Source organism: Thomasclavelia sp. (genome assembly GCF_047249845.1).
GTDB lineage: Bacteria > Bacillota_I > Bacilli_A > Erysipelotrichales > Coprobacillaceae > Thomasclavelia.
Window position 1 is genome coordinate 1 of the sequence record NZ_JBKTWO010000004.1, and the last position, 57,671, is coordinate 57,671.

Annotated in this window: 50 protein-coding genes (1 of these 50 running past the window's edge); 8 read left to right on the forward strand and 42 right to left on the reverse strand. The window is 28.3% G+C overall.

All coding sequences use genetic code 11. The annotated features are described in order from the left end of the window. Positions 1-28: 28 nt before the first annotated feature. From ACLR9T_RS01570 to ACLR9T_RS01595, 6 genes are all read right to left on the reverse strand, one after another. On the reverse strand, positions 29-172 hold the full coding sequence (locus ACLR9T_RS01570) for a helix-turn-helix transcriptional regulator (protein ID WP_413107778.1): 144 nt from the start codon (positions 170-172) through the stop codon (positions 29-31). Positions 173-393: 221 nt separating this feature from the next. Then, positions 394-2,127 carry an EAL domain-containing protein gene (locus tag ACLR9T_RS01575; RefSeq protein WP_413107779.1) on the reverse strand — a complete coding sequence of 578 codons (1,734 nt, stop codon included), beginning with the start codon at positions 2,125-2,127 and terminating at the stop codon, positions 394-396. Between the two features lie 113 nt (positions 2,128-2,240). Continuing rightward, on the reverse strand, positions 2,241-2,684 hold the full coding sequence (locus ACLR9T_RS01580) for a hypothetical protein (RefSeq protein ID WP_413107780.1): 444 nt from the start codon (positions 2,682-2,684) through the stop codon (positions 2,241-2,243). Positions 2,685-3,275: 591 nt separating this feature from the next. Beyond that, a complete protein-coding gene (locus ACLR9T_RS01585) occupies positions 3,276-3,578 on the reverse strand; it encodes a hypothetical protein (protein WP_413107781.1) in 303 nt (100 codons plus the stop codon). A gap of 23 nt (positions 3,579-3,601) precedes the next feature. Continuing rightward, entirely contained in the window at positions 3,602-4,252 is a 651-nt protein-coding gene (locus ACLR9T_RS01590) for a Type 1 glutamine amidotransferase-like domain-containing protein (protein WP_413107782.1), read from the reverse strand. Between the two features lie 85 nt (positions 4,253-4,337). After that, entirely contained in the window at positions 4,338-5,144 is an 807-nt protein-coding gene (locus ACLR9T_RS01595; protein ID WP_413107783.1) for a MerR family transcriptional regulator, read from the reverse strand. A gap of 82 nt (positions 5,145-5,226) precedes the next feature. On the opposite strand from ACLR9T_RS01595, the gene ACLR9T_RS01600 reads away from it, so the two are divergent. Continuing rightward, complete coding sequence (locus ACLR9T_RS01600) at positions 5,227-5,862, forward strand: GNAT family N-acetyltransferase (RefSeq protein WP_413107784.1); 636 nt, start codon at positions 5,227-5,229, stop codon at positions 5,860-5,862. Between the two features lie 29 nt (positions 5,863-5,891). Here the strand turns inward: ACLR9T_RS01600 and tig are convergent, their stop codons facing one another. From tig to ACLR9T_RS01615, 3 genes are all read right to left on the reverse strand, one after another. Continuing rightward, entirely contained in the window at positions 5,892-6,842 is a 951-nt protein-coding gene (gene tig, locus ACLR9T_RS01605; protein WP_413107785.1) for a trigger factor, read from the reverse strand. Between the two features lie 151 nt (positions 6,843-6,993). After that, a complete protein-coding gene (locus tag ACLR9T_RS01610; RefSeq protein ID WP_413107786.1) occupies positions 6,994-7,827 on the reverse strand; it encodes a methyltransferase domain-containing protein in 834 nt (277 codons plus the stop codon). 244 nt (positions 7,828-8,071) lie between these two features. After that, complete coding sequence (locus ACLR9T_RS01615; protein WP_413107787.1) at positions 8,072-8,215, reverse strand: hypothetical protein; 144 nt, start codon at positions 8,213-8,215, stop codon at positions 8,072-8,074. A 362-nt stretch (positions 8,216-8,577) separates the two neighbouring features. Between ACLR9T_RS01615 and ACLR9T_RS01620 the strand changes: the two genes are divergently transcribed. The 3 genes from ACLR9T_RS01620 to ACLR9T_RS01630 are packed head-to-tail and all read left to right on the forward strand — an operon-like array spanning position 8,578 to position 10,333. Further along, positions 8,578-9,198 carry a TetR/AcrR family transcriptional regulator gene (locus tag ACLR9T_RS01620; RefSeq protein ID WP_413107788.1) on the forward strand — a complete coding sequence of 207 codons (621 nt, stop codon included), beginning with the start codon at positions 8,578-8,580 and terminating at the stop codon, positions 9,196-9,198. Between the two features lie 14 nt (positions 9,199-9,212). Further along, positions 9,213-9,611 carry a hypothetical protein gene (locus ACLR9T_RS01625; protein ID WP_413107789.1) on the forward strand — a complete coding sequence of 133 codons (399 nt, stop codon included), beginning with the start codon at positions 9,213-9,215 and terminating at the stop codon, positions 9,609-9,611. Further along, positions 9,611-10,333 (forward strand): hypothetical protein, encoded by a 723-nt coding sequence (locus ACLR9T_RS01630; RefSeq protein WP_413107790.1) that lies wholly within the window; start codon positions 9,611-9,613, stop codon positions 10,331-10,333. The genes ACLR9T_RS01625 and ACLR9T_RS01630 overlap by 1 nt, the downstream gene beginning before the upstream one ends. A 39-nt stretch (positions 10,334-10,372) precedes the next feature. On the opposite strand, the gene ACLR9T_RS01635 is transcribed toward ACLR9T_RS01630, so the two are convergent. Next, positions 10,373-11,338, reverse strand: a complete 966-nt coding sequence (locus ACLR9T_RS01635) for a hypothetical protein (RefSeq protein ID WP_413107791.1) — start codon at positions 11,336-11,338, stop codon at positions 10,373-10,375. Positions 11,339-11,470: 132 nt separating this feature from the next. Between ACLR9T_RS01635 and ACLR9T_RS01640 the strand changes: the two genes are divergently transcribed. Continuing rightward, positions 11,471-12,004: a methylated-DNA--[protein]-cysteine S-methyltransferase gene (locus tag ACLR9T_RS01640; protein ID WP_413107792.1), complete on the forward strand. Its 534-nt coding sequence runs from the start codon at positions 11,471-11,473 to the stop codon at positions 12,002-12,004. 94 nt (positions 12,005-12,098) lie between these two features. On the opposite strand, the gene ACLR9T_RS01645 is transcribed toward ACLR9T_RS01640, so the two are convergent. From ACLR9T_RS01645 to ACLR9T_RS01745, 21 genes are all read right to left on the reverse strand, one after another. Next, entirely contained in the window at positions 12,099-13,079 is a 981-nt protein-coding gene (locus tag ACLR9T_RS01645) for a diaminopimelate dehydrogenase (protein WP_413107793.1), read from the reverse strand. 230 nt (positions 13,080-13,309) lie between these two features. Further along, the gene (locus ACLR9T_RS01650) at positions 13,310-13,879 is read right to left on the reverse strand and encodes a hypothetical protein (protein WP_413107794.1); all 570 of its coding nucleotides are present in this window, start codon (positions 13,877-13,879) and stop codon (positions 13,310-13,312) included. A gap of 18 nt (positions 13,880-13,897) precedes the next feature. Further along, positions 13,898-15,676: a hypothetical protein gene (locus ACLR9T_RS01655; RefSeq protein ID WP_413107795.1), complete on the reverse strand. Its 1,779-nt coding sequence runs from the start codon at positions 15,674-15,676 to the stop codon at positions 13,898-13,900. A gap of 13 nt (positions 15,677-15,689) precedes the next feature. Continuing rightward, positions 15,690-19,349, reverse strand: a complete 3,660-nt coding sequence (locus ACLR9T_RS01660) for a tubulin-like doman-containing protein (RefSeq protein ID WP_413107796.1) — start codon at positions 19,347-19,349, stop codon at positions 15,690-15,692. A 23-nt stretch (positions 19,350-19,372) separates the two neighbouring features. Continuing rightward, on the reverse strand, positions 19,373-21,589 hold the full coding sequence (locus tag ACLR9T_RS01665) for a vWA domain-containing protein (RefSeq protein WP_413107797.1): 2,217 nt from the start codon (positions 21,587-21,589) through the stop codon (positions 19,373-19,375). Between the two features lie 11 nt (positions 21,590-21,600). Beyond that, positions 21,601-22,746, reverse strand: coding sequence for a hypothetical protein (locus tag ACLR9T_RS01670; RefSeq protein ID WP_413107798.1), 1,146 nt, complete (start codon positions 22,744-22,746; stop codon positions 21,601-21,603). A 13-nt stretch (positions 22,747-22,759) separates the two neighbouring features. Beyond that, a complete protein-coding gene (locus ACLR9T_RS01675) occupies positions 22,760-24,925 on the reverse strand; it encodes a hypothetical protein (RefSeq protein ID WP_413107799.1) in 2,166 nt (721 codons plus the stop codon). 4 nt (positions 24,926-24,929) lie between these two features. Beyond that, on the reverse strand, positions 24,930-26,654 hold the full coding sequence (locus ACLR9T_RS01680; protein ID WP_413107800.1) for a TRAFAC clade GTPase domain-containing protein: 1,725 nt from the start codon (positions 26,652-26,654) through the stop codon (positions 24,930-24,932). 57 nt (positions 26,655-26,711) lie between these two features. Further along, complete coding sequence (locus tag ACLR9T_RS01685; protein ID WP_413107801.1) at positions 26,712-26,954, reverse strand: hypothetical protein; 243 nt, start codon at positions 26,952-26,954, stop codon at positions 26,712-26,714. 10 nt (positions 26,955-26,964) lie between these two features. Next, positions 26,965-28,491, reverse strand: a complete 1,527-nt coding sequence (locus tag ACLR9T_RS01690) for a TRAFAC clade GTPase domain-containing protein (RefSeq protein ID WP_413107802.1) — start codon at positions 28,489-28,491, stop codon at positions 26,965-26,967. A gap of 687 nt (positions 28,492-29,178) precedes the next feature. Beyond that, complete coding sequence (locus tag ACLR9T_RS01695; RefSeq protein ID WP_413107803.1) at positions 29,179-29,670, reverse strand: reverse transcriptase domain-containing protein; 492 nt, start codon at positions 29,668-29,670, stop codon at positions 29,179-29,181. After that, entirely contained in the window at positions 29,667-29,900 is a 234-nt protein-coding gene (locus tag ACLR9T_RS01700) for a hypothetical protein (protein WP_413107804.1), read from the reverse strand. The genes ACLR9T_RS01695 and ACLR9T_RS01700 overlap by 4 nt, the downstream gene beginning before the upstream one ends. Before the next feature lie 270 nt (positions 29,901-30,170). Beyond that, entirely contained in the window at positions 30,171-30,404 is a 234-nt protein-coding gene (locus tag ACLR9T_RS01705; protein WP_413107805.1) for a hypothetical protein, read from the reverse strand. A gap of 233 nt (positions 30,405-30,637) precedes the next feature. After that, positions 30,638-30,928, reverse strand: a complete 291-nt coding sequence (locus ACLR9T_RS01710; protein ID WP_413107806.1) for a DUF4176 domain-containing protein — start codon at positions 30,926-30,928, stop codon at positions 30,638-30,640. Positions 30,929-30,932: 4 nt separating this feature from the next. Continuing rightward, on the reverse strand, positions 30,933-31,574 hold the full coding sequence (locus ACLR9T_RS01715; RefSeq protein WP_413107807.1) for a DUF443 family protein: 642 nt from the start codon (positions 31,572-31,574) through the stop codon (positions 30,933-30,935). Positions 31,575-31,586: 12 nt separating this feature from the next. Further along, positions 31,587-32,828, reverse strand: a complete 1,242-nt coding sequence (locus tag ACLR9T_RS01720; protein ID WP_413107808.1) for a hypothetical protein — start codon at positions 32,826-32,828, stop codon at positions 31,587-31,589. A gap of 13 nt (positions 32,829-32,841) precedes the next feature. After that, on the reverse strand, positions 32,842-33,114 hold the full coding sequence (locus tag ACLR9T_RS01725) for a hypothetical protein (protein ID WP_413107809.1): 273 nt from the start codon (positions 33,112-33,114) through the stop codon (positions 32,842-32,844). Positions 33,115-33,124: 10 nt separating this feature from the next. Continuing rightward, complete coding sequence (locus tag ACLR9T_RS01730; protein ID WP_413107810.1) at positions 33,125-33,421, reverse strand: hypothetical protein; 297 nt, start codon at positions 33,419-33,421, stop codon at positions 33,125-33,127. A 14-nt stretch (positions 33,422-33,435) separates the two neighbouring features. Further along, the gene (locus tag ACLR9T_RS01735) at positions 33,436-33,864 is read right to left on the reverse strand and encodes a hypothetical protein (protein WP_413107811.1); all 429 of its coding nucleotides are present in this window, start codon (positions 33,862-33,864) and stop codon (positions 33,436-33,438) included. Positions 33,865-34,116: 252 nt separating this feature from the next. After that, on the reverse strand, positions 34,117-35,157 hold the full coding sequence (gene rsmH / locus ACLR9T_RS01740) for a 16S rRNA (cytosine(1402)-N(4))-methyltransferase RsmH (protein ID WP_413107812.1): 1,041 nt from the start codon (positions 35,155-35,157) through the stop codon (positions 34,117-34,119). A 99-nt stretch (positions 35,158-35,256) separates the two neighbouring features. Beyond that, a complete protein-coding gene (locus tag ACLR9T_RS01745; protein ID WP_413107813.1) occupies positions 35,257-35,787 on the reverse strand; it encodes a PadR family transcriptional regulator in 531 nt (176 codons plus the stop codon). A 148-nt stretch (positions 35,788-35,935) separates the two neighbouring features. Here ACLR9T_RS01745 and ACLR9T_RS01750 point away from each other — a divergent pair, with 148 nt between their 5' ends. Further along, positions 35,936-37,303, forward strand: coding sequence for an MATE family efflux transporter (locus tag ACLR9T_RS01750; RefSeq protein ID WP_413107814.1), 1,368 nt, complete (start codon positions 35,936-35,938; stop codon positions 37,301-37,303). 505 nt (positions 37,304-37,808) lie between these two features. On the opposite strand, the gene ACLR9T_RS01755 is transcribed toward ACLR9T_RS01750, so the two are convergent. The 6 genes from ACLR9T_RS01755 to ACLR9T_RS01780 all read right to left on the reverse strand — a co-directional run bounded on the left by ACLR9T_RS01755 (position 37,809) and on the right by ACLR9T_RS01780 (position 42,659). After that, positions 37,809-38,225, reverse strand: coding sequence for a GNAT family N-acetyltransferase (locus tag ACLR9T_RS01755; RefSeq protein WP_413107815.1), 417 nt, complete (start codon positions 38,223-38,225; stop codon positions 37,809-37,811). Between the two features lie 38 nt (positions 38,226-38,263). Beyond that, positions 38,264-38,749 (reverse strand): GNAT family N-acetyltransferase, encoded by a 486-nt coding sequence (locus ACLR9T_RS01760; protein WP_413107816.1) that lies wholly within the window; start codon positions 38,747-38,749, stop codon positions 38,264-38,266. 85 nt (positions 38,750-38,834) lie between these two features. Continuing rightward, a complete protein-coding gene (locus tag ACLR9T_RS01765) occupies positions 38,835-39,305 on the reverse strand; it encodes a hypothetical protein (RefSeq protein ID WP_413107817.1) in 471 nt (156 codons plus the stop codon). An 85-nt stretch (positions 39,306-39,390) separates the two neighbouring features. Continuing rightward, on the reverse strand, positions 39,391-39,561 hold the full coding sequence (locus ACLR9T_RS01770) for a TnpV protein (protein ID WP_413107858.1): 171 nt from the start codon (positions 39,559-39,561) through the stop codon (positions 39,391-39,393). Positions 39,562-40,149: 588 nt separating this feature from the next. Then, a complete protein-coding gene (guaA, locus tag ACLR9T_RS01775; protein ID WP_413107818.1) occupies positions 40,150-41,451 on the reverse strand; it encodes a glutamine-hydrolyzing GMP synthase in 1,302 nt (433 codons plus the stop codon). Between the two features lie 17 nt (positions 41,452-41,468). Then, positions 41,469-42,659, reverse strand: a complete 1,191-nt coding sequence (locus ACLR9T_RS01780) for a coenzyme F420-0:L-glutamate ligase (RefSeq protein ID WP_413107819.1) — start codon at positions 42,657-42,659, stop codon at positions 41,469-41,471. A gap of 303 nt (positions 42,660-42,962) precedes the next feature. On the opposite strand from ACLR9T_RS01780, the gene ACLR9T_RS01785 reads away from it, so the two are divergent. Beyond that, complete coding sequence (locus tag ACLR9T_RS01785; RefSeq protein WP_413107820.1) at positions 42,963-43,865, forward strand: DUF2935 domain-containing protein; 903 nt, start codon at positions 42,963-42,965, stop codon at positions 43,863-43,865. A gap of 614 nt (positions 43,866-44,479) precedes the next feature. On the opposite strand, the gene ACLR9T_RS01790 is transcribed toward ACLR9T_RS01785, so the two are convergent. Further along, positions 44,480-50,401 carry a polysaccharide lyase family 8 super-sandwich domain-containing protein gene (locus tag ACLR9T_RS01790; RefSeq protein WP_413107821.1) on the reverse strand — a complete coding sequence of 1,974 codons (5,922 nt, stop codon included), beginning with the start codon at positions 50,399-50,401 and terminating at the stop codon, positions 44,480-44,482. A gap of 1,454 nt (positions 50,402-51,855) precedes the next feature. Here ACLR9T_RS01790 and ACLR9T_RS01795 point away from each other — a divergent pair. Continuing rightward, positions 51,856-52,023 carry a hypothetical protein gene (locus tag ACLR9T_RS01795; RefSeq protein WP_413107822.1) on the forward strand — a complete coding sequence of 56 codons (168 nt, stop codon included), beginning with the start codon at positions 51,856-51,858 and terminating at the stop codon, positions 52,021-52,023. Between the two features lie 237 nt (positions 52,024-52,260). Here the strand turns inward: ACLR9T_RS01795 and ACLR9T_RS01800 are convergent, their stop codons facing one another. The 4 genes in view from ACLR9T_RS01800 to ACLR9T_RS01815 are tightly spaced (at most 2 nt apart) and all read right to left on the reverse strand, a layout consistent with a single transcriptional unit that may run on beyond the window. Beyond that, positions 52,261-55,368 carry a type I restriction endonuclease subunit R gene (locus ACLR9T_RS01800; protein WP_413107823.1) on the reverse strand — a complete coding sequence of 1,036 codons (3,108 nt, stop codon included), beginning with the start codon at positions 55,366-55,368 and terminating at the stop codon, positions 52,261-52,263. Positions 55,369-55,370: 2 nt separating this feature from the next. Beyond that, a complete protein-coding gene (locus tag ACLR9T_RS01805) occupies positions 55,371-56,531 on the reverse strand; it encodes an anticodon nuclease (RefSeq protein ID WP_413107824.1) in 1,161 nt (386 codons plus the stop codon). Positions 56,532-56,533: 2 nt separating this feature from the next. After that, positions 56,534-57,655 carry a restriction endonuclease subunit S gene (locus ACLR9T_RS01810; protein WP_413107825.1) on the reverse strand — a complete coding sequence of 374 codons (1,122 nt, stop codon included), beginning with the start codon at positions 57,653-57,655 and terminating at the stop codon, positions 56,534-56,536. Continuing rightward, positions 57,652-57,671, reverse strand: partial view of a type I restriction-modification system subunit M gene (locus tag ACLR9T_RS01815; RefSeq protein WP_413107826.1) — the 3' end only. The gene runs 1,534 nt beyond the window's last position; 20 of the gene's 1,554 nt are visible here — the last part of the coding sequence; its start codon lies off the right edge, out of view; the stop codon is at positions 57,652-57,654. The genes ACLR9T_RS01810 and ACLR9T_RS01815 overlap by 4 nt, the downstream gene beginning before the upstream one ends.

The following is a 57,671-nucleotide window of genomic DNA, read 5'->3' on the forward strand; positions in this document are numbered from 1 at the left end:
TCGCAAGCAGGTAAACACAGGCTATTCCTTAATATCCTTTTGTTTGGGAAACTCCGTTTTCCCATTTACTTACTGCAGGAATAGAAACATTTAAATAATTAGCTACCTGTTCTTGAGTATAGCCTAGTGCGTTTCTTTTTTCTTTTATTATTTCATTTATTTTCACTTTCATCACCTGTAAATATCATATCACAGATATTTATAGAAACAATTGCACGATAGTTAACTTTTCATTAATATATTTTACCTATAGTTAAATTTTAAATCTTTGTATTTATGTACCCTGTCACCAAAAACGAATTTTATTAGATAAATAAACTATAAAAACAGTTAACATCAGCAATAAATATTATTTAATTTGTGTCATAATTGCAACTTCCTTAACATTAATAGTTAATCCTTTTGATTATATTTTTCGATCCATGATTCAAACTCCTCGATTGGTAAGGGTTTTGAGTAAAAATAACCTTGTATCATATCACAGTGAACTTCTTTAATAAATTCTAATTGTTCAAAGGTTTCAATCCCTTCAGCAACTACAGATATATCAATTTTATGCGAAAGTTCTACTGTGGAAGTAATTACATCTTTAACTTTTGGATTGTTAATATCTTTAAAAAATTTCCGGTCAAGTTTAATAGCATCTACATCAAATTCCATTAGTAAGCCTAAAGACGAATATCCAGCACCAAAATCATCTAAAGAACATAAAAATCCTAAGTGATGCATCTCTTTGATATAATCTTTTACATTTTCTATTCCTTGATCATCAAAGAAAATAGATTCTGTTAATTCTAATTCAATTGTTTTTTCAGGAATTTGGTATCTTTTAGCAATGTCTGCAAATACCTTCAAACAATTTGGTCGTTGAAAGTGTTGTCGAGATAAATTAACTGAAATTGGTAATATCTCTTTTCCAGATTTCTTCCAACAAGAAATAACTTTACAAATCTCTTCAAAAACATAAACATCAAGTTTACATATATTTCCATTTTCTTCAAATACAGGAATAAAATCAGATGGAAAAATCATTCCTTTATGAGGGTGATGCCATCGAACCAGTGCCTCAGCAGCTCCAACTTTATTATCTCTGGTATAAACCTTAGGTTGGAGATAAAGGTGAAAATCATGATTTTGTAACGAATTTTCAAACAAACCATTTAATTCTAATTCTTTTTCCCATTCTTTCATAATTGAAATATCATAGAACTTACATATACGATCTTCTAATGGGCTTCGATTTTGGCAAGCTAATTTAGCACGATCTTGAATAATTGTTATATCAAGAGAGGGATCATCAACAATATAAACCCCTGATTGTAAGACAAAATGAATAGGTATAGTCCGGTTTTGATTAAACAATACAACTTCTTCATCAACTTTTTTTAAAACCTTATCAATTACATGTAAAATTACATCTGGCTTACTTTCATTTAAACAAACGAAAAAATTATCCGCATCAGCACGCGCAACAAAACCTTTTTCTTTACAGCACACTTGCAAAATATGCATAATTTTACATAAAACATTATTCCCTTGTTCACTACCAAATTGCTCATTGATAAGTTTGAACTTTTTAACATCAAATAATATTACCGAATAAGTATTTGGGGGTGAATTAGGAATTAATGATTCGCACTTTAAGCGAAAAGCAATATTATTCATGCCACCAGTTATATTATCAATAAAAACTACTTTTTCCATTTGTTTATAATGTGATTTTTGACTCATAAACAATATCAAAAGAATGCTAATCAATAAAATAACAATCCCAATAATAACAATAAAAGTTTGACTCATATAGCTATTAATCTGAGAGGTTATAATATCACTAGGAATTAAGGTAAGCAAAACCCAATCATAACTATTCAGTGGATTGTATGATATAACTAAATCTGTTCCATCAACAGCAGTAAAATGAAATCTACCTGATTGTAGAGATTTCATATTTTTTTTCATTTCAAAAATATCCTGAGTTGTCTTACTACTAGGATTGTCCTGAAAAATTTTATCTAATTGCATAAAAGGTTCTAACTCAGTTGGTGAAATAATAACTTTACCTTCTTTATCAACAATACACGATAATCCCTGTTCAAAAAAGTTTTCGGATTGTATTAACGCCTGCATATTCTTTTTATCACGTATTCCACCTAAAACACCTATAACCTTTTCTTGATAAAAAATCGGTATAGAATACAAGATACTTTGTTCATCTAAAAAAGTAACACTATTATGACCATTTAATGATGCCTGAATCCCTGATAAACTATATATATATCTTGAGATAATGTTCGAGTTTCAAATACCCTATTTTTAGTATCTGCAATAATAATGGATGAAAAATCAAATAATTTTGATTTTCTCTCTAATAAATCTTTTAACTCGTTATAATTGCTCTCTTTTGATTCAATAATACTGTCACAAATCACTTTTAAATCCCTTATATCTTTGGCTAGGCGATTATCTATATCTTTTGCTAATTGAACAGAAACATCTGACACATAGCTTAATGTACTTTCATTGATTTCTTCTTCAAGAAGCAATATTTTCCATATCACTGTACCTGAAGCAAAAAACACTAATAAAGATAATATAATAAGCAAGACTTTTAACTTAAAAGGAATCTTAACATGCATTAATTTATTTGTTTGTGAAAACTTAGTCAATTTCTTTTTTAAAAACATTTCAAAACCTCTTAGTAAATTTAATTTACTAAGATTATATCATATGAATTATATCCCAACAATATAATAAATAGCTTTTATTTTTTGTAATAATATATGATATAACTGTTATCTTATTTATATACTATATCAATTAAATATACTGACTTTATTATAACAGTTATTATTCTTCAAAAAATAATTTCAAAATACTAAATGAAGGTTTATGAAAATACTATTTATAGAACAGCTTATTATAATTTTATCCATATTATTGATTATTTTATGTTTGCTGATGCCATTAAAAAATGATGGTATTTATCAAAAATTATTAAGATACCATAAAATATATGCAATAATATTACTTATATTTTCATTTGTTCATGGTTTATTAGCTGATAATAGATCTGCTATAATAACTGGAAAATTAAGTTTATTAGTTCTAATAATTTTATTTTTTCAGCTTTTTATCTAAATAACGATTCTTTAAAATGGAAAAAAATTCATATTAATCTATCAATAATATATACTACTATAGTTATAGTACATATATATAAAATTATTAATTTCAGTTTCAAATAATTAGCACAAGATTATTTTAATCTTTATCAACTAATCAAATAAAATAAATTCTAGATAATAAACTAATTCATGAAACATTTTAGTATTAAAACCATAACAATCACATTCTTCTCTTTCACCTTCCCAATCATTATTCAATTTATCTAATAATGATTGAATTTTATTTTCATGAATCTTAAATGTACAATAAAACTCACTATGTCCTTTTAAACCTTGATACTCACGTGCTGGTGAAATTGAAAATTCCGAATCAATTTGTAATAACCGCTGTTTAACTGTTTCAATATCTTCATCTTTTTCACTTGAAACGATAACATGTAATCTCGCTAACATAACATTCCTGCCCTCTATATTTTTTATTTTACCAAACGGGCATTGCCAAATGGTTTAATTATTTTCCCCTCAACAAACAAACCACCATCATTAGCAATTGTATATGTTGGAAGTCCTTTTTCTTTAATTACTCTTTTGATACCCTGATCTTGAATTTGACTATGACAATAATGAACTTCAATCTCAAAACCACTAACTAAACCTAACCCTTTTTGATATTGATAGAAAGAGTAATCATCATCTGGTGTTATATGATAATGATCTATTTGAATCATCGCTCCAGCACTAGCACCTATAATCAAAGCATCACTTTGCTTAATTATAATATCCAGATTAAATTCCTGCAATCTATCAAGATATTGATCAGGTAGACCTCCGGTTAAAAATATGACATCTGCAGATAACACCTTTCTATATGCAGTTTCTAAATCATCTCTAAAGTAATCTACAAACTCAATATCTTTTATTCCATAAAAATGAAAAGGTCTTAAAATATAGGGAATATGTTTCCCGAATTTACCATAATGTAAATCATACTCAACAAGTGTTTTAACTTCTTTTCTATCAAAGGAAAATGGAATTACTACCACTTTCATATTTTCTTGAAGTAGAGGTTTCATTACATCTTGAGCCCATTTTTCATGAAAATCATATGAACTTAATAAAATATTCATCATTTATCTCCTCTTTATATAATTTTAATAACTAAAAATAAATTTATTTTATAAATAATATACAAAATTAAAAAATAATCAAAAACTACTTATCAATCTTGATCATAATCTGTGTAATATAGTCTTCTTGACTTGAAATTACAAACTCATTTAACCCCAACTCATATGCATATCCTACTAATTTTAAATCATTATTTTTAGCAAAAGCTATCATTTTTTCGTACATAGCTGGTATCTTATCCCATGTTCCTTTTTGATAACCACATAAATATGTTCCTTCTGGCTTTATATAAACCTTTTCATATGATAAACAATTTAAAGCCGGCGTATAAACTCCATCATATAATTCGAAATCTTTATTCATAACTTTTTCAAGTGAAATCATCCCCCCTACTCCCATTTGAATTTGTTCTAAACTCCATATATTTTTTATATAATCAAATAGACTTGATACATTATCTTCTACAAAACTATAAGGAATGATAGAGATTTTTTCTTCTTTACAATCAACTACTTTTATTTCCTGTTCCTGTAAACTATTACAAAAATTCACTTGCTTTTTCTTCGTCTGTAAAATCTTTTTAATATGCTTCAGTTTCCTAATTTGAATTTCAATTTCCTTTTCTTTAGTTTCTGCAATCTTTATAAACTTATCCGGACTAGGTTTTCTTAAATATAATTTAATCTCTTCTATACTCATATGCAAATCTTTTAACATCCTAATATATTCAAAATCTATACTTTGTGAAATCTCATAATATCTATAACCGTTCTCTCCTTTTGTACATGGAGAAAAAAGACCAATATCATCATAATAGTGTAATGTTCGTTTATTAACTTTGTGCATTTTAGCAAACTGTGCAGTTGTTAAAAGAACTGAATTTTTTTTCATTTCTTGATCTCCTTATTGACTTTACAGTTACTGTATACTTTATTGTATAAGTTATTCAAACAAAAAACAAGGAGAATAAGATATGCAATTAAAATTAAGGGAATATCAAGATCAAGATTTTAATGAATTGGAGAAAATTATTAGGGAAACATGGCACTATGATGAATTTAGCAGTTATAAAACTGCTGCAAAATTAGCTCAAGTATTTTTAAGCAGTTGTTTAACAAACTATACTTTTTCACAAGTTGCGGTTTTAAAGGGAAAAGTAGTGGGAATTATTTTAGCAAAAAATATGAAACAACACAAATGCCCTTTAAAACACCGAATAAAACAATTTTCTGCCATTTTATCATTATATCTTTTAAAAGAAGGAAGAAAAGTATTAAAAATTTTTGAAAATGCCAGTAAAATAGATAAACAACTTTTAAAAACTTGTAATATACCATATTCAGCAGAACTATCATTATTTGTAGTTAGCAGTTCATGTAGAGGGTTGGGTATTGGTAAAAAATTATTTCTATCTACTATTGAATATATGAAAACTCAGAAGATGGATAATTTTTATTTATTTACTGATACAAGTTGCAATTATGGTTTTTATGAACATCAAGGAATGATACGTCGTTGTGAAAAAGAGTATAATTTTAATATCAATAATCAACTTGCAAAAATGAAGTTTTTTATATATGACTATTCATACAATATTAAACAACAATAAACCGACAAAAAATTTTGTCGGTTTATTTTTTATTCAGTTATAATTGCACTTTCTACAATTATACGACTAGCTTTAACTCGATTAAAATCATGTCTTAAGCTTTCTGGTTTTATTTGTTGTAATACTTCCTCTTTAGAAACTTTATTATATGATGCAATTGATTCTACTTGTTGATCAACTTCTTCATCACTTGTTTCAATATTTTCTACATTTATGATTTCATCAATAATCGCTTCAAAAATAGCCTGTTGTTTAGCTGATGGTTCAATTTGTTGATGAAAAGCAGCTTCATCCACTCCCATCATTTGAAGATATTGTTCTAATTGCATTCCTTGTTGAGCTAATTGCATACTAATATGTTGAATATGTTTTTCTAAAGCTTTTTGTAATTCACTATCATCAATTTCAACATCACTATCTGCTAGAATTTTATCAAAGATAGCTGTTTCAGTTTGAGCTTGATATGCACGGTCATGTTGAGCTTGAATATTAGCCTTCATATTTTCGTGTAAATCAGCCACAGTTTTCATTTCAGGTACATTTAATGATACAACAAATTCATCATTTAATTCCGCTTCTTTTTTTGTTTCAATCTTATGAACAGTTACCTTAAAAACCACATCAGCTCCGGCTAAATCTGGAGCACCATAGTTTTCAGGGAAAGTAAGATTTAATTCACGTGTTTCGCCTTTTTTCATTCCAATCATTTGGTCTTCGAAACCTGGTATAAATTGTCCTGAGCCAATTTCTAACTGATGACCTTCGGCTTTACCACCATCAAATGCTACACCATCTTTAAATCCTTCAAAATCAATAGTTGTAACATCACCGTGACTAACTTCTCCTTCTTTTTCTTCAAGAATTGTGTTTTGAGCTAGGAAAGCTTTTATTTGATTATCAATTTCTTCTTGTGTTACTGCTTTTTTGCTTACTTTTACTTCGACACCTTTGTATTGTCCTAATTTATTAATTTTACTCATGATTTATTTCCTTTCTATATGAGGTCTACTAATTGTAACATAATTATTATTGTTTAGGCAATTTCTAATCCTATATATCTTATAATAATTATCCATTTATTTCTATTAAAAGTATTTTAACAATAAAAATAAAATCATCAACTATAAAAGTCTATACCTTTTTAGCTAAAACACATATTGTTTGACTAGACTTATTATATTCTAATCCAGATATATCTCCGTAAAATTTTATATTTGTAAACCCTGCTTGTTTTAAATCTTCTTCTAATTCCTCGATTGTAAAAGTATGTTCCCAAACATTATAATTAGTAATTTCTCCATCTTCTGTAACAATCGTATATTGGTTTAAGAAGGTATTATCTTCATCGTATCGATAAAATGAATTTAATGATAGACATAAATTTTCATGCCAAAATCCATTATCAGCAATTTCAAATTCTTTTGTTTCTTTCATTCCTTGATATTTTAATGGAGTATATACATCAAAAAGTAATCCTCCTCCTTCATTTAATATTACAAATATTCTTTTTAATAATTTTTTTCTTGTTTCTGTTGGCAACACTCCAAAATCGCAATAAATTAATGTTATTAGATCATAGTGATTATTAAAATCAATTTGATTATAGTTTCCTAATATATATTCAATTTGCATATTATTATTTAAAGCTACACTTTTTGCATAGTCTAGAGATCTTTTGGATATATCCATTCCTGTAACACAATATCCTTTTTTATAAAATAATTCAGCATAAACACCTGGACCACATCCTAAATCTAATAACTTTTGATATTTATTTGGTGGCAGTATAGAACAAATCCAGTCAACTGATTTTTTAATAAAATCAATCTTACGCGTTGCTGAATCCAAACTCTCATTTAAATGTGCTTCAAGCATACCTTTAGATATATAATTATCGGTCCAAATACTATTAGTTTGTTCATATAAATCAGGTTTTTTATTTAAAATTCTTAATAACTTTTTCATAGTAATCCTGTCCTTCCTATTCTATTAATCACAATAACTAAAAAACTGTGGGGTACTCCACAGTTATATTGTACATATATGTGGCAATCTATAAATAATCATCTTGGCACAATAATAAAAACCTCTTTAAAAAAGCTATCTATGCTCTTTTGATTATTTAAGTTTTCCACCATTCACTTACGTTACTGATCATGCAACAATAAGTGCACCAGACAAAATCAACTCTTTTAATAGTTATCGTAATTTAATTATAACTTAAAATCTTATATACTTCAATCATAGATGTTTTTTTGATTAGTAAGAATATTTCTTTAGTATTTGTACAAATCAATGGATGATCATCATTATCAAACACATCCATCCTGGCAGCATTTATTATTTTTATCATTGTTTGATATTCTTTTACAAAATATTTTCAACACATTTTATCTGCTTTACTACCAATAAGCAATATTGGTAGCTCTAGATTCTTGATATTTTTAAAATACTATGATTTAAAATGACTTTAAAATCTTGTTGATACATTGGCAGCAAAAAACTCAAACATCTTTGATGAAGCAGTATTTCCATGTAATATACAATTGGTTTTCCTTGTCCAATTTCATAATAATATATTTTTTACTAATAAATTAAGAAATTTACTACTTCTAGTTATGCATACTCATTTTATTATTCAACAATTGACTGCTAACGATCATTAGCCTATAATAATTATATAAGCTAACGTTTATTAGCCAAGGAGAGAAGATAATGAAATCAACAAAAGAAAAAATACTTATAGCAGCATTAACACTTTTTTCAGAGAATGGTTATGAATCAGTTAGTGTTAATCAGATTGCTTTAGCAGTAGGAATTAAAGCTCCCTCACTTTATAAACATTATAAAAGCAAAAAAGATATTTTTAATGCTATTATTGTAAATATGCAAGACAGATATTTAGAGTTTGCTAAGGGACTAGAAATGAATGGTATTTTACCTGAACAAGATAAAGAACGTTTTATTAATATTAGTGAAATTGAGTTAATAAGTCTTGGAAAAAATATGTTTATATATTTTCTACATGATGAGTTTCAAAGTAAATTTAGAAAAATGCTTACTATTGAACAGTTTAAAAACAAAGAACTTGCTAGTGAGTATATTAAACAATATTTTGATGATTCTTTGTCATATCAACAGTTTATCTTTGAAATGTTGAGTCGACAAAATATCTTGATAAATGAAGATTCAGCAATTACTGCTTTACATTTTTATGGGCCAATTTATTTTCTCATCTCATTATGTGACGCTTGTCCAGAACGTGAAAAGGAAGCCCTTGAAACATTAGAGAAACACATTCAGCAATTTAATCGATTATACACTAATTTTAACTAGATGGGAGTTATGATATGAAAACACTAATTATTTATTCATCTAAATATGGTTGTACAAAAAAATGTGCTGAACTCTTAGATATGGGGAAAATAGGAAAAGATATTACCCGCTTTTATAGAAAAATCATGCATTCTTTATTGCAAATAAAAGTTATTCTTTTTGCATCACATTATCCCCCTAAAGATACCAAAGGCTTTTTTACTACAATATTTGATTATAAATTACTAAACCATGTCCTTTATGTAACAACAGTTGGTAGAGAAATGGATTATAGTAAAATGAATTATTTGTATCGAAAGATGTTTGAATTATTAAACAAAATTAATGATTTAAAAAAAGGATTCATTGAACCAACAATAGATATCGAAGAAATAAAAAATACTGCAAAGCTTGTCAAACAAAAAATAACATAATGAATCGAATTAGAGTGTTTACTAGTGGTTCACTATTAATTTTTTCTATCTATTGTCTTATTCTTAATCCCGACTTACCATTTTCCTTTCCTAATTGGGTATATATACTTACAACAATATATTTTTCTGTTTTTCCAATTAAAGATATGATATCAATCTGTAATTCAACATTATATAAAGGACGTCAGTTTTCAAAAAACTATGATCCTGATAACCAACTCGATAGAGCATTATTTTTAAATATAAAAAGAAAATATAATAAAAGAGCATTATATGCCCTTATATTCTGGATAATATTTTTATTAGTTCCTGGATTATTATATTTAACTGGAAAAATTGATCAAATTTGGATTTTCTTTTTCTTTACCTTATCTAATTTTTCAGTATTTTTTGCCATCTTTGGATGGTGTCCATTTAATTCTATTTTTATTAGACCAGACTGTTGTCTAGAATGTCGAATTTATAATTGGGATTCATTTTTTCAATACAGTTTTCTCATCTTTATTCCTAATTTTTGTACTATCCTGCTATTTTGCTTAGGCTTAGCATCAATGATCAAATGGGAATATATGCATTATAAATATCCTGAACATTTCTATAAGATTAGTAACAAACATATCACATGTGAAAATTGTGATTTAGATGGTTGTCGAAAACATAAAAAGAAATTATTTCATACAAATTTAAAACCAGAGTTTAAAAATAAAGATAACATTTTTTAACAAAATATCTCTTCAATAAATTCTTATTATTATATCTTATTAGTAACTTTTATTAGTAGTTTTTAAAATACTAACAGCTTGAAGTGCACCATTATTTGATATATCATTTTGAATTTCCTGATCAGATTTAGATTGTTGATAGATATATGCAATTTCATTATCAAGATATACTGCATAATTAATATCAGGATCATTCTTTTGAATGAGGTTATAACAATTATCAATACTTCTTTTTTCTAAAGTAACTGTATCATTAGATTCATATCCTTTCCTTTCAATATTATAGATTCCAAACTGTGCCGTTAAAAAATCTTTTTCTATTTCCAAAAATGTTACAAGAGAGAAACCCTTAGCATTAAAATATACATCTGAATAATAATTAATAGTTGTTGCAGTCTTATCATCTATATTTTCCAAATCAGGAATTTTAATATCTTTAGCTAGTTCTGGTAAATTTACAAAATCATAATCATGATAATCTATTTTAAAATCTTTTTGAAAATCTTCTATTAATGAAAGATAAGCTTTCATTGCTTCTTTTAATAATGGAATATTATCATATGTTATCTTATTATCTGTGCCTATGTTTAATTTTCCAATAGCTTCTGTCTTATTATTATTTTGATACTTTATTTCGTATTTCTTATATTCTTTATTTATAGATTCAATTATTAATTTTTGTTCTTTATCATTTTGATTTTTTATATAATGATATGAAATAGTTTTGTTATTATTATGATTTTGAAAAGAAAGCATTGTTGTATTAAATAAATTATCGTTTTTAATAGTCTTACGAATTGTTAATCCACGATGATTTTTATCTTTTGTAAGTGTTTTATCTTCAACATTAATTTGCCAGGTATCGTCACTATAGTTGTTGTTTTCTAATTTATCTTCTAATACATTAATTGTTGCTACCCAAAAGTCTTGATTATTATTTTCTTTTTGACACCCTGTTATCATTAGTACTAAAATCGTTCCTAATATAATTTTAATAATTTTCATTTTATGTTCTTCCTTTCTAATATTTACTATTATAACGAAACTAACTTTTATAAACAATAAAAATAAATTAATATACCATTCTCCTTAAATACGTTATAATAGTATATGTATAAACTATTGGAGGTAATAAAGATGCATTATATTTATGAATATAAATCACCTATTGGTGATATCACAATGGCAAGTGATGGAACATCATTGATTGGCTTATGGTTTAATGGACAAAAATATTTTGCGAACAATTTATCATCTAAACATGAATATAAAATATTACCTGTTTTTAAAGAAACAATTTTGTGGTTAGATACCTATTTTGATGGCAAAGTCCCTGATTTTATACCACAAATAAAATTAGAGGGTACCACTTTTCGTACTGAAATTTGGCAAATGCTTCTGGAGATACCATATGGTACTACATTAACATATGGTGATATTGCTAAAAATATGGCTGCAAAAAAAGAGTTAGTAAATATGTCAGCTCAAGCTGTTGGTGGAGCAGTTGGACACAATCCTATTTCTATTATTATTCCCTGCCATCGTTTATTAGGGAGTAACGGCAGCCTAACAGGTTATGCTGGCGGCATTGATAAAAAAATAGCTTTACTGAAACTAGAAGGTATTGATACAAATAAACTTATTATCCCCAAAAAAGGAACTGCACTTTAATATATAAAAAAGTTCATCTATCCTCTATCATATAAAATATAACTAAATAAAACACATAAAAACCTACACCTCGCAGGTTTTTATGTGTTTTATTTTATAATAATTTTTTACGTAATTCTTCCCCAGATTCAACATGCAGATAAGCTGGTGCAATATCAAAAACTGTTTTACAACCATATTGTCCTTCTTGGTGCATTCGATAAGCTGCTCGAGCATATGCTACTAACACACTTGAAGTGAATTCAGGATTTGAATCTAAAGTCAGTTTATACTCAATCACATTTTTATTTTCTTGTTTAAAACCAGTAGTGCCACTTCTTAATACTACTCCCCCATGAGGAATTCCTTGATGATTATGTAATAGTTCTTCTTCACTAATGAAATGAACAGTAGTATCATAATCAGCAAAGTAATTAGGCATAGTTTTAATTTCTTCTTCAATTCTCTTTAAATCAGCACCTTCCTCAGCAACAACAAAACATTCTCGGGTATGCTTTTGACGTGTTGATAAGATTGGATTTTCCCCATTACGAACACTTTGAAGAGCAGCTTCTACAGGAATTGTATACTGTCTAGCATCCTTAACCCCTTCAATTCTTCTGATTGCATCTGAATGCCCTTGACTTACACCCTTTCCCCAAAAAGTGTAATCTTGTCCTTGGGGCAAAATAGCTTGTCCATATAAACGGTTTAATGAAAATAATCCTGGATCCCAACCAACTGAGATAATACTAATATGCTTATTTTTTTTACTTGCTTGATCAACATTTGAAAAATGTTCAGGAATTTTTGCATGAGTATCGAAACTATCAACTACATTAAAATGTTCTGCCAATTCTACTGTTTGTTTAGGTAAATCATTAGCACTTCCACCACACAAAACAAGAACATCAATTTCATTTTTCATTTCATAAACCTTTTCCATGTTATAAACTGGAACATCGCTATGAGTCTTTACTGTATCTGGATCTCTTCTTGTAAAAACCCCTGCTAATTCCATATCTCGACTATGTAACACTGCACACTCAACCCCACGTCCTAGATTACCATAACCTACAATTCCAATTTTAATCATTTTATCACTCCTTTTATTTTTGTCTATTTTACCACTTTTTATTAGAAAAAACACGAATATGAAAATTTTATTACATCTATATATTTTTTTATTATTACAAAATTTTATATTTAGTATCTAAAAATCATATTTAAAATAAGTATTATAATATTAATACAAGATAAAAAAGTATCTGTAAATAAAAAACCAATATCTAGTTTTATACTACGATATTGGTATATAGTTATCTATTAACGACTTTGTATAATTTCAAAACTAGGATTAGTTATATTTAACGAGAAATCTTCTATTGTAATTCCTTTTATAAAAAAGTCAATTTCTTTAGTATCATTAAATGGAATATAATAACGAATACTTTTTAAATCGTCTTTTAAAATCGTATAATACACAGTCTCTGAATCCAATTGAATTTCATCACTAATTATTTGAACTCTAATACCTGGGCATCCATAACATATAGCTGGTAAGATTTTAGCATGTAACTTATATTTTCCACCAACCATCACAGGTTCCTTATATTTTACGCTAGTTCCATCCACTAATTTAATTTCTGTACCATTAGTAGATTCAACTACTGTAACAATTACATCATATAATCCCCTTTTCAGTTTAAAATCATATGAAATCAATAATTGACTATTTTTTTGATGTCTTAGAATTGTTTTTCCCACAACATTATTATTTCCGTTGTTTGGAATAAATTCTAATAAATAATCATACTCTTCATCGTAATCAATTTTAACAGCATTTGCAACTCTAACATCATCATGTTTACTTTCTACGTTTATTGATTTTATCATTTCCCAATTCTCCTTTATTTATTCCCTTCTATAATTAATAATATATTGATCTGAATCATAACTTCTTGTAGAGATAATAAAGAAAGAATTATCTCTATAGATATCATTATAAACTTTCAAAAGATTTTCATAATTGAGTGTTAATTCATTAATATCTTGATTATTATTTAAGCTAGGTGTTAGTAATAAATAAGAAATAATTGGCTGAATATTTGAAAAATTTTTATTGATCATTCCTAAATTATGTTTATATGGGACTTCATTTAAAACTGTATGATTTAAAAATAATTCTAATCGATTAGTTAGTGATTGGTTATTATTAATAATATTATTTACGAAGTTTATATCTATTTTCATTAAAACTTCTTCTACAGATTGATTAACTTTAAATGTCGGTAAATTATGCACATAAAGAGATTCTAGCGTACCACCATATTCACTAAGTGTTAATTCATCTAAAATGTTAGCATAATTACGATTTCTAGTTACTATATCATTTGTAATTTGTTTTAGAATAGTATCATTAGAAATATTTCTAATAATATTTCTAATGATTTCTTTTTCTTTATTTAAGATAGTAATTTTCTGATGAAAAAAATATTCATCATTTAGATATTTATTAACGTCTTTAATATTAGAATCAAAATAACTTTTTTCATTTAATTGAAATAATTGATTATCAACATTTTCAATTCTTTTAGTTAATACATTAATAATTTTTTCCCCCATCATAGAAGGATTAGGATCAATTGCTGTTGAAGCACTAATAATTTGTACAATAATCCTACGATAATTTTCATCATCAATATAAATATTATCATATAATTGAGAAACTAGATTTTTGATCACGTCTTCATCTTTCAACACATTATTGTAGATTGGCTGAATATCATGATTTTTTCTTTTTAAAATATTAAATCCTTTTTTTGTTTTAGTAAGTATCGGCTCTTGATATTTTAAAGGTACATATTGATAACTATCGTTAATATCAATTTTTAAAATATTATTAAACAAGTCATCTAAAACATAATTAACACTTTTATCCCAATTATCAATGTCAATCTGTTTGTCATCAATCTGTCTACCATATATTTCACGTAATAAACGACAAGTAATAAATTCTGAAATCTTTAAATAATGCAAATATAGCGATGTCCACTTATAACCAGTAGAAGAATCTTGAATCATAGTATAATCATCTCTAATCAAATTTAAAGCAATTAATTGAGTTTGTTTTGTGATTATTCGATCAACAAAAGGAATTTCAATATGAAAGATATTTTCCCATAATTTTTTTCCTTTTTCAACAAATGTAAATGCAGCCCCATAGTTTTCCTTCATCTTATTTTGATCAAACAGACCATAAAAAGCTTTTTTCGTCAAATCCAAGTCCAGAGACTCTAATTCTTCAAAAGCGCTTTTCAATTCCTCGATAAGTTTTAAACTTTCACAATTATAAAAAGAATCATCCATCATTGAAATAAATACAGTTTTAATATCATGATAACTTTTGCCTTTACTTGATACTTCAATAATTATATCTTTAATCATTTCAACAAACTTATTTCTAGTAATTGTAGAATCAACTTGTAATTCATATAAACTTGGCATCATACTAAAAGAAGTAGTAAATGCATCTTTTAAAGATACATTTACCCTATCATAAGTTTCCTGACCTAAATAAATTATAATTACAACAGGTACATTTATATAACCAGTATATTTTGAATTAGATATTTTGTTACAAAAAAGATTTATTTCCTTTTTTATATTTTCTTTATTTTCCATTTCATCCATTATAATGCTCCCTTTAAATCATGCTGGTTAATAATAATTTATAAAACCTTTGTAGATCATTTGCAGGATCAGGTTCTTCATAATTAATATCAGAAATTTGATAGTTATCTGCTACACCAACAGAATATGCCTCATCATTAATTTCTTCCCAATTAAATGGGTCTCCTAAATATTCATCACTTAAAATCATATTAATATGATCAATGTAACTTTTATAATCTACTTGATTATCACTTTCAATCAGCTTAATCGCTTGATCTTTGATTGATTCAATCCGACTAGTATCCATCTTAACAAATTTTTTAAATACATTATATAAATAATATTTTCTATCAAAAGATTTAGCAGTAGTTAAATTAATGGTTACTGGTTCTTTACCACTCATATAATTCCAAATATTATTTTGATCTGGATTTTTAGGTTTTACTAGACCTGCGCGTAAACAAAAAGCAAAAGTTTCTACATTATTAATAAATCTTTGTTTCTTATCTACTTCTCTTTTTATTTCAATGATCATATCTTTAACTTTTTGGAATTTTGGATTATTTTTTTCGATTATATCCATGTACTTAATAGATTTACGAACCCATTTATACATATCAGCTACTGATACAGGTAAATCTGAATATTTTTTTCTAATTTCTTCATCTTTGATATCTTTATCTAAATCCCTAATACTTAAATCAATGTCAGTATCTCCAACATTTACTAAAACAGGATTGATAATATAACCATGAGCCTCCATAAATTCTATTAAATTAATATCTTTTTTCTTTTTAATATGCTTATATAAAGCATCTTTAAATACCGTTTCATCTGGTTCTTTCACTATATCCATCAATTTCATTACCCCTAAATTAGTTGTAACATCAACATGTAGATCAATCGAATGTAATTCATCAATCCCCTTATCCACAGCCTCTTTAACTTCCATCAGCAATTTATAATCAGAATAATTTTCAATTGTCTTAGCAGCTTCATTTTTAGCAGAAATATCTTTAGCTATACTATCAATAGTATAAGGATTAGGGAAACGAGCCCAATTTTCCATGTTTTCATCCATGTGTCTTCCTGGTGTTGCATTAGAACAATATTGCTTATCAAAATCTTTCATTCCTTTTAAAATATACATTGGTAAATTAATGTAGCGTTGTGTAACAATAAATTTGTTTTTAGCATTACTTTTAACTGGTGTCTGGCCTTTTTCTAAAATCATTGTACTCAAGATATTAGATAATAACGGTGTATCAGTTAAGGTTCCAATATATATCTGTGAAGTGAACTCTTTAAAAGAAATACCTGTTGATTGAGCTAGGGTCTTTGCACCGGAATCTAAAGCATTATAGATTTCCCTAGCAGCACTAGTTAAAGCTTCAATTTTAGGTGATCCAGAATCGTTATTAGACCATATGGCATCTAGTTCTTTAGCAGTAATATCCTGATCGTTATAGGCAACAGTCACAAATTTTTCAATAATATCAGTTTTCATATTATTATGAATCAAGCATTGATCCATTAGTCCTCGAACTTCACCAACAACATCAAAATTATCTTCATTTTTTTGTGCAATCCATTTTTCTCGATTATCACGCATCGACTTAATAAAATTTTGGGCTAATTCTTGAACAGAAATTTGTGAAATAAAGTTCTCCAAATATTTTTCTAAACGTTTTGCTTTATCTTGACCACTGGCTAAAATATTTACTGAATAAGTAGTCGTATGTCCAATCGTTTCAATATTACTTTTAGTAAAATATTGACCATCTTCATTAAGGATTCTTTGAATTTCTGTTAAAACAGATGTATAAACCTCAAATAATTCGTTATTCAAATTATTCATCTCAACTGAAATATTATGTAATCCATCAGCAATTAACTCATATAGATAAGCATCTATTTCTGTAATTACAGCTAGTTTCGCACATGCTTCTTTATATGCATTCATTTCGTTTTTACCAGCAAAGAGTCCGATTGCTTTATTAGCTAATTCAGTAATTTTTTGTTGTCCACCATTTGCAAAAGTATTTCTAGCTTTTTTAGCTTGTTTTTTAAACTGATTACTTAGATTTAAAAGCTGCTCTTCAATTCCACAAAAAGGTTCTTCAGGATTTCCTACTGTTAATTCGACTGCTTGGTGTTTAATTGCTTTTAATGCAACATATGGCCCATATGTATTAAATATTATATCTACTTGTTTAGTTAACTCATCAAACAATCTTGCTTCAAACTGATTACGATATGTACCAGTAAGTTTTTGAGAATAATAACTAGCAAGATTTACAGCTAAGTTATACCCATACATCAAATTATCTTTAAGCATATTCTTTCTAATAACATCATCGATAATAATATTCCGTCTGATTGGGTCATCAGGATTAAGGTTAACAACATACTGTCTTACCGATACAATATTATCAATGCTTGATGCCGAATATACTCCATCCATCATTTTTTGATCAATATTTTTAAAATTCATGAATTCTTTAAGTACATTTTCATAAATTTTATTTACACAATATGCTAATATTTCTTCTCTAGGAATCTTGATAGCATTATAACCAAGCACCTGATATTTATATGATGCATAGCGATGAAAATCTTTTCTATTAGGATGGTTGATAAACCATGCATTTAATAATGCTGACTCATTACTTAAGATAGATTCCGCTAATTGAACTGGCTGACCACAGGTATCAACAAATGAAATATCTGTCAACATATCCATTAATTGGTCTGTTAAACGTCCCATCGTAACATCTAACTGATTAATTCCACCAGACTCCGAATAACCAGAAACTAAGGTACATGTTGAAAATAAGTTTTTGTTTGAATCAACTTCACCTACTCCTAATTTTAAACTATAATTACTACCAGTCTCTTCAACATTCATAAAATAATCAATTTCTTTTAAAGCAGCATATCCGTTTGTTTGTAAATTAAGCTTGATATTTTCATTTCCTTTGATTCCTTCTACCTCAAACTGTGCATCGGGTGTATAGATATAGCCGGCAAGTGTATATTTAACAAAACCTAATTTTTCAAAAATATCATGGATCATATAAGAAATATCAATAATTGTCCCCGAACCAGTTCCCCCAGATACCCCAGCTACAATTATTACATCAACATTTCCCCCAAAACTATTAGCTTTAATAATAGCGTCATTGATTACTGTATAAAATTTTGTTCTAATACTATTATATACAATATCATTAACTAACATTGCTCTACCTATCTGACGTTTTTGCTGAGCACCATCGTTTTTTAAGGGTTTTCCAATTAAGCTTGGGTGTAACCAATTTTTGATATTTTGGGGAATTGACTCTTTGTGTAGTAATTTATGAATAATAGGATCATATAGTGCTAATATTTCATTAGTATCAATATTAGCATTAGGATTAGCATTTTTAGTACCATCACTTTTAATTTTAGAGATATTATTAGTTTCATTTACGTCTGTATCTAAAACTCTAAAGAAAACATTGTCTGAATCTCCTATTTCTTTTTCAAATTTACCTTTTAACATATTAACTGTTTTGTTACCTAATCCCCCTAAACCAATGATTATTGTTGGTGTGGGTTTAACATGAGATTTTTCTGAAACAAATGCAACTCCACTTTTGTTGAGTTCTAGATCTTTTAGTTTTTCTTTTTTATTTTGACTTAGTGGCATATTATTTTCTCACTTTCCTATTTTTAAAATGTAAGATCATCAAAATCTTCGAATGATTCATCTGCTTTTTTAGTCTGATTATCTTGTGTAAACATATCCATATTAGAATCAAATGACTCTTTTCCTCTTATAAAAGATGTGGAATAATGTCCAGTAATGCAAACTTCTAAACCCATATTATCTTTTACATAGAATGTAAAGTCTTTATCATTTTTCCAAACATCTTTTATCTTTTGACCATATTGCATGTTGCTTCCATAAGATATATTTGGATCGTTTATTTTGATTTTACAACCATGTCTTCCTAAATATGTTCCAATAAATTTGACTGCATCTAAAGCTTTTTTTATTTCTGTTTCTTCTTTAATTAAATTATATAATATTTCAGATTTATCATTTTTTGATTGATTATAGATATCTTTAGCATATTGCATTAATCCTGTTGATAAAGTTTTTTTAGATTTAAAAAACACATTGCTAGGATAGGTTTTTATGTCTGCAAATACCAATGTTCTAGTATCACTTTCAAGACTAATGCTATTAATAGTAAATTTTCCTTTTATAATTCTAGATTTTCTTAAAATAATAATCACAATTAATAAAATAATTAAAACTGCAAGAATCGGTAAAGACATATAGAAGGCTAATAAAACTTTATCCGTTACTTTAACTGCAAATGAAGTATCAACACGATTACCTAAATTATCCTCATAAGTTACTGTTACATTAGCAGAGCCCCAATCATTTCCAATCATTTCTAAACCTTTATCAGTTAGCTTTACAGCTACATTATCATTATTTGATATAGCGTCAACGACTTTAAAGCCTACATGATCCGGATCTTCAATCACATTTTTCAAAGTACTCACTGATATCGTTTTCGATACTGATTGTTTAAAGGTTTTATCAAGTACTTGTTTACCAATTTTATTAGCTGCTTTATTGTTTATTGTGATTGGCTGCTGGTTAGTTATGATTTCAAAACTATCAACTAATTTAAAAGACTCGGATTCAACACTTATTTCAACACTATATGTAGCCACATGGTCAAATTTAACTTTCCCTGTTAAATAACCATCAAGATAATTTAATTTAACTTCTTTACTTTCTTTCGTATCTTTAGCAGTAATGATTGCAACAGCATTTAAATTTGCATATGTTTTTGATGTTACAACATCTTTATTATCTTGTTGGATAATCGATTTTATTGTAGCTTCTTGACCGTTATTTAACTCTTTGATTTCTTTTCCTTTACTATCTAGAATACTGCTTTTTAAAGTATATTCATAGTAAGGAATATACTTAGCAATGATTTTAGCCGGATCACTTGTTTTAATTGTATATACTCCAGTTTCTGGTTCATATAACTTGATAACAGCACTATATTTGTACTTAAACAATTTAGCATTACTATTTTTAAAACTGATTTCTTTTCCGTCTGGACCAATTAATTTAATCTTATTATCAGAGATTTCTTTATCACTAATAATATTAATATTTGCTTCTTTGACATTTGGAGCAATCTCAATTTTATTATCTACAATTGAAACTATTTTTGATTCCATCAATTCAGCAATTACAAGATTGAAATAATCATTAATAGACTTTGCGTCTGTTTTAGTAGTGATACGATTTGCTGAATCCGCGATAGCAACACTGTCTAATTTTTGATAGGGAGTATCGCTAATATTAGCCATTTCACTACCATAACCAATACAATATATTTGAATTCCGGTATTTTTAGCGATAACTAGAGCATCACTTAATCGCTCGTCACTTTCTTTTTCTTTACCTTTTTCATAACCAAAGTCATTTTTACCATCAGAAAAAACTAAAATAGCATGAGTTCTTCCATCATTTTCATCAAACATTTCAACAGCATCACTCACAGCATTTCCTAAATCTGTATCACCAGTATATTCAACACCATCGATCCATTCAGTTGCTGATTTTGTCTGCTTTTCATTTGAAAGGCTTGTAAGTCTATCTTTCCATTTTGCACGACTGCGATTGAATGTTATTACATTAGCCCGACTATTAGAGGGCATCATGGTAATTAATGTCTTAGCAGCCTCTTTCATTAAACCATCAGGATCATTTTTCTTCATCGACCCTGATTGATCTAGTACTAAAACAACATCTAGCTGCTTATTTACTATATCCTGGAATGCCAAGATAGGATAAATTGTCATTGATAATATCATAGAAACTATCAAAAATATGCTTATTTTCTTTTTCACTTTTTTCCCTCCTATCTTATATATTTAATGATCATTGTCGTATTACAAATTGCCTCAATAAAAATTAAGAGTAATAATAATTTAAGATATTGTTTTTTCAGTGGGGTTTTATAAAATCTAACATAGGGAAGATTAACATCAATGATACCCTTCTTTTTTCTTAACTTTCCTTTACCTGCTCTTTCAATTCTAATTTCATAAAAATTATATTTGCGACTAACCTTTTTGATCAAAGGTATATAAATATTTTTACGGTGCTTAACCTTTGCAATTTGTTGTGGTAAAGATTGTTCTTTACTTTTACGCCAATCATCACAAAACTGCTCATATAAAGTTAAAACTTTGTTATGATGCTTATAAACATGATCATATTTTATTTTTACAAAAATCAAATAATACAGACCATATATATAATAGCAATCTAAATAGATAAAATACCCAATCAACAAAAGTACAGCTATTCCTAAATAGCTATGACCACTAAATACTTGACTAGCAGAATACATAGCTTCAGGATCATTTGAAAAAAACTGCCAAATATGAGTTATGATATTATAAAATTGTGCTTCATGCATAATTTTAAATAATAGAAAGTTATAAATAATAAATTGGATACTCGTTTTAATAAGATGATATGATGCACCATTGTTTACTGTTTGATAACGATTAATTGCGTCACAAACGCCATTTTGCCAATACTTTAAATAATGATTTTGTAATGCTTCAAAATTTTCAACTACTTTTTTTTGATTATCAGATAGTTTATTATCAAAACGAATCTTTGCTTGCTTTACATCATGTTCAATAGGATTATCTAAAATATACTGATATGGAACGGTATAACAGTTTCTTTCTTTATCCCAAACTTTAATAAAATAATAGTTAATATTTCCAGTTTCTACACCTTTATTTTTAGCTTCTAATACATCATATTGATAATTAAAAGGATTGTTTTCAAACAATTTAATTAATTCACTATATTCATTTATCAAATCATAATAAAATATATTTTTCTTTTTAATCTTATACAATAACGATTCCAACAATTCTTGAGCTTTAAGAGAATTAAATTGATAATCATCACAATGACTTAAAAACCACTCTATATGCTTTAAATCTTTTAAATCATTCAATGAGACCTCATATAAATATTCCATTACTAATCCCTCACTATTTAAAGAAGCCTCCTAAACCTTTTTTCTTAGTTTTACATTGTTTTACAAATAAGCAAACTTCTTCATTTTCATCATCTTTATATAACTCAACAATTTCTTTAATATTTTCTGGAGCTTTAATTTGCAGCTCTTTAGCTACATACGATCCAGAAATTTCAATTGGCTGGAATTCCTTAAAATAATAATCTAATACCCTTTTAATATGACGATCACCTATATCAAGCAAATATTTAAAATGTTGAACTGATAGTAATTTTAAAGCATATAAATATTCTATATTATCTTTAACAACTAATGATATCTTTGTTGGAAACAAAACAAATTCTAAAATCATTTCCAATTCTGTTGCTAACATTTTTTTTCTATTCATCCCAAATAATACTTCAATTTTATCTTCTGTTTTTAAAAAACCTTGAAAATAGTATTTTTGTAATATTTTATAACTACTTAAAACATCTGTTTTATTAGTTATCGTAAATATTCTAGCTTTTCTTTCTTCCAACAAAATATTAAGTTTAGATTGAATCAATGTTTTAGATTCTTGATAAACTTTACTATCTAAATCATTTTTGATTTCATCAATGAAATGTTCATATTCAACTAATTCCCTTTGTGATAAAGTCTCTTTGTTTAAACAATCAGTAAGCCGTTTCTCAAGATAAGAATTCAATATATTTGTATTTTCAATAAAAATAATTTCTTTTTTTAAAGATAATATTTTTATATAGAACTCTTTTAAAGAAAGTTTTTGTAAATTTTTAAATGTAGTTATAGTTTGCTTTGCTTCCTCATTAATAAACTGTGTTAATTTAATCTCTATTTTATTTAATAAAATATTTATGTTTTTAATAATTTCTATTAATAATAATTTTATTTGTTGTGAACCAATATCAACCTTTTCTAAACTATTGACTTCAGTCTCAAGAATTTTTTTATATGTAATAATATCTTTAGCTTCATTATAATTTAAATTCCTGATTTTACATTTTAATTGGCTTTCATACCATTGATAAAATCTTATTTTATCAATACAAATATCATCCAAGTAATCAGCAAAACGAATTACTTTTATTGCCTTAGAAGATAAGCTATCAATTTTTTCATTATACAAATTAAGTACTTTATCAAATAAGTAGTCATTATAATATTCATTGCTAACTTTAGCCTGAATAATTTCAATCATCAATTCATATAAAGGCCCTTTTCTAAAACTATTTTGGTCAACATAAGCAATCCATTCTGGCAATAGTTTTTCCTGGACTCCATGCTGCCATTTTTCTAAATTAGAGAAATATGTAACACAATCATCAATTTTTAAACGACCGTTTTTAGCAAGTTTACTTAGATTTTCAAAATGTGCAAGACGTTCTTTTTGACCTAGTGAAGATACTAAATATGTTGCATAATTAAGATATTTACTATCAACAGTATTAGTAAGAGCTGCTATGTCTATAGCATCTAATTTTATAAATGTATTATCAATATTTCTTAACTCATCAAGAGCATATAAAACAAATGAAACACGCCCACTTTCATTTACTCCTTCTTTTCCATAAGTTACAAAACCATGTCTTTTTCTGAGTTCATAAGGTAAATAGTGATAAATTGAAGCTAAGATTTCTCTTGAACGGTGATTATATTCGTCTCCTTTAACATCAACAATGATTTTAGTTTTTTTATTACTTTTAACATTATTCATAAAAGTTGCTAGAATGGTGATTAACTGCTCATCATTTAAACTAACACTATTTAAAGGAATACTTGTAAATTGATAATTATCTATACTGTGTTGATAATAATTATTTATTTCGTGATCTTTAATAAAATTATAATTAAATATTTCAAAAAAATGCTCTTTAAAAAAATCCTCATCAACATCCTTAATTAAAGTATGAAAATAATAACTAGGTGTCGTAAGCGTACTCATATGTCCTGCTTTACTAACGATTAAATGATTCTTTGACAACTCATTATTTAAATTGCTTACTACATAAGTTAGTGCTTCAGGTTCATTGGCAATTGAAGAGTATGCTTCACTGCAGCTAACAAAATCATATTTTAAATAGGTTTCTAATAACACCTTTTCTACACTGGTACTTAAAGCTAAAGATTTACTAATTGTCCGATAATTAATACCATCATTTGCGTATAATAACTGCATTTTATTACCTCCTATCTTTAACTTGATTAGGATAATAGAAAATTTTATGATTTTCTTCAGCTTTAACTAATACATTTTCAAGCTCTTGATAAGTTTCTATTTTTAGACCAAACATTTTTTTACGTTGTTTTAATACTAATTCCTCTTTATATACAGGAATAATTCCTAACACTGCCAATGTCCATAAAAATGGTCCTTCAATCATTGACGGTGTTGGCAAATTACTATTATTATCTTTATCAGCAAAAGGATTATCTACTGAAAAACCATAAGAAGCAACTGCTAAAGGTGTAAAACTACCAAATATATTTTCAATAGTAGCAGGAATAGCTGGAGTTAAATTTAAATAATTAAATGATCTTTCAATAAACCAACGCATATTGTCATAAAACAATTCGCCTTTATCATTGACCCATGGTGATTGAATATTTTTTTGCTTTAAATACTGTATCGGATAATTTGATGAGATAAAAGGATTAAAACCGGGATTAAAAATACCATATTCCTCAGTAGCTTCATCACTTCGGGTAATTAATACTGCAGTTGGTATCTTCTTAGTCATTTGGATTGCCTGCATCGTTTTTTCAATATTAGCAAAAGCTTCCATAATATTAATATTTACTTGATCAGCTGTTGCTACAATATGTTTTTTAGCAATTTGTGAAGGAGCAATACAAAGCCAGATCATATCTGCTGATTTAATAATTTCTCTTTGAGCAGTTATGAAATCAGCACCTGATTCATCACCAATTGCATCATCATAAACTTCTCCAGGCATGTCGATAAATGTAAAAATATAATTTTTACCATTATTTACTTTAAAAGTCATTGAAAACAACGGTACTGCTTCTTTATTATCAGCAGAAGTATCTCTAATTACTGGGGTTTTATTTATTTTTTTACCGTATACATATGGTTCTAATAAATCTGCTTTAAATGCTTTCCAGCCATCACCAGAATAAGCAATATTAATTAATACGTCCTGGTCATAGCCTAAACAATCTACCCCATCACCTTCACGCATGATGCTTGCAAGTAATGCTGCTAAATAAGCAGTTTTTCCAACTCGGGCAGTTCCAGCTAATCCAATTATAATTTCTTTATATCTTCCTGAATGTCCGTATAGTTCTTTTCCACAAGGGAAACCATCTTTTCCTTTACAAACAAATTTAGAGATATTCTTAGTTTTTTTATCATCAAATTTAACTTCTAATTTATTTGCAAAAGTATTTCCCTGATCATCATTTTGCATTTTCACAATCACATCAAAAGCAACGATTCTTGCTCCTTTATTATTATTAACACGATAAGCTACTTCTTGTATTTTCTCTGCCAATTCATCAAGATCAGTTTCTTTAGATTTAGCCATAAAATAAGTTAAATTTTCATATTCAATTCCAATATTATTAGCTAAAACATTTATCGTTGTTTGTGGTGTATTTGCAATTTTAATTAATTGTTCGCCTAGTTTATCAGTCGTAAAAATAAAAGTACCTTTATATGTATCTTCACTTGTCCTTGCAAAATCATATTCATTTATTAAGTCTTCTAAAGTTAAATATAAACACAAATTTAATCCTGTTAGATCAAACCATTCTTCACTAGCTCCAAAATGTCGGTTTTTCATTTTTTCTAGTGCAATATTAATAAGATCACCAAAATCAAATGCCAACTGACTTGCATCCATTACTTTCCCGCATCTTGAACAATGTACCTTATGTAGTGCCATAGTTTTACCTCCTTGATTATTGTAGTAAATATTACTGCTTAATATATGTTGAATTATCTAAAAATTTCCGAAAATTTTTCTAAATATGTCTGCAATATTGGTAATCAGATCATTTATAAAAATTAAAATATCATTTAGTAAATTTCCAATCACAGGCACCATTCTAAAGCCTTCCATACTTATTTTGTAGGCGATGTATAATAAAACAACTGTAACTATAATAGCGATTATTTTAAAAATAGGGTCATAATTGATTTTTTTTAATTCTTGAGCTTTGATTATCTCTTTGATTGAATCCATACTCTTCTCCTTAAATGTATAATTCTTTTTTATCAACAATCTCTTCAATTAATTCTTTTTCCTTTTTAAATATATTTTTATTCACTGTAACTTTTTTAGCTTTTAGACATCCTAAATTGGCTAATGTCCAAAGAAAAGGTAATTCAATCATTGAAGGCCTAAGTTTATTGTTTTTAGAAACAATAGTTGTAACATCAAAACCATAAGATGCTATTGCAAACATTGTATATCCTTCAAAAATATCTTCTATACTAGCTTCAAAGCCAATCATTTTTTTCACAAATACTCTTGTTTCTTCAACGTATGCCATCGTTTTAGTAACATTTAATGCATTATGTTCCATCAAATATTCATTTAAAACATCTATATCTGGTTTAAACAACATTGGATAATCATTTTGTAATAAGTCACATTGACTTAAAATAATACAGGCAGGAAGCTTTTTTGAATATAGATTATTTAATGTTGTAATCAGATTAGATAATTGATCATTATTATCTTTTTTTAATATCGGGTTATTTTTATTATGATAGCGGTTAATGATCATTGCCGGTTCTATAAAATACCAAAGCATATCAGCACTTTTTAAAATATGTCGTTTTTCACCAATAAGATCCTGGGCTTCATCACTATCAAGAGCATAGATTTCACCAGGTATATCAACAAATACAAAATTAAAATCTTTTTTATTAATCTTTACAGAAATATATACAAGAGATGTTTTGTCCAACTCTTTTATTTCTGTTTTACTGATTGCTTTACCGCTTTCATAATCATTAATGATATGATCATAAATATTATTTTGATTATCGTCTGTCAGTGAAATTGAAATAAAGTCATTATCATTATATTTTTTTAACTGATGAAGTAACGAAGCTATGTATACGGTTTTACCAGTTTGAGGTAAACCTGCTAACCCAATAATAAATTCATGATGATAACCAGCTTGGTGATCAAATCTTTGCGCACAATTAGGACAAACACGCTCATATTCTTCAAATAGCTCATCATTGATCATATATCTAATGCCAATAGGAATTTCATTACCAAGGTCATCACGGTCAAAAATAAACTGGAACGGTACACTTGTAATAACGTCATTTACATGGTAATTGGACAAGGTGTTGATCAGTATTTCAATTTCGTTCATTTTTTCATTTGGTATTTTATGGTTTGATGATATAGTTTCATAAATATTATTATATAACTGAGTATTTCGCTGACTATTTTTCATTTCTGTAAATGTAGTAGGTTTCATTAAAAATTCTAATTGTTTGATTACTTGCCCTACCGTTAAAAATAGTTCACTTGTTTTATTATGATCAAGTTTAAAGCGCAGTTCCTGGCAAACATCACGAATCGTATAATAAAATTTTAAATCTAAATTTACTAGTGGTTTCCATATATTATTTTCTTGCTGTTTAATTACTCTACCAAAGATCTTACTGAAGTTGAAAGCAACTAAATCAGCACTAGTATCTTCTCCACATTTAGTACAATACATTTTATTATATTTAATTTGTCTTATTTTACCCATATCGTTCAACCCCATCTTAATGCTTATAAAATATATCTATATTATATCATAGCCCCGTATTCAAGAATATCTTTTTATTGTTTTTTCATGGTTATTAGTCAAATATCTACCATCAATAAAAGGCCTATATTCTATTGATTATTTTCTTATTTGCTTTCTTTAATTTAGTTTTTGCCCAATTTTCCAAGGCCTACTTAATGTTATTTATCAAAATAGTTTTTATTTCTAATTTTAAATTTGTAGCTGTTAATATTGTTTTTAGCAGTTCATCTTTAAAATATTGATACTTTCTAACAGTCCAACAGATAATTACTTTTTTCTGTAATTTCTTTAAAATATTTAAAGAATTTTTTTATTTTAGTTATATGAGTTATTTTTATTACTGCTAAAACAGGAAACAAAAATATTCTATCTAAGTTTAATAGCTTTTTATGAATATGAAAATTGAAAAGATTTAATAACTCTATTATAGATATAATCGAGTAGGAGAAAATAAATAAATTTCTTATTTATTTTCGACCTCTCACACCACCGGGCAAGCCGTTCGGCACACGGCGGTTCAAATCTATTCTAAATATGTTTTAACTGATATTGCTCTAGTAGCAATACTAGACCATTATATTTTAGTACTTCATTTCTTAATGCATACTGTACTGATATGCTCGTCGCTATCCTTGCATATCCTTTTCATGTATATGCTGTCGCTATTGCGTGATTCTTACTAACACCCAGTTTCATCATCATCTTGATTCTCTTTTGGGGTGTTTTCCATTGTTTCCATATGCACATTCTTATCCTAAATCGTAGCCAACTATCTATTTGCTTACACTTCATTTTGAAATTTCCTATCCTATAGTAGTTTACCCATCCTATTATCATATTGACTTTTAGTCCTAGTTTGTTTTCTATAAACTTTGATACGTTCCTCATAACTCTATCCGCTGCTTTTGATGAATGCACCAATATAATACTGTCATTTGCATATCTTACAAACTTAAGTCCTCTTGTTTCTAGTTCCTTATCTAGTTCATTAAGCACTACGTTACTTAGTAGTGGCGATAAACTTCCTCCCTGAGGTGTCCCTATGACAGATTCCTTATATTCATTATCTATCATGATTCCACTCACCAAAAATTTCCTTATAAGTGATACGACTTCTCCATTTTTGACATTCTTCATATCCAAAGTGATAAGTTTGTCATGATGGACATTATCAAAGAACCTGCACTATTGCCTGTTGTATAAACTCTATCAATGACTGTTGGAATCCCTAAGTTTCTTGTTCCACCGTTGTCCTTGGGTATCTCTATTCTTCTTACAGGACTTGGTTTGTACTTTCTTGTCCTTATTTCTTCCCTTATGATATCTAGATTTTCTTCAAGATATCCTTTAAGTTCACTAATAGTCATACCATCAATACCAGGTGCTCCTTTATTTCTTTTGACCTGTTTATATGCTTACATAATGTTTTCTTCACTAAGCATATTTTCTAATAATGTGTTATCAGTTTTCAATATTCGTTACCTCCATTTCTTTGCTTATTCATGCACTAACTTTGCATTTTCATCCGTTCTTTGTCTACTCATGGCACTAGTTTTCCTCATATTCCAAGATCATACATGAATACAAATTCAATTTTAATAACTGATAGATTTGTTCAGTCCTTCACTCCATTACCATTACAGTAACTTCCTTGCTACTACGACCTCGGCTGACTTCTTGTGATTCGCTGCTACTAGGATATCATTATCCATCACAAGACCTCCCGGGATAAGGTCATATCTCTTTCCCTCCATATTTACATATAACAGTCCTATTCCGCAACCTCTTATGACTTTGTGTTGTTTTGCACACTCGTCCCCGTTATATGCCTGATATGATTCGTGTTCCTCGGACCGGAGTTTTGCCTCCATCTTCTTTCAAATTCCACCTCACGATGGACACCCTTGATATTGGCTAGTGGTTGGCAGTTGCGACGTCGCCCCCACAGTGGACTTTCACCACCTAGATATATGCCAGCATACAAAAAGACTAAGAATTAGGTACTATTCTTAGTCATCTATAATATTTTAAATATACGTGCAATGCTCATAACTTTATTATATCTTTCTAGAGTTCTAAATTATCAAAAACACTTAAAATATACTCATTTTAATATTTTTCTTCTATATTTTGATTCCTCTTTATCTTTCCATTCTTTAAAAACTTCTAACATTCTAACTTCTTCTTCATCACTATAACCTAAAAAAAGTATAGAATCAATATTCTCTTCATTAAAATATATCATACCTTTCATACTAAATCCACTAGGATATCTACATCCAACATAGTCATAAAGGTATTCTTCATCATTTAATTTTAAAATTGCATTTCTTCCTATGATCATTACTTTTTGCGTACCACCCTTTAAATACAAAATAGTTCCTAAAGTATTCATATCATTAATCTCTCCCTTTAATTGATTTAATGTTATAATTTTTTGGTAAAATAGATGATGTACCAAAAACTATATACGAAAACAAAAATACTGCTAATAATCCAAATGGGTTAGATTGGATAACAGCAAAATAAAAACCGCCTCCAATAAATAACAATACACATACAAATAAAGCCAAAATCATTTTAAAAAAATATATAAACTTATCTATTTTACTAGAAAATTCAATTTTTATTTCTGTATCAAATACTATTTCACCTAAAAGTTTTGCTAATTCTTGTTTATCTTTTCTTTTATTTATTAAACACAAGATAAACCCCATTATTAAAAATATAAAAAACAAAATAAAATTAATTTCACTTGCAATATTCCATTTAATATTTAATATTTGTTCTCCAAAAATCGAAGCTAAAAAAGCACTAATTAATATTGTCATAAATAAATTTTTGTTCACAGAACCATCAATAAATTTATCATTTTCTAATATACATAATTCACGATTATTTAATTGATGACTTTTTTTAGAAAAAAACCACATTAATACAGATGTATATCCATTTAAAAAACCACTTCGTAAATCCACCAAATAATAATTATCTTTTTCTTGCGTTAAACAATACCGTTGTTTTTTGCTATATTTTAACATTTTCTCTCTCCCTTAATCAAATGGATTTATGAACGATACAAAATCGCTCACACCCTCTCCAATATCTGACAACTTCTCACCACACCAGTCTAATCCTTCTTCAATTCCTTCGCCAATATCTGATAATCTCTCGCCACACCAATCAATAGAAGAATCAATAAAAGAGCCAGCTTCATCAAGAAAACTTCTAAGACCTAAAAAATCATTATCATAAATCAGATCATAAACCCCTGTTGCAAAAACACTTCCTACAAAACCAATTCCAATTGCTGCCCAGCCAACAGGCCCTCCTGCAATGGCTACAGCTGCTGCAGCTCCTCCAATTCCAGCACCTAACGAGCCTAAATTATGTGTGATTCCTTGTCCAATTGTTTTTCCATCATTTGTGACATCATCCCATGTTCCCAAACCTACTGATGCAAAACCTAAAAAAAGTCCGAATCCTTTTGAAAATTTAATAATTGATGATCCTGCGTCTTTTAATTTCCCTGATAAAATTAGTCCATTACCTATATTGCTATTATTGTACATCAGAAAAGAAGCTGCTCCTTCTGGCCCTTCAATAATAAATGGTTTTAATAAATCATCTATCACTTTGCCCATAGTCATTATTTGGATTCCAGATTGCTTAATTAAATCATTTATAACGCCTAATCCATCCTCTACCGAATTATAATATTGGTTTATATAATTCGTTATATTATTAATTACATTAGGAGGAACAGGTTTATCTGGATACAACTTTGCTAAATAAATAAAAGCTTGTATATCCAACTCTGATAAATCCTTTTTGGTTCCTAATTTATCCATTATTTCATTAAAATCATCTGTACCAAAAAGAATTTTTAACTTTTCGTTATAAAACAATTCATCCCTTTTTATAATAAATGATTTTAATAAAGTTGTTTCAACACCAATATGAGTTGGTGAAATAATTGATATTAATGTATTTATATTTGAATTATGATTTTCAATTATATCATAGAGTTTATTAAAGACTTTTGAATACGAACAATCTATTTTATCTACATTTTTTAAAATTTGGTTTAATTTATATTCTCCAATGTTATGTTTATCCATCATTGTTTCATGATAATGATTTAAATCCTTTATATTATCTTTAATATTTAATTCTTCTGTTAAAAAGGTATCATCAAACCAATCAAATAAATTCCATGTATCATTTGTATTTTTAGCTATACCTCTTAAATTATCCAATGATGATTGAGAAAAGTCTCTTATTATCCCTTTCATTTGTTTGCTCTCCCTATTTCAATGATGCTGCATATGATTCATCAAATTCTAAAAAGCTTCTTTTTGACTGTTGAACAAATTTTAAAGTTTCGTCAATTAAGTTTGTTAATGATTGGTCAACAGAGCTCAATAATTCAATTAATTTTTTTTCAGAATCAATAGCAAATCCTTTAGAAATTTGTAAAGATAGTTTATTTAAATCAAACTTTTCATCTTTTAATTTATTTAAACAATCAATAATATTATTTAATTCATCTTGATTTACTTTAATATGTACAGTAGACATGTTTCCCCTCCTAAAATAAGCAATCATCTGCAATATCTAAATCTTCTATTAATTTTATATTACTTTTAGTAATTGTATCTTTTAATTGTGCTATTTCAACATTTAACTTATTGGCACTTTCAATATAAATTTCCAGATTATCATGAACCACCCCTGAAGGAATTCCTTTTGATGCTAAAGAATCAATAATACTAATATACTCTTTTAATTTATTTGTGTAATATTCAAAATAACTAATAATATTTTGATTTAATTGATTAAGCTCATCATCAGAAATAACTATATCTCTCCCTAAATCAATAGACATATCAATACACCCCCTCACATATTAAAATTTATTATTCTTAATTGATATTCCAATTCAGATACCTTGTTTTTTAAATAATTAATTTCTCTTTTATTATCATTAATCTCATCTTGTATATTTTCTACTTTTCTAGTTATTTTATTTTGCATTAAACATATACTTTGAACTGCCTTTTTCGATTCCTTACCATTTATTGTTTCAATTATACTTTCTGACAATCTTTTAGCAAATTTAAAATTGGGAATTGTTTCACCGATTTTTTTTGCTTGAATATTTTTTTGGTAATTATACTCATTATATCTATTTTCAACCATATTATAGTTTTGCTTAAGCACGTATAATTCATTAAGTTTATTTTCTAATTTATTATTTTGAGATTGCAAAAAGTAAATTCTATCATAACAATTATTTATTTCTTGCCGAATTTTATAATAATTACTCATCTAATTTCTCCCTTCTAATTAAAAAATAAATATTTTAAAACATACTGTCTATTCATCTTAAATTATATACTTATTTTTTATAATAAACAATAAAGTACAAAATATAAAATATGGCTTATTTTTAATCTTATAACTATTTTTCACCAATTTAATTCATGATAATCCTATAATATTTTTATAAATCATATAAATAAAATTTCTTTATTTTTCAACCAACTATAAATTTTCATTAATTATAAATAAGATATATATTTAAGCTTTAATCGCCCATCGCATTTTAGTTGATTTAGCCCGACTATTGATATGACATTCTTCTTTACTTGGTCTAATCACATTTCTTGCTACATCACTATAAATACCAAGATTTTTCATTTCCTTAAATGACTTTTTAACAAGTCGATCTTCACCTGAATGAAACGTTAGAATTGCTACTCTACCACCTGGTTTAAGAATTGTAGGTAGTTTATCCATAAATTCTACTAGAACCTCAAATTCACTATTTACTTCTATTCGTAATGCTTGAAAGATTCTAGCTGCTGATTTTTTAACTGTTTCTTTTCTTTCTTTTATCGGAATAAAGGATAAGCTTTTTTCAATTATTTTATATAAATGAGTTGTTGTTGAAATTGTTTGTCCTGATTTTAAATAGGAATCAATGTTTTTTGCTATTTCTTTAGCATAGGGTTCATCAGAGTTTTCGATAAAAAGATGTTCTAATTGTTCTTTATTTAATTGCTTTAATCTAGTCGCTGCTGGAATTCCTTTTTGGGGATTTAATCTTAAATCTAAAGGACCTTCTTTTTTATATGAAAAGCCTCGTTCTGGATTGTCTATTTGCATTGAAGATACTCCTAAGTCAGCTAAAACAAAATCAAATAATCCTACTTCTTTTGATACAAGATCAATATCTTTAAAGTTACAATTTTTAATTGTTAAAACATCTTCACCATATCCTTTATTTAATAATCTTTGTTTAGTTTTCACACTTTCAATAGGATCAATATCTAAAGCATACATATGACCAGTATGATTCAAACATTCAAGCATTTTTAAAGTATGTCCACCATATCCTAAAGTACAATCTAAACCAATCTGTCCTTCTTGAATATTTAAAAATTCTAGAATTTCATCAACCATGATTGATAAGTGCATTCCTACTGGGGTACCGCCTTTTTTGATTACTTTTTCAATTGTTTCTGGATATAATTCGGGATTTAGTTCTTTATATTTTTCATTATATTTTTTAGGATGAGTTCCTTTATATCTAACTCTTCTTTTATGTTTAGGTTCCATTATTAGATTCCTTTCTTTTTAAGTCGTTATCTTATATTACCATCATAAAATATTAATTGTCCACAGTTTAAAATCATTTATAAAGTATTTGAAATGTAATTAATTATTTAATTTTTCTTTTACAGATATAATCCAGTCTTCAATTGCCTGGGCTAAAATAAACTGTTGCTGTAAAACTGCTTTTCCAGTATCTGGAATTTCTATAATATTTTCTTTAAGATTTATATTTTCTTCTATGTATCCTTTCATCAATTTAATATTATTTTCAATATTTTCTAAACAAATTTTTTGTTCTTTCAATGAAAGGCTATTTAAATTAACTATTACTGCATTGAAATCTAAAAATATATTAATCGGCTGTAATGAGATTTTAAGCATTAATTTTTCAAACTCAACTTTACCTTCTGAAGTTAAAGAATAAACAGCTTTTTCTGCCATCTTTCCTTCTTTAACCATAGTACTTTTAATATAACCTTTTTCTTCTAATTGAATTACCTTTTTATATATTGAAGGAGTACTAATTTTCACCCATTTAGATATATTACGATATTCTACTAATTTTTGAATATCATAAGCACTTAAAGATTCTTTTTCTAAAATACCTAATACAATTAAATCAATCGTTGTCATAAAATCATCCTTTCTAATAAATTACTATAATTTATAGTAATTATATATTGACACATACTATAAATTATAGTATTATCAAGCAAGTACTATTACTATATTTTATAGTACTTTATTTTATAATTAATGTCAATGAAAAGGAGTGTTAAACATGAACCAGAGTAACAAAAAGATTGAATTATTAAGAAATGCCCCGATACCTAAAGCACTATTAGCGCTTGGATTACCTACTATGATTGGAATGATGATCAATGCCTTATACAATTTAGTAGATGCTTATTTTGTCGCCGGTTTAGGAACTGCACAAAATGGTGCTATTACAGTTGCTTTTCCATTAGGCCAGATAATTGTAGGTTTAGGTTTACTATTTGGTAGTGGTGGTGCCTCTTACATATCAAGATTATTAGGTAATGGTGAAAAAAGGCAAGCTGCTAAAGTTGCTAGTACATCATTATATAGCAGTATTATTGTTGGAGGAATAATGATAATTTTAACAATTATATTCTTAAATCCAATTTTAAGAATATTAGGTGCCACCCAAAGCATCTTACCTTATGCCATAACTTACACAAGTATTTATATTATCTCTTCAATTTTTAATATATTCAATGTCACGATGAATAATATTGTCACGAGTGAAGGTGCTGCAAAAACTACAATGATTGCATTATTAGCAGGTGCCACATTGAATATAATTCTTGATCCCCTCTTTATTTATACCCTTGATTTAGGTATTGCTGGAGCAGCAATTGCAACAGCTATTTCTCAGGTTATATCTACTCTTGTGTATCTAGTATACATTTTTAGTAAAAAAAGTAACTTTAGTTTTCATTTTAAGGAATGTTGTTTTACAAAAGAAATCATGTCTGAAATCTTTAAAATTGGTATCCCTACCCTAATTTTTCAGTTATTAACAAGTCTTTCTATAGCTCTTATAAGTGGCATTGCAAAGAAAAATGGTTATGGCGATTCCATAATAGCAGGAATGGGTGATGTAACTAGAATTGTTTCTATGGGTAGTTTAATTGTCTTTGGATTTATTAAAGGTTTTCAACCAATAGCAGGTTTTAATTATGGTGCTAAAAATTATAAACGTTTGCGTGAAGCTATAAAAACCACAGCTTTATGGTCAACAATATTTTGTGTTATCTTTGGTTTAATCTTAGTAATATTTTCAAAACCAATTATTTCGCAATTTACAAAAGATGACCTCCAGCTTATCAACATTGGACAAAAAGCATTATTTGCTAACGGAATTTCGTTTTTCTGTTTTGGTTTTTATACTGTTTACTCATCTTTATTTCTAGCTCTAGGAAAAGCAAAAGAAGGTTTAATTCTTGGCACATGCCGACAAGGAATATGCTTTATTCCAGCTATTCTATTTTTAACTTTAGCTTGGGGAATGAACGGAATTATTTATGCTCAACCTATTGCCGATATCATCTCTACAATTATCACTGTCTTTATGGCAGTAGCTCTACATAAAAAATTAGCCATTGCTTCAATAATAAAAACATAATATAAAAATGCTACTAATATCCAAGTTTTAAAGTATTTAAAATATATATCACCATTACTTAAATTTAGGTAATGGCGTTTTTTTAAGTAAAGCAATTCTTTATTTAAATGCTTATACTAATATAGATATATCTTCTTTTAATGGCAGTTCATCAATATATCAATTTAACAATTCCTCAAAATAAGTTGGAACTTAATAAAATTTCTTCTTTACCATATTATTAATTTGATAATCAATAAAATGTTTAACTGTATCACTACTTTGATGATGCAGTATTACCATGTAGCAACATAAGAAGTTGTCTCTCTCCAATAATGTTATAATACATATTTTGATTCTCAAATTTAGAAAACGACATATATTTGTCTCTTTAATTATTTATTTTAAAACCAGCAAGACCATAAATACTAAATTCTTGCTTTTAGTATTTATTCATCTAATTTCCCATAACTACACCTATAATTCTAATAGTTTAGGTTTATATATTTACATTCTTTTTTTGTTATTATATAGATTTTAGTAAAAACAATTCCATTGGTTGTTTATATTTTGGAATATCTATAATTAGACTACCACAATCTTTATATCCTAGTTTTCTATAAAAATGTTGTGCTTCTTCATCTACTTGTGTAGAAGTCAACAGCATTCCATAGCCTTGTTGCTTCATTTCATTTTCCCAATAATTCATTAATGCTTTACCATATCCTTGGCCTTGATATTGCTCTATAATATAAAGCATATTACAAAATGGCGTATTGTCCCAAAACAAATTATATCTTAACAACCCAATTGGATTATCATCAAGAAATAATATATACCCTCTTTTGCTTTGAACTTTATTATTATACTCCATTTCAGTTATATGAGTATCTAGACTAAACCAAAAATTCCTATCCTCATATTGCATATACTTAATTTCCATCATCCAACCTATTCTTTCCGTCATAGTTCTTTTTATAATTATTTTTCTATGACATAACGACTTTCTACAGGATCAAACAAGACAAAACCACATGATAATAAAACACCTTCTGAGGCTTTATTCTTTTTATCAATATCTGCTGTAATTCTAAGTGCATCTGGTAAAGAAAATATCTTATCCATTAAAGCCATTATCATCTGTTTGCCTACACCTTTACCAAGATAAGACTCTTCACCTATAAAATAATCAATTCCATATGCCCCTTCTACTACTAAATTTCCATATTCCTCATCACTATCTATACATTTATAATATTGACAAAGCCCAATTGACTTACCATCATGCATTACTATAAAATGATACAACCAGTTAAACTCACAATTACGGTTTTTAATTTCTATCATCCAATCATTAAGTGTTACTCCCATATGAGGAATCTCATACCATTTTTTTACATGGTCTTTATTCAGCCACTTCTCTATCAATGGGATATCACTATCAATTAATGCTCTTAACTCCAACATAACCTTCTCCTTTATTTTCAACTATCCATTTTGTTATTGGTATTTAACAAACTAGAATTTTATCATTTATAAGTTTTTAATTAAATTAACCTTTATTTTTAACACCATAGGGTTTACCATTTCTCCAAAAGATAGCATAGTGTTCATGAGCATAAGATTTTTCTATGTCCCTGCTTGATTTGCCATGTATATAAACAAATTTAAATGAGTTATATCTTGATGAAATGATAGGATACAAATATTCTTGTGACTGTCCTGATTTGTATAAGAAATCGCAAGATTCATTAAATTGATTAATATAACTTACAGTGCCATCTTCTCTAATTTTAAGATAGTGCAAACAACCGATATCATACAAGATTTCATATCCAACGTCCTTTGATTTTCCTACATTTAAGCATTCATATTTAAGTGATTTTTTAGATTTCCCATATAAAGCCCAAACACCTTCAACCCTCATATACTTTTCAAGTGCAGAGCATATAATATGACCACTTTCATCTTCTTCATATATTATGTCATTTATTTCCATATCTTTACCCTCTACAAATTCCAATTTATGGAACAATTATACCATTTACAACCTAACTATTGTATAAAAACAACACTCTATGAAAAAAAGATTGTATCGCTACAATCTCTTATATTTCAATCACTTCTTTTCTAATAACCTCATCCATACAATTACGAATATTGCTCATTTCTTGTATCCACAGCATTTGATTCTTCACTTTTAATTCTTCTATTATACTTCTTTGTTTTTTGAAATCAATTAGCAATTGCTCATACATTTCATTTGCTTCTTTATCAATATTTTATAGATAATTGTTTAACTGATTAGAGGTACATGACAATGAGTAAACCATCATTTACAGACGAATTTAAACAGTGGGTTATACAATATGTTTTAGATCATCTCGATGAGTCGAAGTTGTCTGTTGCCAAGCAGTTTGGTATTGCAGACAGCACTGTTCATAAGTAGCTTAAAAATGCTCAAAGCAATAACGGTACTATTATTTCAAAAGGGAGTGGCTAAACAAATACAGGATAAAGAATTATAGCTAGGCATATTAGCTGGGGTTTGAATATATAGAAGGATTCTATAATACAGTAAGGATACATTCACACTGTGACTATAGATCACCGAACGAGCATGAACACAGTTATTAAGTTAGTTCAAACTAACACAACCCAGATTCTTACATTTATGTAGTCCGAAATCTTGACATAGTACCACTTTCAGATTCTACCTCACAATAGACACCCTTGATATTGGCTAGTGGTTGGCAGTTGCGACATCACCCCCACAGTGGACTTTCACCAACTAGATATATGCCATGCCTGGCATACCAAAAAAATGCTTCTATTTACCTACATAGAAAGCATTTTTTATTATTTTCTTATTCCCACTCAATTGTTGCACATGGCTTAGGTGATAAGTCATATACAACTCTATTTACATTTGGTACTTCTTGTAAAATACGCTCTGTAATCTTAGTAAGAATTGGCCATTCAATCTGTTCAATAGAGGCAGTCATTGCATCTATTGTATTTACTGCTCGAATAATAACAGGATACTCAAAACAACGTTCATTATTTTTAACACCTACTGACTTAAATTCTGGAATAGCTGTAAAATACTGCCATACAGTTTTATCTAAACCAGCTTTAGCAAATTCTTCTCTTAAAATTGCATCAGATTCACGTACAGCTTCTAAACGTTCTTTTGTAATTGCACCTAAACAACGAACTCCAAGTCCAGGACCTGGGAAAGGTTGTCTATAAACCATATTATGTGGTAATCCTAACTCAATTCCACAAGCTCGTACTTCGTCTTTGAATAATTGATATAGTGGTTCAACTAATTCAAATTGTAAATCTTCAGGTAGACCTCCTACATTATGATGTGATTTAACACATTTAGCTGTTTTAGTTCCTGATTCTATAATATCTGGATAGATAGTCCCCTGAGCTAAAAAATCAATCCCATCTAATTTACGTGCTTCTTCTTCAAATACGCGAATAAATTCAGCTCCGATGATCTTACGCTTTTCTTCTGGATCACCAACACCTGCTAATTTATCTAAGAAACGTTCACTTGCATCAACATATACTAAATTAGCATCTAATTGATTAGAGAATACATCAACTACATCTTCTGATTCCCCTTTACGCATTAATCCATGATTAACATGAACACAAACTAATTGTTTACCAATTGCTTTAATTAATAATGCAGCTACTACTGAAGAATCTACCCCTCCAGATAATGCTAATAATACTTTACGGTCTCCAACTTGTTGACGAATCAATTCCACTTGATCAGCCACAAAGTTTTTCATATTCCAATTCTTTTCAGCCTTACAAGTATCAATTACAAAAGCAGTTAATTCTTCTTTTAAAGCTTCATAACTTGCTGGAAAAGATTTATTTTCTACTTTTGCCAAGGCATGATCATAAGCCATTACTGGATAACCAGCTTCATATATATCGGGATTTACATCAATTGTTTGTCCATCAATAATATTATTTTCTCCACCACTAATGATAATTCCTTTTACATTAGACATTGCTTTTAATTCTTCAACTGTAATATCATGAGCTTTAATTTCACTAAATACCCCAATTTCTCGTACACAACGAGCAATAGTCGTATTTTCATGACTACCTAAATCTAAAATAACAATTGTATCTTGCTTCATCTTTCTTAACCCCCTTTTTAATTTGTATAATTATCAAAATATCCTTGAACTAATACAACCGGTGTTCCTTTATCACCACTTCCACTAGTTAAATCACATAAACTACCAATTAAATCTGTTAACTGTCTTGGTGTTGTCCCTTGTGAAGCCATATTACCAACTAAGTTATCATCTTTTTCCTTTATACTTTTAGAAATAGCTTCTTTTAAAGCTTCTCCACTTAAATCTTTAAAATCATTATCCGCTAAATACTTCAATTTTAATTCATTAGGTGTCCCCTTTAACCCCTCAGTATAAGCAGGTGATACTACAGGATCAGCTAATTCCCAAATTTTTCCTTGAGGATCTTTAAACGCACCATCTCCATAAACCATTACTTCAACATGTTTTCCTGTAGCTTTCAATATTTGTTCTTGAATATCAGTTACTAATGGTAAACAGTCATTTGGAAATAATTTAATTGTATCTTCAGTTGATTTATTAGAACCTAATAATCCGTAATTACGATTATATCCACTTCCATCTACACTACTAGTTAAAATATCATCCATTCCACATACAGCTTTTGCTCCAGCCGCTTTTAAGATTCGTTTTGTTCTTGCTCGAGTATGGATATCACAAGTTAAAATATGATCAGCATAATTTAAAATTGTTTTAGCCTGGTTAGCAAAAATAATTTCTACTTCGGCACCCATTTCTCTAATTAAATCTCCATAGTATGCAACATAATCCACACCAGTAAATTCATGTTTATTTTCACCAAATAATTCTCGATATTTTTCTAAAGTTAAAACATCACTATAAGGATTAACATTTGCTTCATCTAATTTATCTAAAGAAACTAATTCATTACCTACTTCATCACTTGGATAACTTAACATTAATACTACTTTTTTAGCCCCTTTAGCAATCCCTTTTAAACAGATAGAAAACCGATTACGTGACAAGATAGGAAAGATAACCCCAATTGTTTCTCCACCTAATTTTTCTTTTACATCTTTTGCAATAGCATCAATACTTGCATAGTTACCTTGTGCTCTAGCTACAATTGATTCAGTGATTGCAATAACATCACGATCTCTTAATGAAAATCCTTCACTACTTGCTGCATCTAATACACTGTTTACTACGATTTTGGCCAAATCATCGTTTTCACGAATAATTGGACAACGTACTCCTCTTGATATAGTACCTACTTTTCTTTCCATATATTTCACCTTTCTGTTAAAACTCACAAACAAACATTTTATAACCGTTTTAAGTTATAATTTTGTGTTTTTTCTATCATCTATATTCTACTGCTAAATAATATCAAAATAGGACAACAATTTCAAGTATCATAGTACTATTCATAAAAATCCTAGATGATTAAAACATATGTATATTCATGTCTTTTAAACACAAAGTTCAATAATTATCTAGCTAAAGATCCAAAAATAATCAATTCTTTTTTTATTACAAACATATTTTTATAATTTTATCAATATATTAGAAATGATAGGAGATAAAATATGGAAGATAATACAAAATATTGTACTGCCTCATTAGAATTAAATTTATTCTTTCTAAGAATCATGAAAGAACATGCACTGTTTTTAGAAGCTAGTTTTACCAAAGCCAACAGTGATTTTGCTAAACAAGCTGATAATTATAAAAATGAATTTGAAAAATTACTAAGTTATACGATTGATTTAAGTCAAGGAGTGATTCGTTCAAACGTATTAAATTCAGGAGAAATTATTACTGAATTTACTTTGAATGCTGAGAAACAAACGATATGTTTAACTGGTATTGATATTGATACAAATATTACTCAAAAAGAACACCAATTGATTAACAATCAGGAAATTTCTCAATGTTGTCATATTAACCCCCACATATCACAACTTAATCAAGCAGTTCTTACTATATTAGAACAATTCATTAAGTTTAAAGAAACAATTATTGCTAATGTAAAAACATGCTCTATGTTTACTATGAATTATCCATTATTATTAGAACATATTTTACGAGAAGCTAAGTTATACCATTACTATCTTTGTAATTATGAAAATGGTGTTAATAATGATATTCAAACAATGAAACAAATCGAACTCTTTTGGAATCAGATCATGATGGAACATGCTTTGTTTATTCGAGGATTATTAGATCCAAGTGAAGCTGATTTAATCAAAACATCCAATCAATTTGTAAAAGAATATCAGGAATTGTTAGAGTGTGCAGCTATGAAAAATGACTTGGTTATTGCAAAGGGGCAATGTAATCCATATGCTGAAACAGTGAAGTTAAAAGAATTTAAAACAGCAGGAACAAAAGGTATTTTGAATTGTGAAATTCGTTCTATAATCGTTCCCTTATTAGCAGATCATGTTCTTCGTGAAGCGAATCATTATTTAAGGTTGTTAAAGGAATAGATTTTATTTAAAAAGGCTGTTACCCTTTATTTAAGGATACTAGCCTTTTGTATTTCTATATATGCATATTTATCATTTAAAATATTGAATTCCAAATCAATTACATTAGAATAGGTCTTTAAAACTAATCTTAGTTCACTAAACCTACCTATTTGATAATTAGGTAGCGTCAAAAACAATTAGTTATTTTATTGACAACTTAACTGTAAAAAACACTCAAACTTGAAATATTGCTCTAATCACGAAAAAAGCTCAGAAATCAATATTTCTCATCAAATAATAGCTAATTATACTAAAGATGTGAGTTGTTTAATTTTGTCATAGCTTGTTATATCTAAATATCAGAAAGTTTAAAGCTATCCCTGAAGGCTTAATTCAAAGGTGTAATAAATAGAATATGATTATTGATAACTCCCATTACCAAATCTTCATTCATAAACCTTAATAATTCTTCTTTTATTCATTATTCTTACTTAACTTTGCTAATAGTAATTTTAGTGTAACACTAAATCTGTTTCTATTAAAAGAATAAATGATTAATTATAATTTATTGTAAAACAGCAGATGAATTATTTCATATGCTGTTTTAATTTTAGAATTTTACTTTTTTAATCTTAATTTTCTTTTCTTCTTTTGATTAATACTGCTCCTGCAATTACTAATCCTGCCATTGGCATAAACATATTAACATTGTCACCTGTACTTACGCTTGGAACTTGTTCTCCTGGTTGTACTGGTTTTGCTTCTAATCTATTAATCGCTTCACTTAATGCCTTAACTGCATTATCTACTTCTGTTTGGGTTGCTTCAGGATTATTAAACACTGCTTTAGCTTGAGCAATAGCATTAGCTAATGCTGGCTCATTTAAAACTTCAGCTTCTTTAATTAATTCATCTAAAACATCTTTATTTGGTACTAATCTTAAATCTAAGAATACTCTTACTAAAGCATCATAAGCTTTAATAATATCATCTTTTAATGCATTTTCATTAGCAATGATTGCTTGGGCTTCTTCTAACGCAGGTAACATTGCGCTCCATGTAGATTCAATATATTTACTGCTATCCAATCCCTCAATACGTGCTACCATTGCTTTTAATGAACTCTTATCACCAGTAATGAATGATAATTTATGCATTGCTTTAGCTAAACGTGTAAATGTTGCATCTACTTGTCCTTGAGTTACATCAACATTAGCTAAGATATCTTTAGCTTCTTGTAATGCTGCATTAAATTCTTTAACTACTGCCGGTACAACATCTGTTAAATCAGCATTTTTAGCCATATCTACGGCAATTTGTAATGCTGTTTTATCAACATCCTTAACTGTAATTGTGATATTAACTTCATTTCCAGCAGTTGTTTTAACACTAATTGTTGCCACGCCTAATCCTACTGCTTCTAGTTTTCCATCTGCATCTACTTTAATAACTGATTCATCACTACTAGACCAGATAATATATTTATGAGTTGCATCTACAGGTGTAACCTTAGCACTCAATTGATGAACATCACCAAGTGCAAGAGTATCTACCGTATTGTATAGTGTTAGACCTTCTACTTTAATCACTTTTCCCGCACTAGGAGTAATATTAATTCTACACTCAGCCTTAACTGTTGGATTTTTTAATGAATATGCTGTAACAATTGCATAACCCGATTTACCTTTAACAGTAATCTTACCATTGTTATTAACATCAACTAAACTAGAATCTGAAGATTGCCAGCCAATATTAGAAGCATTTACATTTTCAGGATCAGTAGTAATAGCTAATGTAGTTGTTTGTCCTTTTAACATATTCATTTGTGAATCATTAAATGAAATACTATTAATATCCTGAATTCCTGGTTTATTAACTGTTGTACCCATTACCTGAAATTCATACATTGAATACCCATATTTTGTATTAGGCACAATTCCTTGCATTCGAACATATCGACCAGTATATTCTTGTGAAAATACATGATTTGTCCAGTCTCCTTGTACAGTGTTATCTTTAATATAGGCCATATCAATCCATGTCTTACCATCATTAGAAATTTGTAATTTAAATTCTTTAGCTGATGCAGCTTCCCATAAAATATTAACTGCATTCACATTACAATTTTCTTCTAAATCAACATAAAACCATTCATCATTTGTTCTTCTTGATGCCCAGCGTGTTCCAATACTTCCATCTACTGCATATTTTTCTGCTTTTCCAGTTCCATCACTTGGATGTAACCCACTACTGTAAGCCGGCTTATTAAGTGCTAAATTCCATGGTTCTAATTCCACATCATTTTCACTACCTGTTTTTTGTAAGACACGGAGAGCAAATAATGAATATTGGGACTCACTTTCCCCTTGGATTTTTACATAACGAGCCGTTATTGATTCTTTAAAATCAAATCTTGCATATTCACCATATTTAGCATCAGTCACTGATTTAATAGTTTTCCAATTAATTCCATCGTTAGAAATCAAAATATCATAATTCTCACCATTTGAATACCATTCTAAATCAATTGCATCAAAAGCTGTTTCTTTACGTAAATCAACTTGAATCCATTCTTTTCCTTCGCTATTAGACTGCCATCTTGTTGAAGTTGTATCACCATCAACTGCATTTGAAACAGCATAGCCTGATTTTGATGAACTTGCAGTCGCTGCTTTTTTTAATGCCATATCTTTATACACTGTAACAGGTAAAGATGCTAAGTGTTCTGTTCCTTTAACTTTTACATCAACGGTAGCATTACCTTGTTTGGTAAATTGTAAGATTCCATTTCTAAATGAAACAACATTATCATTATCAGAATCATAAACTAAGGTACTTTGGGCATTCATTGGTGCTGTTTTAATTACAGGAACAACATCATAATCAATAACTCCATCTATCTTTTCATCAACAAAACGTATTTGTTGGATTGGAGCATTTTCTGGGACATAATTTAAAGATACATCAGAAATAATATTATCTTTTGATATTTTGATTTTTAAGTAATCAATATTTTCTTCTAACTGTGGTAATGTGATTTTTGTTTTTGTATAACCATCTTTTGTTTCTAATTCTTCGTTAATTGTTGTTACTGGTGTGTAATTTGTTCCATCTTTTGCAGTTGAAATTTCGATTTTACCACCATCTTTAATATAAGCAATGATCGTTCCATTTTTTATATTTGTATAACTATACAGTAATTCACCATTATCACTAGTTGCTTTTATAACATCATCTTTTAAATATGTTGTAAAATCAACATTATTATTTATATATGTTTTACTATCATTTTGCATTGAATCTTTTAAGAATTTAAAATCACTAGCATTTTTCATTTTTGCATCAAATCTAGTAAATTGTGGTGCCCATACTTTAGTTGGATGGCTACAAACTTCAATCTTAAGATAATTAGCACCTTCATTTATTCCAGTTTTGGGAGTTGATAAAATTTGTTTAAACCAGCCATTTTTTGTGTTTATAGGCTGTGATGCACCATATTCTTGTTCACTCCAAACTTCACCATCTTGCGATGTATACATTTTAATTGTACCAATCGAGTCATTGTACCCATACACTTCTAATGAAAAATCTTGAAGACCAGGCAGCATATAAATAATTGATTCTTCACTATTTTTATTTGAACCTGTACGTTTGATTCGAGTACTATCTCCTTCAAAGTTATTTTGTTGTCCGTTTTGTCCAGCATTACTGCTATCAAATCCCCAATTAGAAGAATGGTTCAACATTTTATCCATTGTTTCAAATTCATCTATAAATGAGGTTGTTGCTGTTGTTGTAAATGAAACCTCGGTACCTAACTCACTAATGGTTTCACCAGCTTTAGCTTGAACATTTAAGTAATAAGTCGTATCTGGTGTTAATCCATAAATACGTGTTGTTAAATCGTTTGTTTCTAATGTATGAGTATATTTACCACTTTCTTTACCATAATGAATCAAATAACTTTTTGCATTTATTTCACGATTTATATCAACCACTAAAGCATCATCATCCATTGTCACATTGGCAATTGATGCTGGTTTTAAATCTACTTGATCATATGAAAAATTAACTTGGAAACATTTACCATCAGCATCTTTAGTGTTAACTTTAATAATTGTAGTTGGTGCCGTTTGAATAATTTCAATACCCTCATCACTACTAACAATACCATCTACTTCTCGATTAATTTCCAAAGTAATATAATCTTTATTTTGTTGTGTTGTATCAGTGATAGAAACATTCAATCCCTTATCAGTATCATTAATCATTACTGAAGCTGGGCTATCACACGTTACATAATTTTTGACATCTCCTAGATCAACTGTGTTATATCCCTTTTGCCAGAAATTAAGTCCCAATGTTCCTAAAGTCTTTTCATATACCGCATGAACTTGGTCATCTTGACGAATAATTTCAATATTACTATTTTGTCCATATCTTTCTGTCTCTTCAACAGATTTTCCTGGCAATAATACATAAGCATATGATCCATCTACAGCACCATTACCATCTTTGCTATGATCCATCCATGCTGTAAAATAATCAGCATTATATGTTGCCGTATCACGGTTATATTCTCCTAAAGAAGACCATGTTCCTTCTCTAGTTTCACTTTTTAGATTTAAATCTAAACTATTTGGAAAATAAAAACCAAGATTAGAATCTGCGACGTTTCCAGACATATTAAGTGTTTTAACGTTATCATAAGAAATTTCAGTTCCATCCATTGTCATGGCCTTTTCAATACCATCGATATAATATGTCCTGTTACTACTATCAATCTTATAATTTTCTAATGTAGTTTCAACATCATATTGACCACTAATATTACTACCCAAAGCAACCACTTCATCATCAAACATAAACCATGATTTTTTAGCCTTTAAATTATGTGTTGTCATGGCTAGATCCATTCCTGATACACCATAAACACCATCAGTTACCCCGCCAGCAAATGGATTGAGATTATATTGGGTTCCTTGGTTTTTTCCATAGACCGATGTAGCTCCAGGTATCCGATACCAATCTCTTGTTGCTTTATCTACTCCTTCACTGCGTTGTAAATCATCAGTATATAAATAAGTAGCACCATTGCCAATATACCAGCCTTTATTATTAGAATCGCCACCTTCATAAGTTTTAATTGTTGGTGAAGCCATAGCAATTGTATATGTCCATCCTTGTTTTGACCAATGAATTGTACGAGCACCGTTATTCATTTGATAAGTTGTTCCATCAAACGATACTGGAGCAATTTTATCATCATCTAAAATATCATTAACTTTTACTACGGTGTCCAAGGGAAACTTATACCAAGGAGTATCAGCACTAGCATTCATTTGTTCAATCATAAAATCACTACTGAACCATTGTTTAATACATCCTTTAAATTGTTCTTGGATACTTTCTGGAGCGTTTTGACATAACATCAACATCGCATTTGCAATAATCAATGCCCCTCTAGGTTGTGTTGTATCACTTCTAGTAATTTCTCGCCCTCGAAAAGCATCCATACTTAATCCTTTGTACACCATTGGTTCATAAGAATCTAAAACCCATTGATAAACAATTTCAGCGCTGTCTTTACCTAAATCCCACTTAGTTCCCGATAGCATATACAATAAATATGATGTATCTGTCAAACACATTAATCCATAACCACCATTATAAGGAAAAGTTACATGTTGGATAAATGTTCCATCTTCATAATATCCATCAGGAAAAGAGCCATCACCAGGTTCAGTATATTTTAATACTGTTGGCATCACAGATTGAATATGAGTTAAGTAAGATTCCTTTTCGGTTAATAAACCGGTATACATACTTACTCTTTCATTCCATGTTGAATTAGCGCCAGTAAAAGGAGTCCAGTTAACAAATTCCTCCATTGTTCCTGCATTTTTAGCAATCATTTCTTTATCTAAATCATCGTATAAAAGAAGCATTGTCTCTCCTAAATAAACTGGAGCACCTAAACGCCAAGAGAACCAGTTACCATAAGGCACTGTTTTACTTCCTTGTTTAAAATCTTGATTATAATGATATGTATTCATGAATTCTAATGCCATTTTAATATCTTCAAGCATATCTTGATTTTTATATAAAGCACATCCTTGGGTTTCATACGCTAAAGCCATTGCTCTAATATACTGATATGTGAATTGAATTGAATTGGCATTGATATACGAACTACTACCACTACGACGTTTCCCTAGCGGATATTCTGGAAAAATATAGTCCTTTGAAGCATCTAAATTAGGATCCAATGCCGTATCATCACTGTTCATATAATTTCCCTTTACAGCATTAGAAATTGGATTTTTATTCATATTATCCCAATATAATTGAGCCGTATCGTTAATCGATTGTAACATTGGTTTAACATTCAAATTATTAACATCATAATTACCACCTACAGCCATATCATGAAACTTTTCTCGCATTATAGCATATTCATTAACTGCATATATTGGTATTAATCCACTTACAACAGTAGATATTATTAAAAGCAGACTAAGTGAATAAATTAAAACTTTTTTTACCCTTTTCATTATTTTCACTCCTTGTATAATAATTTTATAAATATTGTGATTTATCCCATACAACCTTATCATTTTACAATAGTTCTTTGAAAGCCTGTTATCTCAATTTCTAACTCAGGCATTGATCCTTTTTTAATCACTGGCACATACGATTAAAATATGAATTTTTATAACAAAGTTGTTTTATGATAAATGTACGTGGAATAAAATCGTTGTCTTATTTCTTGCTCCCAATTGAAAGAAGGTAATGACGATGACTTTAACTGCTACTTTATTTCTTGGTATTAATGTTAGTCATGATACAAACCTATACTATAAATTACAATCAGGATAAATCTTTTAAGAATCACTTAGATAGTTAATTCTAATTAATTTACAGATTTTTAAATATTTTCCATGCAAAATATATTTTTCCCTTTTACCCTTTCTCCTTTTCATATATTAGTAGTGTCAAAATCAGTTAATTATTTTATTAATAATTTAACTGTAAAACCCCATTCTACCTTGTTTTATCTATATTTTTAGTTAATCCTCCCCCAGAATTAACATATAACTTGACCTTTAACTATATACAAAAACTGGTAATACACTTTATTATTGTAAGCAACAAAATCACAATAAAAAGGATCTATTACAAAGATCAAGATTATATCACTTAAATTAAATCGTTAAATATTCTTATACAGTTTCTTCATAAAAATCCCTCTGCTATCAGCACAGCTGAATTAATGCCTATTTCATTAAAAATATCATTAATGGGTATAACGGAAAAGTACATATAACTATAAAACATAGAACTGAATCTACTTTTCCTAAATCAACCAAATATTCTCATTGTGGTGCATATTATAAATTCATATATTTGTTCACTACAGTGCTTTAGTTTTTTAAGAAATCATAAAGCTCTTGGTTATAAATTACTTATAATTTTATCTAAATTCAAATGTATAATAAATATGCCAAAAATAGAATATGATCATTGATATGGTTTACAACAATGTATCAACCAAGATATACAATTCTAGTTTCCATACTAATCTAGCAATATTTATATATTTCTTGATTAAAGTTTAGCATAGTAAATATTTTTATATAAGTTAGAAGATTTGTAATCTATTTTTACAAAATATAGCACTTATGAAAAAGGACAGTAACGAGCAAATAAAATAACTATAGTTTCTCCCCTTATTGACCATGCTAATGATCCCCACAATAACATGTCCATACTCTTTGCAATAACGTCACATTCTTTACTGCTACAATATTTGATTTACATTTTATTTTGACCTGTCACAAAAAAACACCCCACAATGACGTAAGGTGTCTATATATATTTCTATTCAGTTTTAAACATGTACGTCTAATCCATTTTTTAAATATAATAGTTATAATCCATTTGAGTTAATTAAAGATGAAGTTTTGTAATTTCTCCAAATTCATCTAGATATTGTGGTTCTGATAAAGTGTTAACAGTTTTAATTTCTCCTATAGCATTGCTATGCAAGATAAAATTTATTTTAAAAAGACCCGTAGCTGAATCGTGCAAGGGGTATAGTCGTTTAGAAGTCGTATCTATATTAGCAATTTCAATTAATCTAGCTATTATTCCAAATACTTCACAAGATGTATAGAAATATTTCTTACTCTTTCCAGATTCTTAAACTGCATTATAATGCGTAATGTAAATAGATTGTGTAAAAGTCGTTGTTTCCATAACCTAATTATGTCAAAAAAATAATATTTCTCATCATTTAACTGAGGTATTGTCTATTTTTGGTAAACAGACTTAACAATATTATTTCGTTACAGCTCCCTAAAAACATAGCACATGTTAAACTATATTTAAATGAAAAATATCCTCTATCAAATTATAATTTACCTCCAATATGTTTAAATTTCTCTACAAAAGCAGATATTTTCTGAAATACTGTTTGCTTTTTTGTTAAATACCCCGGATTAAGTGGGCTCATTTTAGGTAGTATGTCATTTAAATCTGTACCATTTTCACTCGCATATTCTCTTTTCAATGAAACTAGAATATATCTCTTTGCAGCATCTACATTAAGTCCTTCCTCGTTGATTAATTTCTCTGCTTCTCTTTTTTGCTCCTGTTGAGCAAACTCATAAAAGTCAGCAAGAATACTTACTTTATCCTGTATTTTATTTAAATCTGTTTGATTTATAAAATCCACTATCAAACTTTCTTTAGCACGATTTTCTATACTAGAACGAATAATACGACGTATTTCATCAACTAATGTCTCTTTATCTTTTACATCTTTGTTCTTCTCATAAATTAATTCAAGAATATAATCCAAATTTATTTCTTGTGATTTTAATAAATCTACCTCAAAAACTACATCATCCCAATTAACAGAAGACTTTTCTTTATCATTTCCTGCCCTTTCTCGATGAAGCCATTCACGAATATCATTATATGTAGAACGATAATCTTGAATAACTCTCTCATCAGGAACAACTATTTGTTGCATAGCAGCAATATCCTCATCACTTATATAATGAGTTGTTTTAAATTCTTCTATAGCTTTTTCATCATTTACATCAATCTTTTGTAATGCTCTTAGATTTGTAAATTCATCAAAGTTTTGAAGAATATTTTCAATTCTTAAATATTCACTAAACAATTTTGTAAATTCTTTTTTATCTCTTTCTGTAACTATTTTATCAACATTTGGGAAACGAGTATTTAATTCATTAACTACATCAACATAACCACGTCGTGCTTCTCCTGTAGATATATCTGTGAATCCTTCCATGTATTCTTTATAATTATTTTCAAGTATTATATTTTTTGTGTTATCATCACCAAAACATTTGATTGCAGAAATTGTAGCCTGTTCCAAATCTCTAAAAGTAACAATATTACCAAATGTTTTTGTAGAATCATAAATACGATTTGTTCTTGAAAATGCCTGTATTAAACCATGGTAGCGAAGATTTTTATCGACAAATAATGTATTTAGTGTTGGAGCATCAAATCCTGTTAAAAACATACCAACTACAATTAAAAGATCAATTTCTTGATTCTTCACACGATTAGCAAGATCTCGATAATAATTTTGAAACTCTTTGCTTTCTACACTAAAATTAGTTTTAAACATCTTATTATAATTTCTGATAGCTAACGTTAAAAATTCTTTTGCACTACTATCCATAGCTGTAGGTTCAAAGTTTTCATCAGCAATTTCTCCTATTGCATTTTGTTCTTCGTTTGCTGTATATGAAAATATAGTAGCAATTTTTAAAGGTTTTTTAATGTTTTTTTGTAAATCGTTGAATGTCTCATAGTATAATTTTGCGGCATCAACACTACTCACAGCAAACATTGCATTAAACCCTTTTGCACCAATATGCCCACGATGTGTCTTAATTCTAAAATTATTTAAAATATATTGAGAAATCTCTCTAATTCTTTCAGGATGTAATAATGCTTCTTTAGTTTCTGCAGCAGATAATTTTTTTTCATCTTGCTCCATTTCGATAGATTTAAATTTAGGTCGAACATCATTATAATCTACTTTAAATTTAAGAACTTTTTCATCTCTAATCGCATCAGTAATAACATAAGAATGCAGTTCACTCCCAAATACAGAAGCAGTAGTTTCTGCACCTAATGCATTTTCAGGAAATATCGGTGTACCAGTAAATCCAAATTGATAATATTTTTTAAATTTCTTTTTAATGTTTTTTTGAGCCTCACCAAATTGAGAACGGTGAGCTTCATCAAAAATAAAAACCACTTCCTTATTGTAAATTGCTAAATTCAAGTCACTTTTTATAAGATTATTCAATTTTTGAATTGTAGTTACAATGATTTTATTATCCTTTTTTTCAATATTTCGTTTAAGTCCAGCAGTACTTTCAGAGCCATTTACACTATCAGGTGAAAACTTTTGATATTCTTTCATTGTCTGATAATCTAAATCTTTTCTATCCACCACAAAAAACACCTTGTCTATAAAATCAAGTTCTGTTGCTAAACGAGCAGCCTTAAAACTGGTTAAGGTTTTTCCTGATCCTGTTGTATGCCAAATATAGCCACCACTTTCTGTAGTACTCCATTTTTTTAGCTCATGGGCACTTTTAATTTTCCATATAATTCGTTCAGTAGCAGCTATTTGATAAGGTCTCATGACTAATAAGTTATTACTTGTATCAAAAACAGAATATTGTAATAAAATTTTTAATATCGTATTTTTTTGAAAAAAAGTAGCAGTGAAATCTTTAAGGTCTTTTATTAAAGTATTATCAGCTTTTGCCCAATTCATTGTAAAATCAAAGCTATTTTTATCTCTTTTTGTCGTATTTGCAAAATATCGAGTATCTGTTCCATTAGAGATAACACAAATTTGTAAATACTTGAATAGAGAATGCTCTGAGTTATAACTTTCTTTACTATATCTATTTACTTGATTAAACGCTTCTCTAATAGCAACTCCACGTCTCTTAAGTTCTACCTGTATCAAAGGAAGACCATTCACCAAAACAGTAACATCATATCGGTTCGCTTGAGCTCCTGTTATTCCAAATTGTGAAATAACCTGCATTTTATTTTTGGTTATATCGTCTTTATTTAGAAGATAAATATTCTTTATATGACCATCATCAAATACAAAATCATAAATATAGTTATTGTGAATTTTGCGAGTTTTATCTATATGGCTATCACCTGGTTTATCTAAATATTCTTCACAGAATCTTACCCATTCTTCATCACTAAATATCACATCATTAAGTATTTGTAATTGCACACGCACATTTTTAAGCATCGCTTTAGGAGTTGTTAAATCTGGTAAATATTCGTATCCTTGATTCACTAAATCTTGGATAAACTCTTTTTCAAGAGAAGCTTCTGTTTGATAAACTGAAACTTCTTCTTTTATAAATGAATGCTTTTCATACTTATCGAGAACTATAAAGTTCTTTGATCCTGCAATAGAATTGTATTCGTGCATCCTTATTCCTCCTTCCAAAAGCTATAATTATTTATCAAGTGCTCAAGTAATAATTTTACTGTTTGTTTCTCTTGTGGTGTAGGTTCAGCTACGATTTCATTTGCTAGCGTAGAATGACTAGTAAACTGGATGATTCGTTTATAATAAGTCTCTTTATTTTCCGGTAAGAGTTCTGACCATCTTGGAAATCCTAAAAAACTAGCAGTTTTTTCATAAAGATTTCTTAACAAAGTAAAATGAAATTTTTCTATATTATCATTTGCAACTGCCTCTTCAAGTATTGCTTTTAGATGTAAATGATATGAAAAATTCATATTAGAACCTCCTGGCTGTTCTGAAAGATCAAATAATCCATCTTCCAAATGATTTAACATATAACATTTTTTCGTATTTATTTCATTATATAACACATTATAAAATACAGGGTTATGCGTTGTAATAATAAATTTCAATTCAGATTCACTTTTCCTAATTACTTCCGCTAAATCAACTGCCATTTGAATTAAATGATTATCATCTAATGAAGTTACTGGATCATCAATAAAAATATAATTTAAGTTGTCAAATTGATTTGTTTCTCTATCACTTTCTTCTACTACATTTAATACACTAACGACCTGTTCAAGTAATGCATAAAAAACACTCCATATAAAACAACTTTCTTCACCTTTAGAAATCTTAATATTGTCTGTAATTGAGTTATCTCCACGTTTATATGAAAATATTATTTCTGTAAAAGCATTTACAGTTATTTCTCTTTCATCGCTATTCTTAATAGTATACTGGGAATTAAAACTTGGATTTAATTTATCATTGGTATAGTGTTGAAAAAATTTAACAACATTCTGATCTTGTCCTTGGTCTTCAAAAATCCATTTTGTAAAAACATTGGAATGTATTTTAAGTTTTGGTTTAGCATCTTCTTTCAAATCATTATCCCAATAGAACAAATCTTCTGTAAAAGCATTGTAATAAAGGATTTGTTTATTTTCCAAACCCGCTTCTTCAGTTTCATCCTGATCTATTTCAATTTTAGGAGAAACAAGTGTTTTAAATTCTCTTGAAAGTCTTGTCTTTCCATTTCCATTAAATGCATAAATTAACTGAACTTTTTTGTTATTATCTTTTAATTCTTGTGCGGTTTCTTTTAAAGTCTTCCCCATATCTATACCTCAGCATTTATATTCTTAAACGTTAAAAGTTTATTCCTATAATATTCGTATTGTTTTTGTCTCTCCGCTATTTCAGCAGGAAGTCCTTTAGAAATATCGTTACAAAGTGTGTCAAAACGATCAAGAATGTCAACAATGCGTTGTTGTTCTGCAAGTGAAGCATATGGAATCATCACTTCTCCAACATGACCTTTAGAAATTCTTGGCACACTTGCTTTTCTCACCCTATCATATAAAAATTGTTGTTTAGTTTTTAAAACATAATATAAATATCGTTGATTTATCTTTTCACTATCAAAATAAAGGCAATCATCTGCTGCCCAAAAATCATTCTTACTATATCCAACTTCTCCAGCAGCTCCCGCACTAATTAAAAATGTTGTATTTTTATTTCTGTTTGCTTTATAATACTTTCCTTGTGATATAAGACTATTTTGAAAAACTTCAAATTCAAATTCGTCACTTAAATCCTTTTTTGTCACCCTTTTTCCCCTGTTAATAGAACATAATGAAGATAACTTCCTCTCTTGATATCTATGTTTATTGATGAGAATTTCCCTATAGTACTCATACTGTTTTTTTCTATCTGTAAGCTCTGTTGTAAGCTCTGTTGTAAGCTCTGTTGTAAGCTCTGTCAAATTGTCCAAAATACGGACAATTTCACTCTGCACAGGCAAAGGAGGTATTGCCACTTTTATTCTTCCCATAACATTACTCATTAGTTTTGGGTTTCCCATACCTGAATTAACATAGGAAGGGGCCTCAACATTTAATGTGTAATATAGATATTTCGTTAAAACATGTTCATCAGTGACCTTCAATAGTCCACATACATTTGTAATGCTGAATTTCCCCATTCTATAAAATACTGTGCCAGCATTTGCTCCATCTGTAGTCCATGTTAAATATTCGCCATCATAATCAAACGAATTAATTAAACCTAATTTACCTTCATTTTCAGTTTGTGACGAATATACTGGGTAATCCCCAGCGTTTTCCTTAATATAGTCCTTTGACATTATTCGCCCACGACTTATGTTACAGATATCTGCAATAGATAATTTGCGAACACCATCAGGACATAACTCAGCAAGTAATTTTTCTAACTTACTCATACGCCCACCTCGATTT

What these genes read in the sequence shown, in the direction of transcription:
- ACLR9T_RS01805 (WP_413107824.1), bottom strand. Translation starts at nt 56,531, where the DNA reads ATGGGGAAGACTTTAAAAGAAACCGCACAAGAATTAAAAGATAATAAC.
- tig (WP_413107785.1), bottom strand. Translation starts at nt 6,842, where the DNA reads ATGAGTAAAATTAATAAATTAGGACAATACAAAGGTGTCGAAGTAAAA.
- ACLR9T_RS01705 (WP_413107805.1), bottom strand. Translation starts at nt 30,404, where the DNA reads ATGGAGGCAAAACTCCGGTCCGAGGAACACGAATCATATCAGGCATAT.
- ACLR9T_RS01590 (WP_413107782.1), bottom strand. Translation starts at nt 4,252, where the DNA reads ATGAATATTTTATTAAGTTCATATGATTTTCATGAAAAATGGGCTCAA.
- ACLR9T_RS01730 (WP_413107810.1), bottom strand. Translation starts at nt 33,421, where the DNA reads ATGTCTATTGATTTAGGGAGAGATATAGTTATTTCTGATGATGAGCTT.
- rsmH (WP_413107812.1), bottom strand. Translation starts at nt 35,157, where the DNA reads ATGGAACCTAAACATAAAAGAAGAGTTAGATATAAAGGAACTCATCCT.
- ACLR9T_RS01760 (WP_413107816.1), bottom strand. Translation starts at nt 38,749, where the DNA reads ATGTTGGAGTTAAGAGCATTAATTGATAGTGATATCCCATTGATAGAG.
- ACLR9T_RS01585 (WP_413107781.1), bottom strand. Translation starts at nt 3,578, where the DNA reads ATGTTAGCGAGATTACATGTTATCGTTTCAAGTGAAAAAGATGAAGAT.
- ACLR9T_RS01680 (WP_413107800.1), bottom strand. Translation starts at nt 26,654, where the DNA reads ATGGCACTACATAAGGTACATTGTTCAAGATGCGGGAAAGTAATGGAT.
- ACLR9T_RS01655 (WP_413107795.1), bottom strand. Translation starts at nt 15,676, where the DNA reads ATGGATGAAATGGAAAATAAAGAAAATATAAAAAAGGAAATAAATCTT.
- ACLR9T_RS01735 (WP_413107811.1), bottom strand. Translation starts at nt 33,864, where the DNA reads ATGAGTAATTATTATAAAATTCGGCAAGAAATAAATAATTGTTATGAT.
- ACLR9T_RS01640 (WP_413107792.1), top strand. Translation starts at nt 11,471, where the DNA reads ATGCATTATATTTATGAATATAAATCACCTATTGGTGATATCACAATG.
- ACLR9T_RS01600 (WP_413107784.1), top strand. Translation starts at nt 5,227, where the DNA reads ATGCAATTAAAATTAAGGGAATATCAAGATCAAGATTTTAATGAATTG.
- ACLR9T_RS01635 (WP_413107791.1), bottom strand. Translation starts at nt 11,338, where the DNA reads ATGAAAATTATTAAAATTATATTAGGAACGATTTTAGTACTAATGATA.
- ACLR9T_RS01615 (WP_413107787.1), bottom strand. Translation starts at nt 8,215, where the DNA reads ATGATAAAAATAATAAATGCTGCCAGGATGGATGTGTTTGATAATGAT.
- ACLR9T_RS01670 (WP_413107798.1), bottom strand. Translation starts at nt 22,746, where the DNA reads ATGGAATATTTATATGAGGTCTCATTGAATGATTTAAAAGATTTAAAG.
- ACLR9T_RS01650 (WP_413107794.1), bottom strand. Translation starts at nt 13,879, where the DNA reads ATGATAAAATCAATAAACGTAGAAAGTAAACATGATGATGTTAGAGTT.
- ACLR9T_RS01810 (WP_413107825.1), bottom strand. Translation starts at nt 57,655, where the DNA reads ATGAGTAAGTTAGAAAAATTACTTGCTGAGTTATGTCCTGATGGTGTT.
- ACLR9T_RS01575 (WP_413107779.1), bottom strand. Translation starts at nt 2,127, where the DNA reads ATGCAGGCGTTAATACAATCCGAAAACTTTTTTGAACAGGGATTATCG.
- ACLR9T_RS01790 (WP_413107821.1), bottom strand. Translation starts at nt 50,401, where the DNA reads ATGAAAAGGGTAAAAAAAGTTTTAATTTATTCACTTAGTCTGCTTTTA.
- ACLR9T_RS01580 (WP_413107780.1), bottom strand. Translation starts at nt 2,684, where the DNA reads ATGTTTTTAAAAAAGAAATTGACTAAGTTTTCACAAACAAATAAATTA.
- ACLR9T_RS01630 (WP_413107790.1), top strand. Translation starts at nt 9,611, where the DNA reads ATGAATCGAATTAGAGTGTTTACTAGTGGTTCACTATTAATTTTTTCT.
- ACLR9T_RS01675 (WP_413107799.1), bottom strand. Translation starts at nt 24,925, where the DNA reads ATGCAGTTATTATACGCAAATGATGGTATTAATTATCGGACAATTAGT.
- ACLR9T_RS01715 (WP_413107807.1), bottom strand. Translation starts at nt 31,574, where the DNA reads ATGTTAAAATATAGCAAAAAACAACGGTATTGTTTAACGCAAGAAAAA.
- ACLR9T_RS01690 (WP_413107802.1), bottom strand. Translation starts at nt 28,491, where the DNA reads ATGGGTAAAATAAGACAAATTAAATATAATAAAATGTATTGTACTAAA.
- ACLR9T_RS01755 (WP_413107815.1), bottom strand. Translation starts at nt 38,225, where the DNA reads ATGGAAATTAAGTATATGCAATATGAGGATAGGAATTTTTGGTTTAGT.
- ACLR9T_RS01685 (WP_413107801.1), bottom strand. Translation starts at nt 26,954, where the DNA reads ATGGATTCAATCAAAGAGATAATCAAAGCTCAAGAATTAAAAAAAATC.
- ACLR9T_RS01745 (WP_413107813.1), bottom strand. Translation starts at nt 35,787, where the DNA reads ATGACAACGATTGATTTAATTGTATTAGGTATTTTAGAAAAAGAATCT.
- ACLR9T_RS01595 (WP_413107783.1), bottom strand. Translation starts at nt 5,144, where the DNA reads ATGAAAAAAAATTCAGTTCTTTTAACAACTGCACAGTTTGCTAAAATG.
- ACLR9T_RS01800 (WP_413107823.1), bottom strand. Translation starts at nt 55,368, where the DNA reads ATGCACGAATACAATTCTATTGCAGGATCAAAGAACTTTATAGTTCTC.
- ACLR9T_RS01570 (WP_413107778.1), bottom strand. Translation starts at nt 172, where the DNA reads ATGAAAGTGAAAATAAATGAAATAATAAAAGAAAAAAGAAACGCACTA.
- ACLR9T_RS01750 (WP_413107814.1), top strand. Translation starts at nt 35,936, where the DNA reads ATGAACCAGAGTAACAAAAAGATTGAATTATTAAGAAATGCCCCGATA.
- ACLR9T_RS01625 (WP_413107789.1), top strand. Translation starts at nt 9,213, where the DNA reads ATGAAAACACTAATTATTTATTCATCTAAATATGGTTGTACAAAAAAA.
- ACLR9T_RS01620 (WP_413107788.1), top strand. Translation starts at nt 8,578, where the DNA reads ATGAAATCAACAAAAGAAAAAATACTTATAGCAGCATTAACACTTTTT.
- ACLR9T_RS01785 (WP_413107820.1), top strand. Translation starts at nt 42,963, where the DNA reads ATGGAAGATAATACAAAATATTGTACTGCCTCATTAGAATTAAATTTA.
- ACLR9T_RS01610 (WP_413107786.1), bottom strand. Translation starts at nt 7,827, where the DNA reads ATGAAAAAGTTATTAAGAATTTTAAATAAAAAACCTGATTTATATGAA.
- ACLR9T_RS01700 (WP_413107804.1), bottom strand. Translation starts at nt 29,900, where the DNA reads ATGACTATTAGTGAACTTAAAGGATATCTTGAAGAAAATCTAGATATC.
- ACLR9T_RS01695 (WP_413107803.1), bottom strand. Translation starts at nt 29,670, where the DNA reads ATGAAGAATGTCAAAAATGGAGAAGTCGTATCACTTATAAGGAAATTT.
- ACLR9T_RS01780 (WP_413107819.1), bottom strand. Translation starts at nt 42,659, where the DNA reads ATGGAAAGAAAAGTAGGTACTATATCAAGAGGAGTACGTTGTCCAATT.
- ACLR9T_RS01725 (WP_413107809.1), bottom strand. Translation starts at nt 33,114, where the DNA reads ATGTCTACTGTACATATTAAAGTAAATCAAGATGAATTAAATAATATT.
- guaA (WP_413107818.1), bottom strand. Translation starts at nt 41,451, where the DNA reads ATGAAGCAAGATACAATTGTTATTTTAGATTTAGGTAGTCATGAAAAT.
- ACLR9T_RS01645 (WP_413107793.1), bottom strand. Translation starts at nt 13,079, where the DNA reads ATGATTAAAATTGGAATTGTAGGTTATGGTAATCTAGGACGTGGGGTT.
- ACLR9T_RS01660 (WP_413107796.1), bottom strand. Translation starts at nt 19,349, where the DNA reads ATGCCACTAAGTCAAAATAAAAAAGAAAAACTAAAAGATCTAGAACTC.
- ACLR9T_RS01720 (WP_413107808.1), bottom strand. Translation starts at nt 32,828, where the DNA reads ATGAAAGGGATAATAAGAGACTTTTCTCAATCATCATTGGATAATTTA.
- ACLR9T_RS01710 (WP_413107806.1), bottom strand. Translation starts at nt 30,928, where the DNA reads ATGAATACTTTAGGAACTATTTTGTATTTAAAGGGTGGTACGCAAAAA.